A 57,671-nucleotide genomic window follows, 5' to 3' on the forward strand; every position below is an offset into this window, starting at 1 on the left:
TGCTCACCCTGGATGTGATCGAGCTTGCCGACCCGCTGACCAACTGGGGTCATGTTCTCGCCGTGCTGATCGGTCTGGCCTGTTGGTCGCCGTTGCGCAGCCGCGTGGCGCCTCACCGCGAGGCGAACCGGTATCCCATGCGCAGCCAATGACCGGCACCGCCCGATGCCGGGCGGGCGCTCCGTTCGCCGTCTGTCGGAGGTCAGGGCGATGGGCGCGGCCCACGGTAAAGCGTTCCTCTTGTCCCTGTATGCCGGATGGTTACAGGCGCCCCACGCCGGGCGGCCCAGGATCGGGGAACGGGCTGGAATGCGGGTCTGCGGTGCTCGGCGCCTCCTCGACCACGCCTGCTCATCGCTGGCCGTGACCGTAGGGCGTTTGCCGTGCCTGAACTCGTGGTGCGTCATGAGCCCTGCTCCCGCACCGCTTCGGCCACCGGCTCAGGCAGTGAAAAGAAGGCGAGGAAACGCTCGACCGCGGTCAGATCACCCTCTATAGCCAGGCCGTTTGAGTTGGCTGCATCCGTCAGGTCGCGCTCGCCGTACATGACCGAAGCCAGCGCGCCCGGAGGCCCCTCTATCGTCGCGTCAGGCTCCGGAGCCGAGCCCCTGGTGACCTCGAACACGCCGTCCGCGACCGTGGCGTGAAAGCTGTGCTCGCCAAGACGCAGTTCGTAGGCGGCGTGGACACCGGTGGCTGCCTGGGGGTCGAAGTTCGTTCTCAGGGACAGAACGAATGACGTCGGGCTGATCTGGGCGTCGCGTGGATGGGCGGGGGAGCGAGAGCCCCAACGACCGAGCTGTTGGATGACCGGCTCCAGCTCAAGGCCCCACTCGGTGAGTTCGTAGACCCGCGAACTGGCCGGCGGCGGCAGTGTGCGCCGCCGGACGACACCGCCTTCTTCTAGCTCATCGAGCCGATGCGAAAGAACATTGGTGCTGATACCGGGCAAATCCTTTCGTAGGTCGCTGTACCGCTTCGACCCCAGTAGGAGTTCGCGCACTACCAGCAGGGCCCAGCGCTCGCCGATCAGATCGAGCGCGTGCGCCGTGCCGCAGGCGTCGTGGTAGCTGCGTTTCGTGGTCATGACGACAGCTTACCCGCCCTAGTCCTAAAAGAAAACTAGTTACTTGTTTTTTAGGACCAAAGAGGCCGAGGGAGTCCTCATCTATCTGTCCGCGGAGTCCAAGGACCAGGTGGACGACATGGTCGCTCGGGCCGTAGCGGCAGGCGGTAAGCCGTGGAAGCCGTGGAAGCCGGCTGTGGAAGGGCCCGATGTACGGCGGCAGCTTCCGGGACCTCGATGGCCACGCCTGGGAGTTCATGTACCTGGCGCAGGCGTGACCATCATCCGAGGTCGCCCGAAGACGCCTACCCACCCCCGGCTGTTTGCGGCGATCGTGGACTGGGCTCACCTTCGGCGACAACATCATCGAGGCCGGCGCCGACTCGTACCGTTTCACCCGAACCCGAACCCGCACCCGCACCCGCAGCCAGGTGCAAACCCGGGTGTGCGGGCAGGGACCGTCTGAACAACGGGCAGCCATCGAAGCAGGCGTAGTCCGCCGTGCAGTAGCAACCGTTGCCGCGCCATGCTTTGACGCCTTCTTCGGGGGCGAGCTTTGGTGGCGAGGGGGCCACACCCGCTGGCGTCACAGGCTCGGCGGTTCGGGGCGTACGAGGCCGTTTTGGTAGGCAATAACGACGAGTTGAGCGCGGTCGCGGGCGCCGAGTTTGGTCATGGCCCGTTGGATGTGGGTGCGGACGGTCAGGACGCTCAAGACGAGCTCTTGGGCGATCTGGTCGTTTGATTTGCCGTGGGCTGCCAGGACGGTGACTTCTTGTTCGCGGGGTGTGAGGTCGGCGAGGCGTGCGGCCGGAGACAGGGGCGGTCCGGAGGCGGGGGTGGTGAGGAAGCGGGTGATCAGGGCTTGGGTGGCTCCTGGTGACAGGAGGGCTTCGCCTGCGGCGACGGTGCGAATTCCGTTCAGCAGCGCGTCCGTGGTGACGTATTTGCCGAGGAAGCCGCTGGCTCCCACACGTAGTGCCTGGGCGACATATTCCTCGGTCTCGAACATGGTCAGGATCAGGACGCGGGTGCTGGCGAGGTCGGGGTCCTCGCACATGGCGGCGGTGGCGGCGAGGCCGTCGGCGCCGGGCATGCGGATGTCCATGAGGACGACGTCGGGTTGGCGGGCGCGGGCGAGTTCCACCGCTTGGTGGCCATCGGCGGCCTCGCCGACGACCTCCATGTCGTCGCAGGAGTCGATCAGGAGTCGGAAGGTGCCGCGCAGCAGGGCCTGGTCGTCGGCGAGCAGGACGCGGATCATCAACGGGTTTCCTCGTGTCGTGGTCCGGCCGGGGCGTCCACCGGGGTGCGGGGCTGGAGGGGGAGGGCGGCGGCGACTTCGAAGCCGCCGTCAGGTCGGGGACCGGCGCTCAGGTCACCGCCGATGGACTGGGCGCGTTCATGCATGCCCATCAGTCCGTATCCGCCGCCGGCTACCGGCGGGACGGTCCCGCCGTGCGCTGTGCCGTCGTTGGTGACGGTGATGAGCAGGCGTGAGCTGTCGTAGCCGAGCCGGACTCGGGCCGCGTGGTCGGGTGCGTGTTTCGTGGCGTTGGTCAGGGCTTCTTGGATGATGCGGTAGGCGGTCAGGTCCACTCCCGGGGACAGGGGTTGGGCCTCCCCTTCGGTGATGACGGTGACGGTCAGGCCGGCCGATTCGCAGGCTGCTACCAGTTCGGGCAGGCGATCCAGGCCCGGGGTGGGTTCCAGCGGGTCGGCGTCGGGATCGGCGGTCTGGCGCAGCACACCCACCGTGGCGCGTAGTTCTAGGAGCGCGGAGGTGGTGGTGCCGACCAGGTCGGCGAGGATTTTGCGGGTCTGCTCGGGTTGGGTGGCGGCGAGGTGGGCAGCGGTGCCGGCTTGGACATGGGCGACGGCCATATGGTGGGCGACGGCGTCGTGGAGTTCGCGGGCGATGCGCATGCGTTCCTCGGCGACGCGGAGCCGGGCTTCCTCTTCTCGGGTGCGTTCGGCGTGCGCGGCGCGGGCCTTGACGGATTCGAGGTAGGCGCGCCGGAAGCGGCTCTTGCCGCCCAAGGACACCGGCAGCAGCAGCCACAGGACCGTGCCCACGGTCCGGAGGATGAAGTCATCGCCGAGCGGCGCGGCTGCCAGCGAGGTGGCCACCAGCACGGCCACGGTCGCCGAGCTGTAGATGCCGGTGGTGCGCGAATCGGTGAGCGCGGCGAGCCAGTACAAGGCGGTCATGACGGGGGCCAGCAGCAAGGGACTAGGCAGGTAGCCCAGGGTGGTCAGCGTGGCAGCCGCGGCGGCGGTGACCGCGAGGGTGGCACGCGGACGGCTACGGGAGCCCAGGACTGCCGCGCCGGAGATGACCAGAATCCACGCAGGCCACAAGGGGTCCGGGGGCGAGGACTCGGATGTGCTGATTCGGGCCCCGAAGAGCGTGCAGACGCACAATGCCACCGCCGTCACCACGTCAGCGGCCCGGGCATGGCGTTCCGCGTACCGTTCGAGGCTGCTGGTCATCGCGCTCTCCGTAAGGGAATGTGCCGAGGCCCATGGTCGCCGATGGTGACAAGTACGGGCGCGCGGACCGCCCGAGGCACCTTGCTCGGACGGTCCTGTGGGCGGAGTTGGTCACACGTGCGCCTCGACCGGCCCGTCCGGACCAGGAGCCGGCCTGTCGGATCGCGCGTGGCCGAGTGCCTCGCCTTCCACATCGACGCGGGGCAGGGCGCGGCCCAGCCACACCGGCAGCCACCAGGCCCGGTCGCCGAGCAGAGCCAGGACGGCGGGCACGATCGCCATACGGACCACGAAGGCGTCGAAGAGCACCGCGGCGGCCAGGCCGAACCCCAGCATCTTGATCATCGACCCCTGTTCCCCGATGAACCCGGAGAAGACCGCGATCATGATCAGCGCAGCGGCCGTCACCACTCGGGCACTGTGCCGGAACCCGGACACGAGCGCCTGATCGGCAGCCTCCCCGTGGGTGTACGCCTCCCGTATCCGGGAGACCAGGAAGACCTCGTAGTCCATGGCCAGCCCGAAGACGATGCCCATCATGAAGATCGGCATCAGGCTCATGATCGGCCCGGTCTGCTCCACCCCGAACAGATCCGCGGCATGTCCCTGCTGGAAGACCAGCACCAGCACACCCAGCGCCGCCAGCACCGAAAGGACGAAACCCAGGGCCGCCTTAATTGGTACCAGCACTGACCGAAAGACCACCAGCAGCAGCACCACCGCCAAGCCGCCCACCACCGTCAGATACGGCACCAGCGCGGACTGCACCTTCGCCGCGACGTCGATGTTCAGCGCGGTCGTGCCAGTCACCTCGAACGTCGCCGAAGCCTGCTCCTCCACAGCCGGACGATCGCGGCGGATCGTTTCTACCAGGGCCTTGGTCCTCTTGTCCGTGGGGCTGGTGGACGGGGTGGCCCGGAAAACCGCCGTGTCGCCGGCCTGGTTGAAGCTGGCCTGCGAGACCGACACGACGGCGTCCGTGCCTCCGATCCGGTCGCTGACGGTGCGTACCGCGGCGTGCGGGTCGGCTGTTCCCCTCGTGTCCACGACGATGGTCAGCGGGCCGTTGAAGCCGGGGCCGAAGCCCTCAGCGAGCGCGTCGTAAGCCCGCCGCTCGGTGGTGGCGGTGGACTTGGCCTCGTCACCCGGCATGCCCAGTTGCAGTGACGCCATCGGCACGGCCAGCGCGCCCAAACCCAACACGCCGAGAACCAGCACCGCCACCGGACGACGCAGCACGAAACGAGCCCAGCGCGTGCCTAGGTTGCCCCGCCCGCCCACGCCCGGGTCGCCACCGCTGGGGAGGACGGCCCGGTCGCTGCCCAGCGTGCGGGCCGAGTGCTTTCGAGTGGGCAGGAACTTCCTGCCTGTGGCGCGGTTACGCGGCCCGGTGGTGCCGTAACGCGTGTCGGCCTTGCGTGCCCTGCGCGCCAGCACCGCGTTGGGCCAGTACCCGAGCAGCGCGGGGACGACCGTCAGCGCGACCAGTACGGCGACCACCACGGCCCCTGCCGCGGCCAGGCCCATCTTTGTCAGCGTCGGAATCCCGACCACCGACAGGCCCGCCAGCGCGATCACCACGGTGACTCCGGCGAACACGACCGCCGACCCGGCGGTACCCACCGCCACCCCGGCCGCATCCTGCGGTGCCCGGCCGCGCCCGCGCTCCTCCCGATAGCGGGACACCACGAACAGGGCGTAGTCGATGCCCACCGCCAGGCCCAGCATCATCCCGAGGGTGAGCGTGTCCGCGGACAGGCCCAGCGGGCCGGCAAGCAGCAAGATCCCGAACAGGCTCACGGCGACGCCCACGATCGCGGTCAGCAGCGGCAGGCCCGCCGCCGCCAGGGACCCGAACGTGAACAGCAGCACGACCGCCGCCGCCGAGAGGCCGACGATCTCCGCGACTCCGCCGGGCCCGCCACCGCTGTCCATCGCCGACCCACCGGTCTCCACCGTCAAGCCCGCCGCCCGCGCCTGGTCCGCCGTCTTGTCCACCGCCGCCCGGCTGGCGTCGGTGACCTCGGAGGACTCCACCTTGTAGGTGACGGTCGCATACGCCGTCGAACCGTCCTTGCTGACGGCCTCCGACGCGAACGGGTCCGCGACATTGGCCACCTGTGGGCCGCTGCCCAGCGAGCCCACCGCGTCCTCGACAGCCTTCCGCAGGTCGCCCGCGGTCGCCTTCTGCCCGTCCGGGGCGACGAAGACGACCTGGGCGGTGGCGCCGTCCGCAGCCGCCCCGGGAAAACGCTCCTCCATGAGATCGAACGCCTTTTGCGATTCGATTCCCGGCATCGAGAATTCCTCGTCCGAGGGCCCCGACGCCTGCGCAGCGCCCACCACGACTGCGGCCAGCACCCCCAGCCACACCACGATGACCCAGCCACGTCGCCGAAAAGCGCCGCGCCCGAGCCGATACAGAAAAGTCGCCACGTCAGGGTCTCCACATTCATAAGCGATGACCGCTCAAGGCTCGTCCGGGAAGACCCGTCCCGTCGTCATGCCGCTACGGACACTGCGACCTACTGAAATCACACGACCAACTACTGAAATCGCAGTAGGCGACCACGAAGCCACCCGCTTCGACCGCAGACACTGCCCATGCCAGGACCTGTCAACCACCCTTGCTTGAGGGCTTATCGGAGCCGGCGGATCACCAGCTCGGTGACGATCAGCGGACGTCGCGATTGAGGGTATTGGCGGTGTTGGCGGTGTTGGCGGTGTTGGCCTTCGACCGTGCGCCCCGCCCCCACTCACTCGAACGCAATGCACAGACCGTCAGGGCGTGTTCGACCGCCGTAAGTAGCCGTGGCGGCAGACCAGCTCGGGCCCGATGTGCTCGACGAACTCACCTTGTCCGACAGGCTGCCCGGGTCGTGTTCGGCACAGGTCAGCAGAGCGTCCAGGACACGGGCGACCGCCGTGTCGTTGGTGTTGTCCAAACCGGTCTCGGCGGTCAGCGGACGGGCGTGGGTCCTCATAAGAATCGCGCCTTCTTCGGGCGGAACGGGACTCGCCGAGCGTCATGTTGACCAAGCCTGTTACCGGGTCAATAACCATTCGTTGAGCAGGACTTGGAGCTCGGGGGCCGCCCAGAGGGCCCGGCCCTCGACTCACTCCCCCTAGTGGGAGACGTCCCGCCCGGTGTAGTCGGGCCGGTGCTGGACGAACAGTGGGTTGATCGCGGAAATGTGGCCTTCGCGATGGCCTTGTAGGTCGCAGTGCGTGGCACCACAGGAAAACAACCAGGGCAACAATCAGGAAAACAGCCAGCGTCCTTTGCTTGTGATGTCTGCGACGCCTTGAGACGGAGGCCGGCGACTCGCGTGGATGGGGCCTTGATCCGCGTCGGAATTTGTGCGGATTCACCTGGCCAATGCCTTGGAAAGGGGCTTTTCGGGGACGGGGTGTTTTCTCGCCGTGCACGGCTGTGCATGCGGTGGGGTAGGCGCTGTGCAGCCGCGCATTGCCGAACGTCTCGGTGATGTGAACGCGGGCGGCGTTGACGACGGGGGCGAATGCCGCTGGCACTCGATCCAGTGTGCCTTCGCGTGCAGTCGTTCCGTCGTGGTCCAGCCCTCGTTCGCTCATGAGGTCACTGTGCTGCTGTGCGCTGCGGGGCGGATGTGCGAGGCGATGCCGCAGGTTCCGCGAGCGCGGGCGGCGGCCTGCGGTGGGCAGCTGGTCTGAGGCTGGTGGCGGAACATCGTCTAGTCGAGTGGCGGTGTGCGCGATTCGGGCAGAGCGCCGGCCAGTCCGTGGACGGTGCGGCTGTGGTGACGGCGGCGAGCCGTTCGGGGACGACGACGCGTCGCATGCCGCCAGAGGCTTCTTGTTCGGCGACGCGCCGCCAGACCGTGTTGATGCCGAGCCAGTGCAGGGCAGCCAGGTTGCTGGTGTCGGAGGCAGCGGCCTCGTGCCGGGCGGGTGTCGCAAGAGCCCCGAGGCGATCCGAAGCTTCACGTCACAGTTCTCGGCTGAGTAGGACAACCAACGGCTGATCGCTCACAGCGAACAGCGTCTGGGGAACATTGGGAGCCGTAGCAGCATTGAGTCGGTATAACTCAACTTGCCTGCCGAAGGGGAGATCATGGCTTCGCTGTCTACACCGCTCACGCTGCCCGTGCTGCCGCTCGATGACGAGGTCGTGCTGCCCGGCATGGTGGTGCCGCTCGATCTGACGGACGCGGATGTACGAGCCGCCGTAGAGGCGGCCCAGGCCGCTGCTGGGCCCAGCGGGACCGCCGCCGGCAGCAGCGGAAAACCGCAGGTGCTGCTCGTACCGAGGATCGAGGGCACGTACGCGGGAGTGGGCACGCTCGGCACTGTCGAACAGGTCGGCCGACTCTCTGACGGCGACCCCGGCGCGCTCATCCGCGGCGTGCATCGGGTCCGGGTCGGCGCCGGGACGACCGGTCCGGGCGCCGCGCTGTGGATCGAGGGCACCCCGGTAGAGGAGACCGGCCCAGACTCCAGCGCCATTTCGCCCGGCTCCCAGGCTGAGCTGATGAAGGAGTACAAGGCGCTGGCCACGAGCTGGCTGCGCAAGCGCGGTGCCTGGCAGGTCGTGGACCGGGTCCAGCAAATCGACGACGTCTCCCAGCTCGCCGACAACTCTGGCTACCTGCCCTTCCTCACTGTTGCCCAGCGCCTGGAACTCTTGGAGACCCTCGACCCGGTCGCCCGACTGAGGCTCGCCATGGGTTGGCTCCGCGAGCACCTGGCCGAGCAGGACGTGGCCGAGTCCATCGCCAAGGACGTACAGAACGGCGTCGACAAGCAGCAGCGCGAGTTCCTGCTGCGCCGCCAGCTTGAGGCAGTGCGCAAGGAACTGTCCGAGCTCAACGGCGACAGCGAGGACGAGTCCGGTGACTACCGGGCCCGCGTCGAGGCCGCTGACCTGCCGGAAAAGGTCCGCGATGCGGCGCTCAAGGAGGTTGACAAGCTGGAGCGGGCCTCGGATCAAAGCCCCGAAGGCGGCTGGATCAGGACCTGGCTGGACACGGTTTTGGAGCTGCCGTGGAACAAGCGGACCGAGGACGCGTACGACATCAAGGGCGCGCAGCAGGTTCTCGACGCCGACCACGCCGGGCTCAAGGACGTCAAGGAGCGCATCACCGAGTATCTGGCCGTACGCAAGCGGCGCGCCGACCGAGGTCTCGGCGTGGTGGGCGGTCGCCGAGGCGGCGCCGTGCTCGCCCTCGTCGGTCCACCCGGCGTCGGCAAGACCTCGCTCGGTGAGTCGGTGGCCCGCGCCATGGGGCGCGAGTTCGTTCGGGTCGCGCTCGGTGGCGTGCGGGACGAGGCAGAGATCCGTGGCCACCGTCGTACGTACGTGGGCGCCTTGCCGGGCCGAATCGTACGGGCCGTCAAGGAGGCCGGTTCGATGAACCCGGTGGTTTTGCTCGACGAGATCGACAAGGTCGGTTCGGACTTCCGAGGTGACCCGTCCGCCGCACTCCTCGAAGTGCTCGATCCCGCGCAGAACCACACCTTCCGGGACCACTACCTGGAGGTTGAACTGGACCTGTCCGACGTCGTGTTCCTGGCTACCGCCAATGTGCTAGAAGCCATCCCGGAGGCGCTGCTCGACCGGATGGACGTCGTGCGGCTTGACGGCTACACGGAGGATGAGAAAGTCACCATCGCCCGCGACCACCTGCTCCCCCGCCAGTTGGAGCGTGCCGGCATCGAACCGGGTGAGGTCGTGTTGGAGGACACGGCGCTGCGCAAGCTAGCGGGGGAGTACACCCGCGAGGCCGGCGTACGTAACCTGGAACGGTCGGTGGCGCGGCTGCTGCGCAAGGTGGCCGCCGAGCACGAAATGGGCGACCGCGAGCTGCCGTTCGTCGTCGGCCCCGATGAGCTGCGCCCCCTGATCGGGCGTCCGCACCACACTCCCGAGGCCGCCCAGGACCCGGCCGAGCGGCGTACCGCCGTCCCTGGCGTGGTCACCGGGCTAGCGGTGACGGGTGCCGGGGGCGACGTGCTCTACGTGGAGGCGTCACTGGCCGACCCCGAAACCGGCGGTGCTGGCCTGACGTTGACGGGGCAGCTCGGTGATGTCATGAAGGAATCTGCGCAGATCGCGCTGTCCTTCCTACGTTCGCATGGAGCGGAGCTGGAGCTTCCGGTCGCAGATCTGAAGGAACGCGGCGTCCATCTGCACGTACCGGCCGGCGCGGTCCCCAAGGACGGCCCGAGCGCGGGCATCACCATGACGACCGCGCTCGCGTCGCTGCTGTCGGGCCGTCAGGTGCGCCCGGACGTGGCGATGACCGGTGAGGTGTCGCTGACCGGTCGGGTGCTGCCCATCGGTGGCGTCAAGCAGAAGCTGCTGGCCGCACATCGGGCCGGAATCACGACTGTGATCATTCCTAAGCGCAACGAGCCCGACCTCGACGACGTCCCCGCCGAGGTGCTCGAACGGCTCGACGTACACCCCGTTTCGGACGTACGGCGGGTTCTTGAGCTGGCGCTACACCCGGCATCTGAGTCCGATGTGAAGTCGGACAAGGACGTTCGGGCTGTGGTCGCCGCGTGAGCTGAGCGGGGTCGCGCTCCAAGCCCTCGTTCGATGGCGGGCCTGCGCTTAGGGCCGACCCACGAGGACGCTATTGGTCGATGTGTCCCCGAGGCCCGGCCCGTGGCCGCCGCGGGGCAAACCTTGGTACCGATATGCCCGACGGGCTTTCGCTGGCTCCCTCCGCTGAGGCGGAGGGAGCCGTACCGTTGTCACCCGTGGCCGTTTCCGGAGGGCGGGTTCCGGAAACGGGCTTGGTCGTTGGGGCCGTCGTGGTCGTCGGGATCATTGGGGTCACTGGGCTGCGGGCTCGGGCCGAGGTATGCCGGGTGACGTCAATTGGGGGCGAGCCTCAGCACGGCGTTGCCCTCGTTCACGGCGACGACCTCGATGAGCAACCCGTTCTCACGGGCTGCGCTCTGCCAGCCCATCGTGACAGTGAATTCGCCGTTGCCGGATGAGGAACTGCAATAGGTCCCGCTGCACCCGCCGCCGCCCTGTTGCCCCAGGTAGCGTCCGCTGATGCTCACTCTGCCGGAGGCGATCGATCGCACGCGCAGCGAGGCCACTTGCAGGCGCGCAGGCACCGAGATGCGAGCGGAACTGTCTACGCGCACCTCGCATCGCCCATCGGCGCACGCGGAGAGCATTACACCGTCAGCCGCCCTGGGCAACGCGGGCTTGGGGGATGACGATACGGACTCCGAGGGTCCCTCGGATGTGGGACCCGAGGTGCCCACAGTGCTCTCGTCGCTCCCCTTCGAGGCGGCGTCATCGGAGGTGTTGGAGCCACACCCGGAAACCACGAGGAGCACCGCGGTCATGAGCGGGATTAGGTCAGCGCGTTGGATGGCCATGTCGCGCAATGTAGGCCACCTGCACGGGACCCGTCCCGGCGTTCACGCCGCCTTTCCGGGCGCCTTTCTATCCTGCTCCGATCAACGCCTTTCGTCTGGCTCTATGACGGTTTTCGCTGGTCAGGCTGGTGGGTGACGGAGGTGTGAACCCGTGTGCCGGCGGTCCACTGTTGAGCGCCAAGTGGCGGGCGAGCTGGACGACGAGAACATCGGGCAGGGCGTCGGGAGCAGCGGTCGGTGGGGCTCTTGGCCACGGGGGGCCGAAGGGCCGCACGCAACGACACTGTCGGCAGGGGTGTTGCGCGATTGGCGGTTCGGAATCGGTCGCCCACACGCCGGTCTTGAGGTCTGGGCGTTCGCCGGCAGCCCATAGCGGCTGGGAATCGGTCCATCGAACGCTGCTGGCGACTAAGACCGAACTCGAAAGAGTGATTGGGTCGTTGGCGCCCCCGGCAAGCCTTGACAGTCAGACAGGTCTGTCTGTTAACTTTCTCGTACCAGACAGACCTGTCTGTTCGTATCTTACCTATGTCTGTGCGGCCTGGGTTGTACGCGCCGCCATCGAACAGGAGACTTCCGTGGCATCCGAGCCCCGCACCTTGGTTGTTGTCGCCCACCCGCAGTTGACCGATTCGCGCATCAACGCAGCCCTCGCCGGCACGGCCGCAAGCGTGGACGGTGTCACGGTTCATGAGTTGTACGCCGCGTATCCCGACGGGCGTATCGATGTGGCACACGATCAACGTCTGCTCCTGCAGCACGACCGAGTCGTGCTGCAGTTCCCCTTCTTCTGGTATTCGTCGCCGCCACTGCTCAAGCAGTGGCTGGACGAGGTCTTTGAGTACGGGTTCGCCTACGGCACCGGGGGCACCGCGCTGCACGGCAAGACGCTGCGAGTGGTGACCTCCGCCGGTGGCCCGCGCGACTCCTACCGCCCCGATGGGTTCAACCGCTTCCCCATCCCCGACCTACTGCGCCCCTTTGACGCGACGGCAGAGCTGACCGGCATGCGGTACGAGGAGCCGTTCCTGGTTTACGGCGTACGCACAGTCGGCGATGCCGCACTCGCCGACCACCAAAGGACCTATCGCACACTGCTGGAAACCGGCGCACTGCCCGCCGCATCCCGAATATCGCCGGCCGGCGCCAAGGAGCCGAGCCTGGCCGCCTGAGCGTAGCGACCGCATGAGCAGTCGCCATCTGCCCAGGGCTCGGCCCGGCGTACCTCGCCGCGCCGGGCCCTTCGCATATATGGCCTCCGCACCGTGGCGAGCACAATCTGTCGTACGCGCCGCAGTCGGCCGCGGTCCTGTCGTGATGTGCCCCGGGCCGCTCCCAGATCGGGTTGCTGCGCGGAGGTACACCTCTGGCGGCATGGCTGCCTGCGCCAATGCCGTGGTGCCGGTCAGTGCCCTTCGGCCCCGCTCTCGGGCGTGTGCGAGAAGAGGCGCACCAGGTGTCACAAGGCGGCACCCCCCGTCACAACCAGTGGCGAGCCGCAGTCGCGCATGCAGTCAAGTCCGGGCCGCGAACCAGCAGCGGTACGAACCAGCAGCGGTACGAACCAGATGTGGCTACGCCGGAGCCGAGTCCCGGGTGACCGACTTCGGTGCATCCGAGCCCCGGCAGGCAGCAGATACCAGGGTGTGCGCTGCGGCACGGGCCGCCTCGGTGAACTCCGCCGTTGGCTCCAGCGCGGCAGCCGACATCACTCCGTCGATCAGCACGCTGAGTTGTCGGGCCAATAGATCCGGATCGACGGCGCCGGCGGCGCTGGTGAGCTCACCCAGCCAGGCCCGCACGGCCTGCTTGTGCTCGACAGTAGTGGCGTGGGGTACGGTGCCCGGCTCTGTTTCGCTCGCTGTATTGATAAACGCGCAGCCGCGAAAGCCGTCGCAAACGGTGGCCGTGCGCAGCGCGTCGAATAGACCGAGCAACTGCTCGCGCGGGTCGGCTCCGGCGTCGGCCGCTGCCTCTTGCAGCGCGCCCCGCCAGTGCCCGTCAGCGCCGTGCAGATACGCGACAACGAGATCGTCTTTGGAGCGAAAATGGGCGTAAAGAGTCGCTTTGGCTACGCCGGACTCGGCAATAATCCGGTCAACACCGACCCCGCGCACGCCGTGCGCGTTGAACAACTCCGTAGCGGTGTCCAAAATCCGGCTCCGGGCGGGGGGTCGTTTGCCAGCCATGCGTCACGCTCCTTGAGGCGGGTGCCTGGTTCGAACCCAGGGGCTCCACGTCGGAGCCGGTACGCACCCGGGCACCTGATCCGACGCCTCCAGGATACAGACAGACCTGTCCGTATGGAGCGGAGTGACCTCGATGCCGATGTCGGGCCAGTGAGGCTCTGGGGCAAAGGGGGTGGGCCCCGACGGCAGCGAAGCGGGCCCCTCCCGAACGGCGAGAGAGGCCCACTCGCGGCGCGTGGGTCGCGCCCCACGCGCCGCGATGGCGGCGCACAGCTCGACGAGGCGGTCTCACCGCAAGGCAGTGGACAGCGACGCGGAAGGCCGCATGAGGGCAATGGCAGGGCCTCGGGCAGGCGGCCGTTGAGCGTGAGCGTCGAACGTCAACCGTTGGCGAGAGACTTGAGACGGTCGTACGCACCGTTGAACTGGTTGTGGTCGCCAACGATGGGCCCAGAGGAGGTGTACTGCCACATGGTGTGGAAGCCCCATCCAGCTGGAAGTTCGCCCACCGATGAGCCATAGCGCGGAATCCACAGCGGATTGGTGCTGCCAAAGCCCGCGTAATTGCCCGTGCACGTCTTCCACCAGCTAGTTGACGTGTAGATGACCGCGTCACGTCCGGTGCGTGCCTTGTAGGTGTTGAAGAAGTCTCGCACCCAGTTGACCATTGCGCTTTGGCTCAGCCCGTAACACGTGGCGCCGTACGGGTTGTATTCCAGATCGAGAGCACCGGGAAGGGTCTTGCCGTCGCCCGTCCAGCCCCCGCCATTGCTCACGAAGTAGTTCGCTTGCTGGGCGCCGCTGGAGGCGTCGGGCAGCGCGAAGTGGTAGGCGCCGCGGATCATGCCGACGTTATGGGAGCCGTTGTACTGCTGGGCGAAGTACGGGTTCTTGTACGTCGTGCCTTCGGTGGTCTTGGTGTAAGCCCAGCGCACCCCGCTGTTCCACAGCGAGGACCAGTTGACGTTGCCTTGGTGGCTGCTGACATCGACACCTTCGACGGAAGCGGCGCGTGAGGCGGGGGGTGGATTGTCGGGGTTACCACCCTCGTGTTCCAGGATGGTAGAACCCATCCAGTCCTTTTCCGGGTGGGGAATGCGCTGTTCGGCGGCGGAGGCCGTACCGGGCAGCGTGAACGCGAGCGTCATGACGAGGAAGGTGGCAAGAAACCCGACCACTGTAGTGAGGGAGCGGTGGGGGGAATCGGGTCTGCGCACGGGCATGAGCGTGCCTCCGATGGCCTCGGTGGGGGAGTGTCACATGGTTTTGTAATGACCATGTCACGGTCAACTCTACGGGCGTAGATGAGCGAAGAGAAGGGCGCTGGGGTGGCGCCGATGGTCTATTCCTGCAAAATACTGGCGGAGCTGCGACAACGGGTCGCGGCACGACGAAACTTTCACGTGCTGAAAAGCCGGAGAGGTGCTGACGTGCACAACACCGGGGTCGGGACACCTGGGGAGGGCGAGGGCCGGGCGGGGATCGATAGCGCATTTCTGGCCCTTGAGCGTGAGTTGTCCGTCTTTCTCCGTCGAGCTCGTGCGAATTCGGGCGAGATGGCCCGGGAGGTGCATCCGGACCTTGAGCCAGCGGCCTATGGGCTGCTAGCCCGGCTCAATGACGTCGGGCAGGTGCGGGCCACGGACCTGGCCTCGTATTTCGGGGTCGGTAAGGCGACGATGAGCCGACAGTTGCGGGCGCTGGAAACCCTGGGGCTGATTGCGCGGGCTCCCGACCCGGACGATGGGCGAGCCTGGCTGGTGCAGTTGACAGAGGAGGGGAGAACCCGATTCACCCGGGTGCGTGGGGGACTACGCGCCCGTTATGCCCAGCGCCTGGAGGGTTGGAACCGTGCGGAGGTGGCGGAGCTGGCCCGCCTCCTCCACCGCCTGAACTCGGGCCATGAGCCCGACACTGCACCGGAATCGCTGCCAGGCCAGGACACGTCGCCCGAGCCCGCCGTGTCAGACCAACAGCCTGAGCCCATCCCCCCTGAACCAACAGTCTGAGCCCACCCTCCTGGACCGGCAACCGGACGCCTGCCCAACCTCAGTTCCCTCCCTACGACCTACTCCCTGCAACTGGCCCCGCCCGCCCCGACGTGCCTCTCCGGTGAGACGTGCGAGACCCAGCCCGCTCAGCCGTTTCGAGCACCGACCCGTTCCGCTCACCCATCAATCCAGCTCAGCCGCTAGGCCCGCCCTCGGCAGTCGCCAGGCCCGACCTCGGCTCACCGACGGACCGACCACCTGGTCGGCCGAGGCTCGACGCGGGCGCTCACAGTTCGGCGTAGATCGCCGTCGCATCGTCGTGTCGTTTGCCCCGGGGGAAGACCTCGCCATCGGGATCGGCGTCCTCCGCCGCCCGTACCCGGTCGATCAGGGCCTGTGCACCCTCCTTGCGAAGCAGCGCGAAGGTCTCCATCCAGTCACCTTCGCGGAAGATCTCGACCCAACGGGTGGCACCGTCACTGAGCGCGGCGAGCGCCCTGACTCCTGTGCGTGGGGTGGTGCCAGTCACCGCCCGGCGAGCCACGTCCGGATCAGCGGCGGCCGTGAAGAAACCCCCTTCGGCATTGCGTAGCGCCTCCACCGCCCGGCCGTACTCGGCGCCTGCTGTACGCCGTTCGGCTGAGCCACGGGGCAGGGCGCGGACACCAGCTCCGAGCTCCCGCACCGCGGGCGGCAGCTCGTCGAGCCGGGTATCGAGAACCGGGTTCACCGTGCCATCGGGTGCCTCGATAAGAAGAGAGGAGTCGGAGAGCACCAGGTGCTCGACGTACTCGGCGTCCCACCGGACGCCGACCACAGTTGCTTGAGGTGTACGAATATGAGAAAGGTCACACGTGTCGCGATGTGCATCGGCAGTCCTGGTGATGGCAGCCGCCAGGCAATCGGCGAGGGGCATATCCCGCCGCGAACCGGACAGTTCGAGCAACGCACCGCCCAGCCGGGCGGTGAACCAGGGGACGGAATGACTGCACCCGCAAGGGTCCACCGGTGGGGTGACGCCGTCGAGCAATACCAGTGCGCCACCCTGTCCAGACGCTGGCAGCGCTATGGACGCGTAGTCCTCGTTGGGGCGTTGGGGGTCTCCGGGAACAGTGGTGAGATCGAGACGCATGGGGCAAGTCTGCCGGACCATCACCCGAGTCGGCCGATAGGCGGGAGAGGCCCGGGTGTTGGCCCATACCAACTACTGCCAGGTGGTTTCCGGGAGGTGAAATCAGATGGAATTGGCCCTCGAAAGGCTGCGGGCGGGCATCCTGTCAGGACACTGTGGTGTTTTCCACTCGGCGGAGTTATTGCGTGTGTGCAGACAGTGGCGCAAGTTGATGGTCAACTTCCGATTGATGTTCACTCGTTCGAGTGGCCGGGCTGTCGATGTGCACCCGCCGCAGAGCGGTACTGGAAGGGTCGGTTTTCGTACCAGGGGTGGGTTCGAGCACGAGGCCACACGGCCGAGCGCGCGGGTCCGAAGCAACTGCGGAACTGTCGTCACCTCCTGGAATCACGGTGGGTCGGGCGAGAGAAGAATGTGGGCACCGGTGCGGAAGAGACGGCTTCGGGGCAGCAAGGGCGAAAGAGGCGAGCAGACAGCCGTGCCAGTGCGCCGGGCGCATGCGCGTAGCCGGCTTGTCGTATCCGCCATCGTCATCGTCGCCGCTGTGCTCGCGGCCGGAGCCCCCGTCATCGTCGCGGCGGTTGACGATGTCAAGGAAGCGCAGCGGTGCGTGGATCGTGCCGAGGCCGCCATGACCGCCGTGGCCCTCGCCCATTCGCTATCCGACGAACGTGACGCCATGACGGCGTACGTGGCGACCGGACGTTCCACCGCCTCGGGCGCGGGCGTCTCGGAGGACGTGCGGTCCCGCGTCGATCGGCAGATAGTCGATCTGCGCAGTAGCGCCAGCGACGCGTCGGTGACCTTTGCCGGAGCCACCAAGCGGCTCGGTGAGCTGTCGAGAGTCCGTCAGCGGGCACTAGCAGGCCCGGGTTCGGCTGCCGAGACCTTCGATGCGTACACCAGTGCGGTGCAGGCTCTGCATCGTGCCGCCGGTGGCACCGATCCCGAAACCCTCGGTCCGCTTGGCCGCGTCGTGGAGCAGGCGTCGGCCAGCCGCGCGCTGCTTCTCGGTGCCCTCGCCTCCCGTGGGCGGCAGCCGGGTCTGGCCGCTGCCGCTCAACGCACCAACGTCCGTGAGCAGGCAGCGGTCGCCGACTTCGAACAGACCGCCCCACGCGGCGCCCGCGAGCGCTATGCCCGCACTGTCAATGACACTGAGGACACCGAGGTCACCGCAGCCAAGCGGTACCTCGCTCAACTCACCGATGGCCCCCGGCTGTCCAGCGCCGATCTCGCCCTGGACCGTGAGCGGGTTGGCTCGGCGCTCTTCGCCCGGGTCAACCGGATGCGTGATGTCGAGACGGCACTGACCACCGAGGAGCTCACCCGCGCGGAGAAGGCACGCGACGACGAGGTCACCGCGCTGGAGTTGCGTGCCGCGGTGCTTGCCGGGTGCTTGCTGTTGGCCATTGCCGTCAGCGTGCACGCTGCTCGTTCGCTGACCCGCCCGCTCACCGCGCTGCGCGTTGGCGCACTCAAGTTGGCCGACGATCCTGCGGGCGCGGAACCTGTGGTGCTAGGGCGTCGGGATGCGGCGCGCGGAGACGAGTTCTGTGATGTCGTACGGTCCGTCAACCAGCTCTACGAGGGAGTCGGCAGTCAGCGGGCGCGGGTAGCGAAGCTCGCAGCCGAGCGCGGGCACCTCATTGAGGAGCGGCAGCGCCTCGCCGCGCAGATTGCCGAGGTGCGGCAGGAATGTGAGGAACTGCGGCAGCGTAAAGACGAGATCGAAACCCGGCTCAATGGCCTGCGCGAGCGTGTGCACAGCAGCTTCGTCAATCTCGCCTTGCGCACACTGGGCCTAGTCGAACGACAGTTGACCGTCATCGAAACGATGGAGGAAAACGAGCAGGACCCAGAACGCCTAGACACCCTTTTCGCACTCGACCACCTTGCCACCGGAATACGCCGCTACAGCGAGAATCTGTTGGTCATTGCCGGCTCCGAGCGCCAGTCGAACCACCCGGGTTCGGTGCCGCTGCTCGATGTGTTGCGTGCCGCGATCAGCGAGGTAGAGCGTTATCAGCGCATTCGTATCCAGCCGCTACCGCCGCATGCGCAGGTCGCTGGGTTCGCTGCCGACAGCGTCAGTCACCTGATCGCGGAACTGCTCGAAAACGCCACCGTCTTCTCCCCACCCGGGACCGAGGTGCACGTATCCGGCTGGCTTCTGGAGAGCGGCGAGGTGATGCTCTCCGTGCAGGACGAGGGCATTGGCATGACAGCGGACCGCCTCGATGAGCTGAACACCCGACTTGCCGACCCCGTTCCGGAGTATTGCCAGGGGCCGCAGCCAGAGGACCCGTTGGGGCTCGGGTTGTATGTGGTGACCCGGCTCGCGGCCCGGCACGGTGTGCGGGTTCAGCTTCGCGAACAGAAGCAGGGCGGTGTCACCGCCGTGGTCGTGCTGCCCAAGCCGATTCTCCCGGATCGATTGCTCGCTACCGGGGAAGCCCAGCCGTTGGCGCTGTCTTCGGACTCGGGCTGGCCAGGGGGCGACGGCCTCGCCCTACCCGGTCCCCGCTCTGACTCCGGCCCCGAGATCGAAGTTGACTCCCGTGCTGCTCCGGTCTACGCACACGACGGCCCTGCCGACCCGTCCGGCCAACACCACCGATACGTACGGGACAGTGCGGACGACGCGAACGATCCACACGGCGCCGCCAATCTCGACGGCTTGAACCCGCCGCGGGGGTCCCACGACCATGGCCCGCATGCCGCCCCGGCCGGTGCCCGCAGCCCAGTTGCCCCGATGGTCCCGCATGCCTCAGCCGACTCCGGCCCGGCCCAAGAGCCGGACCCCGCCGCTCCGGACCCCGCCGCCCCGAGCCCCGGCGCCCCGCACACCGCCGCCCCGCACACCGCCGCCCCGCGCCTCCCTGCCACCTCGTACGCCGACACCGCGCACACCCCAGCAGCCCCCGACGTCCACACCGGTACGGCGCCTTACGCGTCCGCCGACCCAGATGCGCACGGTCCGAGCCGGGCCGCTGGTCCGCACGGAGCGACCGACACTGGTTCGGGACGTACCATGCGCGGGCCCGGCGTGGTCCCGGCGCCCGGAGCCGCTCCCGTAGCCGATGACGCTGCCACCGAGTCTGCCCAACTGTCCGGGGGGCGACGCGAGCAGCGTGGCGGGCCCGCGTCGCCGGGGGGCCGCGAACACCCGGGGCATCGGGGACCCGTGACCGCCGAGCCCACCTCATGGCAGGGTGAGCCTTGGGACGATGGTCCCGAGGCGGATGAACCACACCGCTATGGGCCACCCCGGGTGAACGAGCCGCGCTCGGCGGAGCCGGGCCGTGCTGGTACGCCGGCAGCCAACCTCGCGCCGGAACAGTCGGAAGCCGATTCCCCCCCCGGGCTACGAACAGCCGGCCCCTTCGAGGAGCCGCCAGTAGCCGCCTCGCCAGACGAGCCGTGGGCAGCCGGGCTGCGCCGGGGCCGGGCGCGTGGGGTGGGGGATAGGCCCTTGGCTCCCGATAGGCCCTCGGCCCCAGATGAGCCTGAGGTGGTCTCCGAACCGAACGGCGCCGGGGGTGCCCCCAGGGCTGGCTCAGTGCCGGGCCCGCAACGCGACCCGCTCGTGGTGGCCGCCGAGCGGACCATTCAGCTCTCGCTGCTCCAGGCCCCGGGTGCGCTGGAAGCGACGACAACACAACCCGGCGCGCCACAACCTAGCGCGCCACAAACCGGGGCGGCCCAGTCGCCCGCAAGGGCACCGCGCGCGGCGAACCTCCCTGTGAGTGGTCTAGCGGGCCCCGATGAGTCCCCTGACATCGGCCCGCGCACCGACAAGGGGCTGCCAAAGCGGAGTCCGAGAGTTGTTGCACCGCGCAAGGCCGTGGCGGGGGAACGCCGCAAGGTGGACGCCGAGGCGGTGCGTCGCCGCCTCGGCGGCTTCCAGCAAGGTGCGCAGCAAGGACGCCGGGACGCCGAGGCGGAGATCGCCGAACAGATCGTCACCCAACGCAGCCCGTTGGCAGCGGACGGGAAGGCACTGGACCGGGAGGCACAAGACCGGGAGCAGCAGGACCGGCGACCGTCCCAACCCCCGCAGCAGCGGCGTGACCACCCGCCCGCTGCCTGTCAGCACGAACAACCGAGGCGCGAACAAGCGCAGACCGCAGGAGATTTGGGGCAGCCGTCAGGCGACCAGCCACCACAGCGGCGACGGCAAGACGCGCCATCGCCCGGTCAACTGCCGTCCAACCCGCAGCAGGACCAGCCACCGCACCGCTCCCAGATCGAGCGGTCGCCGTACGACACGCCGCAGTCAGACGCATCCCCGCACAACGCATCCCCGCACGACGCACCCCCTTACGACACATCCGACACATCCGACACGCCGCCGTCAGGCACACCGCTGTGCGGCCAACCGCCCCACGGACAGGAGCGGCCTTACCGTTCGACGTACGAGCAGGAGCAGCATCATCAACCGTCGTCCGACCAAGGGCGGTATGACCAACCGCCGCACGGCCGGGAGCAGGACGATCGACCATCGAAGCAACGACACACACACCATCAAGCGGGGGCGCTGGACGCGGGTGGGACTGTCGAGGAGGCACGCAGTTGACCGCAATGTTCCGGGGGGCGACCCCCGGGTCCCCGGCTACGGCTCCGGCCAGCCCCCATGCATACGGGCTGAGCAACGAGGCCCGCAACCTGCATTGGTTGCTGACCAATTTGGTAGAGGAAGTGCCCGGCGTCATTTCGGTGGCCGTCGTGTCCTCCGATGGCCTGCTGTTGCTCTCCTCCGATCCGGAGGAGACCGCGGCGGCTGCTCGGCCGGCCAAGCCCGCGGAGGGTCAGGACGGGCCGAAGGGATCAAGTGCCGACCTCGCCACGATCGTCTCCGGGCTCGGCAGCCTGACCCTGGGCGCAGCGCAGTTGATGGATGGTGGGACCGTCAAGCAGACGATGGTCGCGATGGACGAGGGCAGCCTGTTTGTGATGTCGATCAGCGATGGTTCGCTGCTGGGCGTGCATGCGACACCGGACTGCGAGATGACCGTGGTCGCCTATCACATGGCGCTCTTCGTCGGTCGGGCCGGCCATGTGCTCACCCCGGAGCTCCGCAGCGAGCTGCGCAAGTCGGTGGAGTCGGCACGGTGAGTACCACATCCAAGCCGCCGAGAAGGCGGCCAGCGCGCGTGCGGCCGTACAGCTTGACCGGCGGACGTACTCGGGTTGGGCATGTGCTGCTGGTCGAGACGTTCGTGGCCGCGCTCGACGCTCCCGAGGAGCGCCGCGAGCTGACCTCCGGCGGGCTGAACAGCCGCGTCCTGCCGGAGATCCGGGCCATCGTCGGGCTGTGCCGTCGAATGCGGTCGGTGGCCGAGGTGGCGGCGCTGCTCAAGATGCCGCTAGGTGTCGTGCGGGTGTTGCTCAGCGACCTTGCCGACCAGGGAAAGATTCGCGTATACGGCACTGGGCGAGGCACCGGGCAGCCGGATCGCGCGCTGCTGGAAAGGGTGCTCGGTGGACTCCGCAGGCTCTGAGACCGTGACGGCGATACCGGACATTGGCGATCCACCCCCTGGCCGGGCGCCAGGGGGCGCCGGCCAGAACGCCCACAACCCCGAGGCCCTGTCCGATCCCCTTGTCGGCGCCTCCCACGCTCCCCACGCCTCCCCATCATCCGACACAGACGACAGCCGCGCCGAGGGTGACCGGTACGTGCGCCAGGCCCCTGGTGGCGTGGCCGTTGTGGCCGCTGGCGGCCTCGATGAAGGCGATGTGGCCTGTCTGCTGGCCACGGAGGAGGGTCTGCAAAGCTGGCAGTTAGACCGTTCCCGTGCGCCGATCGCGACGAAGGTCGTGGTGGCGGGTGGGTTCGGGGTGGGTAAGACGACGTTTGTCGGCTCGGTCTCGGAGATCACTCCGTTGCAGACCGAGGCGTTGATGACGCAGGCCAGCGCCGGTGTGGACGACCTCGCGGCCACGCCGCAGAAGACCACGACCACGGTCGCCATGGACTTTGGCCGGGTCACTCTCGATTCCGATCTGGTCCTCTACCTGTTCGGCACCCCGGGCCAGCAGCGGTTTTGGTTCATGTGGGATGACCTGGTGCGGGGCGCCATCGGCGCCATCGTCATGGCCGATACCCGCCGGCTTGAGGACTGTTGGCCCGCGCTCGACTACTTCGAGAGCGGTGGGCTGCCGTATGTGGTGGCCGTCAACCATTTCGAGGGCACCGAAAGATTCACGGCCGAGGACGTGCGCGACGCGCTGTCCGTGCCGCCTCACGTACCCATCGTGATCATGGACGCGCGGCGCCGGGTCACGGTTGTGGATGCACTGCTGACACTGGTGGCCTATGCACTTGACGTGACGCCCGAGTGACGTAGCGTCTGCCCCCGGTCGGGGAGCGAGCTGCTCTCCTCCGCCTTTTTGTTGTTGTACGTGTCGCCAATTCGGCGGTCCGTCTCCGTGCCCCGCGTCCGCTCGTCTCCTGGGGCCGGCCATGCCGTTGAGGCCGGAGACCGCCGCGTTTCGCTGTGAGAGAGAGCGTTGTCATGCGGAAGATACTCATTGTCGGGGCCGGTCAGTCCGGCCTTCAGCTCGCCCTCGGCCTACAGTCCCACGGGTACGAGGTCACCTTGATGTCCAACCGCACGGCCGACGAGATACGCACCGGGCGGGTCATGTCCACCCAGTGCATGTTCCACACGGCCCTCCAGCACGAGCGCGATCTGCAACTCAACGGCTGGGAGGGCGAAGCGCCGCGTATCCAGGGTGTGGGAGTCTCCGTCGCCGGCCCGCCGGATGAGGGCACCGGGGCATCCACCCGTCTGATCGACTGGGTTGGCAAGCTCGACCACTACGCGCAGTCCGTGGACCAGCGGCTGAAGATGGCGGGCTGGATGGAGGCGTTCGCCGAGCGTGGCGGGCAGGTCGTCATTCATGGCGTCGCCGTCTCCGACCTTGACTACCTCTCCCGCGCCTATGACCTGGTGTTGGTCGCGGCGGGCAAGGGCGAGCTGGTGTCGATGTTCGGGCGGGACGCGAGCCGCTCCCCGTATGACACCCCGCAGCGGGCGCTCGCCGTCGCCTATGTCCACGGCATGGGGCCGCGCCCCGAACACCCCGAGTTCGACGCGGTGCGCTGCAATCTCGTCCCGGGTGTCGGCGAACTGTTCGTGATGCCGACGCTGACCAACTCCGGCCGCGCCGACATCCTCTTCTGGGAGGGCATACCCGGCGGGCCACTCGACGTCTTCCAGGGCATCAAAGACCCGAACAAACACCTGGAGCTGACGCTGGAGCTGCTGGCCAGGTTCACGCCGTGGGAGTACGCGCGCTCGACCAAGGTGGAGTTGACGGACGCGTGCGGCACCCTCGCCGGGCGGTACGCGCCGACCGTACGGCACCCTGTGGGGCAGCTCCCGTCGGGCGGCTCGGTGCTCGGCGTCGCCGATGTAGTCGTCTCCAACGACCCGATTACCGGGCAGGGTTCCAATTCCGCGAGCAAGTGCGCCGCCTCGTACCTGGCGTCCATCATCGAGCGGGGTGACCAGCCGTTCGACGCCGAGTGGATGCAGGCCGCGTTCGACCGCTACTGGGAGACGGCGCAGTACGTCACCAAGTGGACCAACACGATGCTGGCGCCGCCGCCGGAGCACGTCTTGAACTTGTTCGGCGCGGCAGGCGGGCTGCAACCGGTTGCCGACCGCTTCGCCAACGGCTTCAACGATCCGGCCGACTTCGAACACTTCTTCTACGACCCGGACAAGACCAGCGCCTACCTGGCGGGCCTCACCTCGGCCCCACCCCGCGTACCGGCGCAGGGACACGGCCAGCCCAGCGCACCCAACCCGGCACAACCCCCGCGCTAAAGCGCCTCCGGCTCTACGGCCCTGCTCGTGCTCAAGCCCTGCTCGTGCTCAAGCCCTGCTCGTGCTCAAGTCTCGCCCTACCGAGCGGCCCGCGTTCCCTGCGCCGGGCGAGCCGGGCGAGCAGGACGAGCCGGATCGAGGCGGGCGCCGGGCAGCCGGGGGGCCGTGTACTGGTGGAGGGCTCGTCGTCCGGCGTCCGGGCGTACGGCGCCAAGCAGCGGGTTCGTCGCGATGGGCGAGACCCGGGCGGCGGCGCCCGGGCGGGGTACGTGCACCACCCGTCCTTGACCGATGTACAGCGCCGCATGGGTGGCGCCGGGGAAGTACAGCACCAGGTCGCCCGGGCGCAATTGCGTGAGCGGGACGTGGGGCAGTCGGCGCCACTGCTGCGGGCCGGTACGGGGGATGTCCCGCCCGGCGTGCGCCCACCCCCGGGCGGTGAATCCTGCTGAGTCGTGCGCCGCCGGGTCCCCAGCGGATCGGGCGTACGCCATGTCGACTTGGTCGATCGCGTACCGCACGGCCCGAGCCCCCTCCGCCGAAGGCAATCGGTCGGTGGTGGGGGTGCCGCCAGCCGAGAGCGCGTCGTCGGCCGATGGGGCGCCCAGGGTGTCGAGTGCGCCCGGCGTGAACAGGGCTCCCGGAGCCTGCGCTCCGACACCGCGCACGGTGCCGCTTCCGTACGTCTCAAGCTGGCGGATCGCGGCGAGCTGGTCGGTGCTGAGGGAGGCCAACAGGCGTTGCACGGTGGCGAGTCGGTCCCGCACCACGTTGCGTTGCCGCTTGCGCCGGTCGGCGAGTGACTGCTGACGGCTCAGTGCCTGGCGGGCGCGGGTGGCGTAGAAATCCGCCGTTACCTCGGTATCGGCGAGGCGTGCCTCAAGGGCGGCAATGCGTCCGTCCGCCCGCCGCAGTTCATGGTCCTCATCCAGCACGCGGCTGGGGTTGTCGCTGAGCAACATGCGGACATACGGGGAAAACGAGGTGAAACCGATGCCGTGTCGGTAGCGCTGGCGGGCGAGCCGTCCGGCGCCGTTGCGGGCGTCGGCGAGCTCGGCCCGGGCTTCCGCGAGCCGAGCGACCAGCCGTTGAGTGGTGCGGCGTTGCCGTGTCAGCTTCTTCTCGATCACGTGGTAGCGCTCGCTCGCCTCCCCGGCCGCGCGGTAGTGGGTCTGGAGCTCGGCTAGCAGGGCCCCGACGGAGCCCATGCCGGGCTGCCCGGCCCGGCCGGGGCCGGCGGGCTGGTGAGGTTCGGTGGTGAGGTTGGGTGAGCTGTTCGGTGCGGTTGGCCGGTCTGGTGCGCGATGCGGGGCGGTGGACGGGGCCGGCGCGGCGACGGCGCACGGCGCGGGCAGCGCAAGCCCCGTGCTCGCGACCAGCGCGAGAACGCACACCTTCCGTACGCGGCGTCGTGCCACGAGCTCACCTCCACGGCCACCGAGCCGGGCCGCGACGGGCCCGGCTCAGGTGGATCGTGGCACGACCGGTCGTATCATCCGGACATTTGTGGGGGTGTCCGGCGTACGGAGTCACCCGCTCGGCGCACCCAAGCCGACCGAGACGCCAGCTCCGCCGCGACGCGAACCGCGACGCGAACTGCGACGCGAACCGCGACGCCGGGGCCACGCCGGATGTGACGCCAACCGCTGCTCCGACGCCGGCTCAGACTGCGGCCCAGCCGGGCCTTGGTCCCAAGTCGGGCTCCAGCCCCGAACCGGCCCAGAGGTGGCTACGGTTCCGGCCGGCGGCTCCGCACCGTGTCTTGGCTCCGCCGCTAACGCCGCCCGAAGTACGTGTCGAAGTTCTTCGAGAACTCCCGCCCGTTGAAGTTGTCCCAGTTGATGGACCAGGTCATCAGCCCGCGGAGCGCGGGCCAGGTGCCGTGGGTCTGGTAGCTGCCGCAGTCCGTCTTCTTCGTCAGGCAGTTCAGGGCCTTGTTGACCTCACCCGGCGCTGTGTGGCCGTTGCCCGCGTGGGTGCTCGCCGGCATGCCGATGGCGACTTGGGAGGGAGCGAGGGCGGGGAAGACGTTGTTCTTGTTGCCGGCCACCGGGAAGCCGGCCAGCAGCATGTCCGTCATCGCGATGTGGAAGTCGGCGCCGCCCATGAAGTGGTACTGGTTGTCGAGTCCCATGATGGGGCCTGAGTTGTAGTCCTGGACGTGCAGCAACGTCAGGTCGTTGCGTAGCGCCTGGATGACCGGTAGGTACGCCCCGGCGCGCGGGTCTTGGCCGCCCCATGGCCCGGAGCCGTAGAACTGGTAGCCGAGCTGCACGAAGAACGTCTCGGGTGCCATGGTGAGCGTGAAGTTTGCTCCGTACTTGGCCTTCAGCGTCTTGACCGCCGAGATGAGGTTCACGATGGCGGGCGTCTTCGGGTTCTTGAAGTCCGTGTCGCCGTTGTTCAGTGAGAGCGAGTGGCCTTCGAAGTCGATGTCCAGGCCGTCAAGCCCGTATCGGTCGATGATGGCGCCCACCGATGAGACGAACTTGTCGCGTGCGGCGGTGGTTGCCAACCGCACCTGGCCGTTTTGGCCGCCGATGGAGATCTGCACCTTCTTGCCCGCGGCCTGCTTCGCCTTGATCGCGGCCTTGAACTCCGCCTCTGTCTCTACCTTCGGGCACTCGCTCTGGGGGCACAGGCTGAACTTGATGTCCCCCGAGGTGGTGGAAGTTGGCTCCCCGAAGGCCAGGTTGATGATGTCCCAACTGTCCGGGACGTCGGCCATGCGGGTGTAGCCGGAGCCATTGGCGAAGCTGGAGTGCAGATATCCGACCAGCGCGTGCGCCGGGAGAGCGGCCGAGGAGTCGGCTCGGGCGGCAGCTGCCGGGGCGGGCGCTGAGGTGACCGGGGTTGTCGTAGCAGCCGAAGCGGCACCTGGCGCCGCGAGCGCGGTCGCCGCGACGGCGCTCGCGGTGGCGATCAGAACACCGAGTGATCTCGCGCGCCGGCGCGGACGGGGGCAGGGGTGGGGGAGCGTACGCATGGGGATCTCCTCGGGGGCTAATCCGACAGCGGTACGGGTGGGGGGACGAGGTCGAGGCGGGAGAGGCGCTCCCGTGGGGTGGGGGACGGCCAGGGAGGCGCGGAAGCGGCTCTCTCCGCGCAAGCAGCAAACAAGGACTAGACCAGAAGTGTCAATGGTCCGGACCAAAACTAAAACGGAGGGTTCGACGCTCGTTAGCTCGACGCCGCCAAGGCACCACGTCGCGGTGGAGGGCCCAGGCCCCGCAGGTAGGCGGCGGGCAGCGCCTGCCGCGCCGGATGGAGGCGCCGCGTCGAGGGAGACGCTGACGCCGTCCCCGTACGTGCTGGACTCCCGTGTCTTTCACGGCGGTAGACCAGCAGTCTTCGACCGCAAGAGCTGCAAACAGCCCAGCACGGTCGAGCGACGCATCAACCGCCCGAAACACTGGCGCGGCATCGCCACCGCTACGAGCAGATCCCAAGCAGCTACCTGGCGGAGCTCCACAGCGCAGGCGTCTTTCTCCGGCCCGCCGGGGACCCATATGACCGGTCAGCCCCAGGTGAGCGGGTCGAGATGGAGGTAGAAGCGCAGGCGGTCGTCGTCCAGGGCGATGCCGTACCTCTCGGCGAACGCTACGTCCGCGGCCCGTGCCTGCTCCTCGTGCGTCCATGTCTCTCGCGCATTGGCAAGAAGGAGAGCCAAGTCGGCGTAGCGGTCGGCCAGTCCGAGGCGGCCCAGGTCGATGAAGCCCGACACGTCCAGGGTCCGCGGATTGAGAATGATGTTGGGCAGACACAGATCCCCGTGGCAGACGACCGTGTCGGCGACCTCCTGCTCCCGTCGCCGAGGAACGTGCCGGGCGAGGCGGGCCAGCAACTGCGTGGGGGGCGTGTGCTGTTGCTCTACTGGGAGGAACTCCGGGTTCACGGCGTCACGGGCCACCACGTCGCGTGCCACGGCGACCATAGCGTCCAGATTCCGGCCGAACGGGCACTGCGACGCCGGCAGCTCGTGCAGCCGATGGACCGCGTCCGCGATGCGTTCCCAGGAGACTCGCAGGCCTTCAGCGGACACCTGGTCAGCAGGTACGCCGAAGACGGCGCTGGTCACCAAGCAGGCTCCCGCGTCCCCCGAGTGCCAGTCGAGCACCCGAGGGCCCGGTACGTCCTGACCGCTGAGCCAGGTGATCCGGTCGCGCTCGGCCCTGAGATCGGCCGCGTCCGCAGCGGGTACGCACTTGGCATACCGGGTGGCGCCCGCACTGCGAAAGACGGAGGCGCCCGACTCGCCCGAGGTGACAGGAAGCCAATCGTCGCCACCCATGCCGAGCGATGCCGGCCATCCGGCCTGCGGTCCGCAGCGATCGCTCATAGCGGCAACTCAAGCCAGCCCGGCCTCTCCCGCTCGGGGCCGTAGGACCCCCGCCGCTGCCCCCGCACCGGCGTGCGGCAGGGCGAGATCCGAACGAAACGGCCTAGTCACCGAGTACCGAATGCCGAGTGGACGGCACCGGATAGGGGTGTTGGCCATCGGCGGAGGTCACCGTTCCGGTCGGGACCAGGGCCACTTGAGGCCCCCGCGGGGCTTGCCGTGCGGGGCGTACTCGTACTGCCAGCCGCGGGGCACGCCGAGCCGCCGGGAGATGGCGGCGGGGACACGAACGTAGACGTACACCGTTGGCGGGGTGCCGTCGTCGTTCGGCACCGGCACCTCGTATGTCTTCGGCGGCTGCCCGGTCGCCCCGACCAGTACCGGCAGCACCCGGCCGTCTAGCGGCCCACCGACGAATGGCGTTTCTACGCTTCTCACGCGTCCAGTGTCACACCGGGTGCCCGGTGCCGCCGGAGCTGCCGTAAACGGTCGCGTACGGGGTCGGCAGGGGCTGTGTACGCAGCCGACACAGGTACGCCGTGCCGCCGCACGCTCCCTCGCGAGGCTGGCGGGAACGGCTCAGGTCAGCTCAGCTCAGCTCAGTGCGGGTTACAGCAGGTGCGCGGCGTGGCTCACCAGGGGCAGGATGCGGCGTGCCAGATCGGCTACGGCGCCGTCCGGTGTTTCCTGCGCAAGAGTCGTACGCGCCACCTCTGCGGTCTCCTCATCGCGTGCGGTGGTCGCCGCCAGCAGCGCCACGAAGTGGTCCACCAGCCACTCACGCAGTTCGTCCAGGGGTGGCTGCTTGCCCTCATCGAGCCAAATCAGCGACGCGGCCTCGACCGCCGTTATCCACATCCGCACCATCATGCGCAACCGGGGGCCGGGGCTGGTCGCGCCCAGGTGGATGAGGATCTGTTCCGCCGCGGCTCGGCGCACGCCGTCCACGATGGCGCTCGTTCGGGAGGTTTCGGCGACGCTGCCGCCCTGGAGGAGCGCGGAGAACCCCGCATCGTGCTCATCTACGAACGCGAGATAGCGGTCGAGTGCCCGGCTTAGCCGCTGGGTGGGCGGCCCCGTCTGCGGCTCGGCGAAGCAGCGCCGGAGTTGCTCGGCGGCGCTGCCGAGCGCCGCTTCGTACAACTGCTGTTTGCCGCCGGGGAAGTACCGGTAGACGAGGGGCCGAGAGGCGCCGGCTGCGGCGGCGACGTCGTCCAACGAGACCTCCTCCGGCGGCCGGTGGGCGAACAGGCCCAGGGCCGCGGCGAGCAACTCGGCGCGGCGTTCTTCGACGCTGAGCCTGCGGTAGGTGCCGCGGGGCGCGGGCCGGGGCTCTATCGACGCCGCGGGTGCGATCCCGCCGCTGGTCATGAAGGGCTGCCTCTCATGCGTAGCAGCCTAACCGGCTGGCGGTAGGGCCGGTCGAAAGTCCCCACGGGTAGGGGGCGCGCATGGTCGCGGAGTTTGCCCAGCGGGGCTCCTGGGGCTGATGGGTCACGAGGGCCCGAGGTGCCCCTCGGGTCCGCGTCGCCTACGCTGCCGCGTCCGTGTCCGTGTCCGTGCCCGCGGGCCCTCGCCGAAGCGCCCCAGCAGGCGGGGCCTGAGCAGGCGGGGCCCCAGCAGGCAGGGCCCTGGTGGGCAAGGCGCTAGGCCAACAGCCCGCTGCTCTTCCACAGCTTGCGGCCCGCGCCGCGCAGCACGCCTATGTCGTCCAGGAAGTCCGTCAGTCGCTTGGCGCCACTCTGCATGACCTCGCGGCGGTGGCCGCTGGCCTTGACCTGGGCGATGGCCTCCCTGCGATCAAGGCCGGCGTCCGAGTACACCTTCGAGTTGACGAAGGCGATGGAGAAGACGCGGGCGAACTCGCCCGAAACCAGGCGCGTGAACTCCGCTTCCCAGCGCGGTGCGGTCACCATCTGGCGGCGCAGTTCCTCGCGTGCGTATCGCACATGCCGTGCCTCTTCGACGACATGGATGCGGGTCACGCCGCGCACCAGCGGCTGGACGCGCTCGTCCGGGAAGGTCAGCCGCTGCATCCAGTCCAGTATCTCCTCACCGAGGAGGGTCGCGGTGAACGAACCCGGCGTCGTGGAGATGGTCTTGAACAGGCGGCCGAGGTTGTGGTGCAGCCGCGTGACGGGGTACGCGGGAACGTCCGACTTTTGGATGAGACGGGCGAACATCATGGAGTGCCGGCACTCGTCGGCGATCTCGGTCAGCGCGTACCGGACGTGCGCGCTGGTGGCCGGCCGGTCGTAGATGTGCCGGATCAGGAGTTGCATCAGGATGATCTCGAACCAGATGCCGAGCGAGGCGAGCGCCGCGGATTCGTGGCGGGACAGCAGTATGCGCTGCTCCTCCGACATTCGCTTCCACATCGGTGTGCCGTAGAGCGAGACGAGCTCCGGCGGCCAAAACCACTTGCCATCCTCAAAGGGCGCGTCCCAATCCAGTTCCTTGTCCGGGTCGAAGGAGTGTTTGGCGGAGGAGTCAAGGAGGCGCTCGGCCACCTGTTCCCGGTCCTTGAGCAGCCCGAGGGCGTCCCGGAGCATTTCGATTTCGGTCATCGTCGTGGTCATGGCTGAGGACACCTCGCTGATGGGTTACCCGCGGTCACGCTCTTATGAGACTGCGTGTCAGCAAGGCAGTCAATCCCCTCGGCATAAGTTGTTGACTCGGCGATAACAACCGTGTGAACCTGCGACCCGCCGGGCCGCCCAAGGACCCCCGTCCGGGCAGGTACGGAGCCTGGTGGTGGGAAAGAGGCGCCAGTGACGATGCACGGATGCCCGGCGGTGGCTCCGGGAATGCCCCCAGCGCGCCCGCCCACGCCCCGGGCGCCTCACTGCCCCGAGTGCCCCACGCGCCGCCCCTCGCGTGCCTGGGCAAAACCCATCCCGTGAGCCCAACTGACATCAGCCCAAGCCCGACCTCAGCCGGAGAACCACCGTGACGAGCCAACCGACCGTAAGCACCGGCTGGAGTGAGCGGGTCGATCCGCCACTGACCGGAGGCGAGCGCGAGTCTCTGCGCGCCTACCTCGACTTCCACCGGGCGACCCTCGCCATGAAGTGCGAGGGCTTGACCGACGACGAGTTGCGACGGCAGTCCATGCCACCGTCCGCACTCTCGTTGCTCGGCCTGGTACGGCACATGGCGGAGGTGGAGCGCGCCTGGTTCCGCCGGGTGATCAACGCGGAAGACATTGCGCACGTCTGGTCGGACAAGGGCGACTACCAGGAGGCGTACGACGCGACTACGGCCTCCGCGCCAAAGGCGTTCGACGCCTGGCATGCGGAGGTTGCACACGCTCGCCGTATCGAGCGGGCGGCCACCTCGCTTGAGGTGACCGGCCACCAACCTCGGTGGGGTGCAGACGTGTCACTGCGACTGGTGATGCTGCATATGATCCACGAGTACGCCCGGCACAACGGGCACGCGGACTTCCTGCGCGAAGGCATCGACGGCAGCGTGGGAGCCTAAAACGCACACCGCTGCGGCCGGCCCTGCCCGGCACCTCGCGCCTCACTTCCGCGCCGCGCGCTCTGTAGTTCCCGCGCCGTGCGCTGCGTTACCCCGCGCCGCGCGCTGTGTTTTTCCGCGCTGCGCGCCGTGTTTTTTCGCGCCGCGCGCTACCTTGTCGGGCTTCAGACGGTCTTCACCAGCCCGTCGTCGATGCGAATGTCAGTGCCGGCCATGCTGGCGGCGTGCTCGGAGAGCAGAAAGGCGACCAGAGCGCCGATGTGGGCCGGTTCCGCGATGTGTCCGGTCGTCAGTCGGAACCGGGCGGGCAGCCGGTGGACGACCTCTTCCTGTGGTACGTCGAGCACGGTAGCGAGGATCGCGCCGGGCCCGTCCGGATCAGTCCAGCGCTCGATGTTGATGGGTCCGGGTGACACGGTCAGGGCGCGCACGCCCTGGGGGCCGAACTCCTCGTCCAGCGCCTTGGTCAGCGCGTTGAGCGCGGCCTTGGCCGCCCCGTAGTCCACCGTCGTCGCAGCCGGCACGCGGGCCGCGGTCGAGGAGATGTTGACGATGGCGCCCCGGCGCTCGATGAGATGGGGCAGCGCGGCGCGGGTGACGCGTACGGTGCTGAAGAGATTGAAATTCAACGTGTGTTGCCACTCGGCGTCATCCAGGGCGAGGAATCCGCCGGCGTTGTAGGTGTCCTTGCCTCCGACGTTGTTGATGACGAAGTCGAGTCCGCCGAGCGTATCGACGGCCCTTTCGATGAGGTTGGGCGGCCCGTCAGGGGTGGTGACATCGCACACGACCGGTACGGCGCCCGAGTCCTTGAGCGCGGGTGTGATCGTACGGGCGCAGCCGACCACCCGTACGCCCTCTGCGAGGAGGGCCCTCGCGATGGCGAGTCCGGTTCCCCGGCTGGCTCCGGTGACGACGGCGGTCTTGTTCGCGAGCTGAAGATCCATGGCGTGGGGCACTTTCTACGCAGCGTCCGCGAAGGGCCTTCGCGAGGCGAACGACGGTGAATGGTGGTGAGGCCTGCGGAAGCTACCCAGGTGTAATCAGTCATAAGCAAAGAGTGCGCATGGGTTGCAGTAGATGGTTCACCGAGCCCCGGCGCGTGCGCGCGCACGCCCCCGAAGTGGGCGCGCCCTTACCCGGCTTACCCGGCTTACCCGGCTTACCCGGCGCCGCCCCCGACCAGCGCTGCTCCCGGGTGGCCTTCTCCCCAGCCAGCGGCGCCCCCAGCCAGCGGTGCCCTCAAGCAGCCCGGCCCCACAAGCCGCCAACGCACGCGCTCGCCACGCCCCTGCACGTAGCGTCCCTCTACGCAGCCCTTCCACGTGGCGCCACTGCACATAACACCCCGCCCGTAACGCGCGTGCGCGGACGGCATGGTGCGGCTACTTTCGCCGCATGAAGGATCGGCCAGAAGCGCTCGATGACCACACATTGTGGCAAGCTCTGGACGCTTGGGGGATCGGGGCCGTGACCCTGGCGTACGCGCCCGTTGGCTTCGGCGACCAGCACTGGATTGCCGAGTCGGACGAGGGACGCGCGTACTTCGTCACCGTTGCGAATCTCGCACACAAGGATCAGTGGGGCAGTGGGCCCGAGGCCGCCCTCGACGGGTTGCGCCGGGCGATGGACACCACCGCCGCGCTGCGCGCGCAGCCCGGAGCCGACTTCGTCGTCGCCCCGCTGACCACATCGGCCGGGGAAACGATCCGCCCGCTGGGCACTCACTATGCGCTCAGTGTCTTCCCGTACGAGAGCGGGGAGCCGGGCGAGTTCGGGCAGCCGCTGTCCGCCGAGGAGCGCGGCCGAGTCGTGGACACGCTCGCCGTTCTGCACGGCAGTACGGTTCCCCACCGCATTCCCGAGTTGTCGCCGGCACTGTCGGTGCGCGGCCCGTTGGAGCAGGCGCTGACCGCGGCGCAGTCCCCCTGGCACGGTGGGCCGTTTTCGGAGCCGGCACGGGAGTTGATCGCGGCGGCCGGAGAGACCCTGCGCGGACAACTGGCGACGTTCGATCGGCTGGTCGGCGAGGTGACCGCGCAGGGCGCCCACCGCGTGGTGACGCACGGCGAGCCGCATCCTGGCAACGTGTTGCGGCGCGGAGATCGGCTGCTGCTCGTGGATTGGGACACGGTGGGGTTCGCCGTACCGGAGCGTGATCTGTGGTTGGCGGCTGCCGGTCCCGCGGAGCTTGACCGGTACGCGCGAGCCACCGGCCACCCGCCGGACCCTGCCGCGCTCGCTTTGTACGCACTGCGCTGGGAGTTGGAGGACGTCGCGAGCTACCTGGGCTGGTTCCGCGCGCCGCATGAGCGCACGCCGGATACCGAACTAGCCTGGGCCGCGCTCAGTGCGACCGTACGGGGGTGGCTGACGCCCTGACTTCCCCGCGCGCTACGTACGCATGCGCCGTACGCACCCCTAGCCACCCCCGTCGCCGCCGGGTGCCGGTGGCGACATTCGGCGGGCCGCACTGACCCCCTGTGTGTGCGCCTGACGTGCCCCCCTATTCACCACTACCCGCTCCACGCCCTCCGGTTGCTGACGGATCAAGGTCGGGAAGGCTGAGCAGGCCGAGGCAGGCACTTGGGAGCGCTGCCACGGCGGCATGTTCGAAGCGCGGGGAAGGGGTGGCATGAGGGTCAGAAAGAAGGGCTGGTACGACCGGGGGGAAGCGGGCCTGCCCCCGTCAATGGCGCAGCTGGCGCCCAGGGGACCCTACGCGGACGGCTGGTTCGCTCTGGCCGCGAGCAGCGAGTTGCAGCGGGGGAAGGTGCTCACCCGGCGGCTCATGGGTGAGGACGTGGTGCTGTATCGCTCGGCTAGCGGGCGGGTTCGCGCAACTGAGGCTCACTGCCCGCACATGGGGGCGCACCTCGGCTATGGCGCCACGGTGTGTGGCGAGGACATCGTCTGTCCCTTCCACCACTTCCAGTTCGGCCCGGACGGTATGTGCTCGAAGACCGGGTACGGCACCGCGGCGCCCAAGGCCAGGCTGCTCACGATGGAGTGCACCGAGGTCGAGGGCCTGGTCTTCGTGTGGCGGCATGCGCTGGGCAAGCCCTCGTCATGGGAGATCGACACCCGCTCGTCCGTGGGGTTCTCCCCGCCGTACAGCACCGTGCGGGCGCTGGTGGAGTGCCCGCAGGATGTCATCGAGAACATCGTGGATTACGGGCACTTCTTGCCGACTCACGGCATTCGAGCCGAGATCGTCGAGGAGCCGTGGTTCGACGGCGTCCGGATGGGGACCACCTATCGGTTCCACCAGGCCAAGGGCGAAAAGGATGCGGCGCGGGTCTCGTCGATCGCGCCGAAGGTGAAGGTCATCGTCCAGGGCATTGGCGTGGGGTACACGGAGATCGAGGTCCCTCAGTTCGGTCTGTACATGCGGACCCGGTTCGCCGTCACTCCCGTGGACCCCGCCCATGCGGATCTGCGCCTAACTACGAGCGCACGGGTTACCAAGCTCGGTGGCGGACGGATTGCCGGCTCTCTCTCCCCCCTGGTCGCCAGGGCGCTTACCGGGCTTTTCTGGTACGACACTAGGAAAGACTTCCCCATTTGGGAACACCGCAGGTACGCCCAACAGCCTCGCTTGGCCAAGGGGGACGGGCCGATTGTGAAGTTTCGGCGCTGGAGTAAGCAGTTCTACAGCGTATTGGAGGACAGCGCTGGTGCGCTGAATACCGAGGACGCGACGGCTCACAACGAACCGCCGACGCCTGACGCCTGATGTCTGACGCTCGATGTGCCAGTGCTTAACGCCTAGCGAGGAATGAAGGGTGCACCACCATGAACGTAGGAAATCGACGTACGTCTGATCCGGTGCAGCCGGCGTTGCCGGCGTCGCAGGAGCACCCGACGCCCAGTCTTCCGTATCCCGACGGGTGGTTCGCGGTGGCCACGAGTGACGAGGTGAAGCCGGGGAAGGTGGTGAATCGGCGGTTGCGGGGCCAGGACGTGGTCCTTTACCGCACCACAGGTGGGCGGTTGAACGTCATTCGGCCGTTCTGCCCGCACTTGGGGGCGCACCTTGGGCATGGTGGAACGGTGCAGGGCGACAATCTCGTCTGCCCCTTCCATCATTTCCAGTTCGCTCCGGACGGAAGGTGCGTCAAAACTGGATACGGTACGCCTCCGCCCAAGGCTCAGTTGTCCGCGCTGCATTTTTGCGAGGTGGATCATCTCGTCTTTGTGTGGGCCCACACCGAGGGAAAGCCGCCCCAGTGGGACGTAGAAGGGCTGTTGGGTTCGGACTTCCCCAAGCCGCACATCACCCCGCGATCGCTGCTGGCCCATCCCCAGGATGTCGTGGAGAACTTCATCGATGTCGGCCACTTCGGCCCGCTGCATGGAATCGCCGTGGAGGCCGTGGAAGGCCCGCTGTTCGAGGGGCGCCGGTTGGAGGTCGAGTACCGGCTTTGCCCATCCGGAAAGGGATCGGGCAAGCGGTATTCCACGCTCCCGACGATGCGCGTCATCTCGGATGGGCTCGGCAATATTCAGGTGAAGGCCGATCAGATGAAGTTCGGCTTCGATATGCGGGCCCGCATCTGTGTGACGCCTGTAGAGGCCACCCGTAGCGACCTGCGCGTGTCCGTCGCCCTACGACCCACGGGACCGGGGCGCCGGCGGGTAGCCGGCGTGGTGGCCACCCTGGCTCCCAAGGTGTTCGCGCGGGCGGCTGCGGCCGACACCAAGCGGGACGCCGCCATCTGGGCCCACAGCAGCTACGTGGAGCGCCCCCGGCTCGCGAAGGGGGACGGCCCGATCATGCCGTTCAGGCGCTGGGCCGGGCAGTTCTACAGCGGCGACGGCGCACCTGGCAGCAACGTACCCGCGGTGACGGACGTACCTGCGGTGGCCGACGCGCCCGCGGCGAACGACGCGTCCGTGGTGACCGATGGCTGAGCGCGCAGCGGGTCGAGGCGCTCCGGCCGGCCTTGCCGCGACCGAAGAGCCAGGGCTACGGATTGAGCTTTCCCGAGATCCGCCAGTCGCCGCACAATGGGATCATGATCACGAGGCTGACGCGACTCGATGAACTGCCGGCGCTCCAGGACATCGAGCGGGCGGCGGGGGAGTGCTTCCGGAGCGTGGGCATGGCGGAGATCGCCGATGACGAACCGCCCACCCTCACCGAACTCACCCACTATCAGCGGACGGGTCGCTCTTGGGTCACCGCGGACGACGGTGATCGGCCGGTGGCGTACGTGCTGACCGAGCCGGTGGACGGGCGAGTGCACATCGAGCAGCTCTCGGTACACCCGGACGCGTCCCGGCAGGGCGTCGGGCGGGCCATGATCGACCACCTGGCGGCGCGGGCCGCGGCAGCGGGGCTGCACGGGATGACGTTGACGACCTTCGCCGACGTGCCCTGGAACGCGCCGTACTACGCGCATCGGTGCGGGTTTCGTGTGCTGCCCGAGGCGGAGGTGACGCCCGGGCTACGGGAGATTCGACGCCGGGAAGCCGAGCTTGGGCTCGATCGTTGGCCACGGGTGTGCATGCTGCGCGAGCTGTGACCGGGTCGTGCTGTGGGATCGGTTCCTTAGGGCCGGCCGTTCACGCCGTGTCAGCCGGCCCGAAGGACGCCGAGCGAGCCAGCCAGCGGCCCGCGTGTTGACTGACCTCGATGGGGCGACCGAAGCAGGCCGTCAACCCCGCGTCCGTCAGGACATCGGGCGCCGGGCCCTGCGCCTGCACCCGGCCATCGCGTAGCAGTAGCGCATGGCCGATGCTTGGCGACAGCTCTTCCAGGTGATGGGTCACGGTGACCGTGGCCAAGTGCGGCCGTGCATCGGCCAATTGACGCATGGTGTCGATCAGGTCTTCTCGCGACGGCAGGTCGAGCGCGTTGAACGGCTCGTCGAGCAGCAGCAGTTGACAGTTCGGCCGGCCGGACTCGGCGCCTGGGTCGGCCATCAGCGCGCGAGCGATGAGGATGCGCGCCCGCTGGCCGCCTGAGCACACGCCGTAGGGCCGATCCGCCAACTCCTTGCACCCCAACTCGGCGAGGAGTGCGCCGGCCCGCTCGCGGGTGGCATCGTCGTACGAGCGCCACAGCGGTTGCACGGTGCCGGTTGCCCCGGTCAGTGCGACGGTGAGCCCCGTCGCGTCCTGCGGGACCTTCTGCGCCGATGACACCAGGCCGATGCGGGCACGAAGGCCCCGGACGTCCACCTGGCCAAGTCGGTGACCGAGGACATCGACCGTGCCGCTGGTGGGGTGCATGAGCGCGCCGATCAGCCGGAGCACCGTGGTCTTGCCGGCGCCGTTGGCGCCCAGCAACGCCCAGTGCTCGCCGGGGTGGATGGCCCAGTTGATGTCGTCCAGGATGACCTGTCCGGTGGTGGGCCTGCGTACGGCCACCGCGTTGAGGCAGGCCACGGCGGCGCTGTTGCTGCCCCCGCCGGGCGCCCCGGGGCTCCCGGTGGCCACCTCGCGCACTCGCTTCGTACCGCTCGTCATGCCGCCTCCTCGCGTGCGGTGTCCGTGTCCGTGACGCACAGCAGGGTAGGGGCGGCCTCCGGGGCCGTGGCCGTGCTCGCCAGCTTGCGCTGGAGGCTAGTTGTACGGGCCATCGGCGTGGGCAGGTGTCCGATCTGTGGACGGCGGCGCAGGGCGCGCCGGCTAGCCTGCCGCCTCCCAGCCCGCCGTGTGCACGCGGTCCACCGCGTGCGCCGACGCCGGTGTGATGTGCTCGGTGAAAAGCCGGGCCACCAGTTCGCCGCGGCTGGCCACGCCGACCTTGGCCAGCACCGACTTGATGTGGTCGCGCACCGTATGCCCGGTGATGTGGAGCCGCTGCGCGATCTCGGCGGTCGGCAGGCCGCTGGCGACAAGACGGGTGACCTCAAGCTCCCGCTTGGTCAGTTCGTACGTCTCCACGATGATCGCGGCCACCTCGGATGCGGCGGCAGGTTCGATCATGACCGCGGTGAACGCGTCATCACCAGTGAGCCGGCTCGCGTGGCACACGAGCCAGCGCCCATCTCGGCGGCGGACCCGCACACGACCCGCCCCGGCGGCGGCGAGTGTGGCGATCCACATCGGGATGGGCATGGGCGCGGCTGCCCGCGCTGCGGGGCCCTCAGCGGGCACACCACCGACGCCAGCGATGTGCTCCCTGGCCTGTTCGTTGGCCGACACCAGGCGCCCGGAGCGGTCGAAGAGCAGCACGCCGGTCGCCTCCCCGAGCCCGCCGCCACCGGCTCCGGCCCCGGCTCCGGCCCCGGTCGCGGTCGCGGTGGGGACGCCCGTGGCACCGGGGCGCAAAAAGCCGCGTAGCCGGGAGGCCAGGGGGCTGGAGAGCCCGGCGAGCAGGTCGGTGTCCGCGCCGGTGAAGGCCGGTCGGCCAAGCGTGCGGAACAGGCTGACGGTGCCCCAGGGCCGCCCGGCGATCCGCAGCACGGCGCGCAGTTCGTCGCCGAAGTGGCGCGGACGCAGATAGGTGTCGTACAGCGGGCTGACCTCCGGCCGATCAGCGGTGCTCGCGCGCAGTGCGGCAGCCGGAACGGGGGCGTGCACGAGCGTACGGAACGGGTTGACCGTGCCCGGGTCGGCTTCGCTGGTCCAAAACACCGCACAGCCGCCCTCATCGATGTTCTCCACCCGGATCGGCGCGGCGATCAGCCCGGTCAGTGGGTCGGTCGCCCGCCACACCGCCGCATCGAAGGGGAGCAGCCGGGACAGCCGCGTGGAGGCGGTCGCGAAGAGCGTGAGCGCATCGGGCGCCTCGGCGGCGCGAGAGAGCAGTTCCTCGCGCTTCCATGCGTCAGGCCGAACCATCGCCTTGTCGCCCTCCTGGATCTTCCCTGCTGGGTCTTCCCTGCGCCCGCAGGGCTCGGGCGCCGCGCGGTTGGCTGCGTCAACCTAGGGGATGAGCAGAAGCTTCCCTGTGGTGCGCCGGGAGTGCAGATCCTCGTGGGCCCGGCGCGCCTCGCTGAGCGGGTACCGGCCACCGATATGCGCGCGTAGCCCGCCTGCGAGGGTGCGCGCGAACACGTCGTTGGCCCGGGTCAGCAACTCGGCCCGATCGCGGGTGTAGTGGGCGATGCCGGGCCGGGTGAGGTACAGGGAGCCGCCGTCCAGCAGCCGGCCAACATCGAACGCGTCCACCGGGCCGCTGGCCCCGCCCACCAGTGCCAGCGTGCCCCGGACACGCAGGCTGGCCAGGCTGTCGTCGAAGGTCGCGGCGCCGACCCCGTCGTACACCGCCGCCGCGCCCAGCCCATCGGTCAACTCCCGCACCCGAGCGGCGAACCCCTGGTAGCCCAGGACGGCGTCCGCCCCCGCGGCGCGGGCCACCGCCTCCTTTTGCGGTGTGGAAACGGTGGCGATGACGCGGGCCCCACGGGCGACGGCGTACTGCGTCACCATTCGGCCCAGACCCCCGGCGCCCGCGTGCACCACGACGGTGTCGCCCGGCTGCACGCGGTAGGCGTCGTGGACGAGGTAGTGCGCGGTCATGCCCTGCATCACCACGGCAGCCGCGGTCTCGCTGTCGAGACCCTCAGGGATGGGCACCAGACGGTCGGCGGTGACGAGCGCACGCTGCGCGTACGTGCCCTGCGCGGTGCTCACCGAGCCGTCCATGGCCCAGGCCACCCGGTCGCCCACCGCGACGCCGGTGACATCGGGGCCGACCGCGGCGACCGTCCCGGCGGCTTCGACGCCCGGTACGAAGGGGGTGGGCATCGAGAAGGCACCACTGCGCTGGCTGAGCTCGATGAAGTTCACGCCGCTGGCGGCGATGTCCACCAGGGCCTGACCTGGGCCCGGGCTCTGCGGCTCTGGATGGGAGGTGACGGCCTGCAAAACCTCGGGCGAACCGTGTCGGGTGACGATAACGGCGTGCATGACATCTGCTTTCGTTTAGTGTCGGTGGATTTTTAGGAGTTGAATGCTTTAGAGAGTTTTATGGCGTTTATTCCGGTACCTGATTTCTCCGGAGCGGGTGTTTCGTCGGGCGTACGGGGATGCCTGGCGCCGAATGCGTACCGGCTGGGCACGGACCGATCGTGCGGCGCTTCGCGGCGCGGTGGAATCCCTCATCTGAGGGGGGTGCCGTGCCATGCGGTGAGGCCGCCGCGGCGAGCGCCGGGCGACAGGCGGCCGGCGGCGGCCAGCGGGGACGGAACGGAGAAAACTTGCCATAACGGCGGATGTGGCAGGGGATGACCAGGGCGGAACCGCGGGGGTGGCCACGAGTGTGAACGGGCGGTGACCAGGGCGTACGCCGTGCGCGGGGCGAGGCGTGGCCGGAAAGCTGTGCCCGTTTATGTCCGTTCCGTACGACTGATCGTATGGTCGATCGTTGCTATCCTCGGGAGGCTAAGCGTGGCTGTGGTGCGGAACGTTCCATGGCGGTGAAGCACTTGCGGGGAGCGTGTTGGCCAGTGGACAAAGACGGTATGACAGCCGGCGTGACGGGCCGAGGGCCCGATCCGCGCGCGGAGCGCAGCCGGGCGGCAGCGCTTGCGGCAGCGCAAGAACTTCTCATCGAAGAGGGCTGGGCGGCGGTGACCCATGTCGCCGTGGCGGCGCGCAGCGGAGTCGGACGCACCACGCTCTATCGGCATTGGCCGGACTCGGCGATGCTCATCCGGCAGTTGCTCGCGCAGCTTTTCCAGATCGACCATTCCTTGCGCACGGGCGATCTGCGGGAGGACTTGATCTGCGAGTTGCGGGCGTTCCAACTCCTGCTGGAGAACCCGACCGGTGACCGCGCACTGCGGGTGATCATCGACCAGGCGTCGATCGACGAGGAGTACGCCGACGTCCTCGAACAGTGTCGCCACAAGGGCGCCGAGGTCCTGACGGCGATCATTGACCACGGCCGCGAGCAGGGTGACCTGCCGCAACGGCTGGGCACGGAAGAGGCGATCGGGCTGCTGCTGGGGCCCATGTTCTTCCGTCGGCTGGTTGCCAACGATGGATTCGAGCGGGATTACGTGCCCGAACTGGTCGATGGCTTCTTGCGGGCCTATGCGGTGGAGGCGCCGTTGGCGTCGCACCGTGACCTGACCTCGATGCGACGGCCCGAGCCGGCGGCGGGCGCGGCGTACTAGGACCCGCACCGCGGGCCGACCCCATCCGGTGGGAATCGTCTCGCGTGAAAGCTCGCGGCGGCGAGCCGTCATGGGGGTTCACCGTGAGCGTGGGCGAGTGGGTGACATGGTGGTGTGCTGGCTGCTGGGCTGCTTGTTGTGGTGGTATTGAGGGGTCAATTCGCGCCGGTGTAGGGGTTGAGCAAGCCCAAAAAGCCGTTGGGGGGCCGGTGAGGTAGGCGCTCCATAGGGGTCTGGTGCAGACTGCTCCACAGTAGTCAAGCCCAGGCGTGGAGCGTGATGCATGGCGAAGACGGACGACACGGCGATCGGTGTGACACACCGAGGCCCCGATCCGCGTGCGGAGCGTAGTCGTGCTGCGGCGCTCACGGCAGCCCAGCAGTTGCTGATCGAGGACGGATGGGCCGCGGTGACCCATGTCGCCGTCGCGGCGCGCAGTGGCGTCGGGCGGACGACCCTTTACCGACACTGGCCCGAGTCGGCCATGCTGATCCGCGACGTGTTGGCCCGTTCCTTCCAGGCGGATCATTCAGCGCCGACCGGGGACTTGAGAACTGACCTGATCTCTGAATTGCTGGCGCTTCGCGCGATGTTGCTTGATTCTGTGGCCGAGCGTGCGCTGCGAGTGATGATCGAACGGGCCACGGCCGACCGGGCGAGCGCCATCATCCTCGAAGATTGCCACCGCAAAGGTACGGAACTTCTACGGGAAATCGTCGAGGCGGCGAAGGTTCGGGGCGAGCTGCCGGGTGACCTGAAGGCCGATGTCGCGATCGACAAGCTGGCCGGCCCGATGCTCTTCCGGCGGTTGTTTTTCAACGGAACGTTTGATGACGGCTATGTTGCCGATCTCGTGGACCGCTTCCTTGACTCCTACGCGCTTCCGCAGGTCCAGGGCACAGACTGACCGTCTGTGCTCGTGTCGTGGCGCGACGCACAAGCAAAGGCCGCTATGCTCGACGGCCAGATGTTTCAGTGAGACTCCAGCGGCGCTCTATTCGTGCCGCAGACCCTGGTGAAGTCCGCTCTATGAAACATCTTGTACCGCGCACGGGGGAGAGCGAACGGGGGCGCTCATCGGGGGGTCTGGCGAGCCCAGCGTCACGCGACTGATGAGTGTGCTCGTGTTGCTGCCCTTGGCCGGAGGCGACGTGCCTGAAGTCATGGCGGGAGTGATTTCGTGAACCAGCTCATGGATAGCGGTGTCTGCGAGGCAATTCCCATATTGTCCGTAATGAACCGTGAGAAAACGCACCAACCCCGTTCTGCCCGGTTATTCGGAAGGGAAGGGGAAATCGCCGAACTCTGCGGAATGCTGCATGATCCCGGAATCCGGCTGTTGACCATCACAGGACCTGCCGGCGTCGGCAAGAGCGCGCTGGCGAACGCGGTGCTTGCCGGGTCCGTGCCGTACGCCACCGATGGCGTGATCAAGACTGACCTCGCGTCCACTGGCAGCCGCACCATTGCCTGGCGCCAGGTCGCGGCGGCGCTTGGCGTCGGCAGCGACGCGGCAGCGCTGTCCCTACCAGACCTAGTGGGCTCCGAGATCGGCGAGCGCGAACTGCTGCTGGTCCTCGACAACTGCGACCTCGTAGCGCCGCTCCTGTCAACCGATATCGCGTCATTGCTACGCGAATGCCCATCTCTACGCGTGTTGCTGACCAGCCGTATCTCTCTTGAGGTGTACGCCGAGCACCTGTTCCCCGTGGCGCCCTTCCCCGTGGGCTCCGGAGGGCAGACGCCGTACAGCTCGGTTGCAGTGCAACTGTTCATCGACCGGGTACGGGCGCACTACCGCAACGATGTGCTGCACGGCGGCGAATTGCGGAACATCGCCGAGATCTGTGAACTCCTCGATGGCGTGCCGTTGGCCATCGAGGTGACCGCGCGGGCCGTCGGCACGCTCAGCCCTCGGGCGCTGCTCGAACAGCTTCGGCGTGGGGCACACCCGTACAACAGCCGACCCCTCGATGTGCCGACCCGGCACCAGTCGGTGCCCGGCGCGCTCTCCTGGGGCGATCAGTCACTTGGCGCCGAAGAGCGCGCCCTGCTCCAGCGGCTCGCGGTGTGCGAGACGTCCATCGATCTACCCACCGCACAGCGGCTCGGCAATCTGTCGCTGATGCAGGCGGCTCGCAGGCTCGACTCGCTGGTGCACAAGAGTCTGCTGGTGAGCGCCAAGCGGGAGGGCGGCGAGCCGGAGTTTCGCATGCTCACCGCGACCCGAAACTACTACCGCAAGCGGCTCGCCCAGGACCCCGAAGAGCAGACCGAGGCGCGGAATCGGCATGCCGATCACTACACAAAGTTCGCCATTGCCGCCGAACGGGGCCTGCGCATCGCGGAGGAGCGGGCGCACTGGCTGGCCCTCGTGCAGTCCCGGCTCACCGATATCCGCACCGCTATCCGGCGGCTACAGACCAAGGGGGAGCACGCCACCGCGGTCCGTACCCTCCTCGCCCTCGAAGAGGCGTGGACCGTGCACAACGTGATCCACGAGTCCGCTGGGATTTTGTCCCGCTCCGTCACCGCCCTGGAGGCGGCCGACGTACGGGATGCCAGGGACGCCGCGCTGCTGGCCGATGCGCTGGAGACGGCGGGCCGGTGGGCAATGGCCGGCGAGGAACTTCAGTGCGCTCGCGCATTGCTGACCCGGGCCGCGGAGCTGTACCGCAGCACCGGCGACGCGGGCGGGCGGGCCCGCGTGGCCGCACTGCACGGGGAACTGCTGCGCCGCGCGGGGGACATCGAGGCGGCCGAACAGCAGGCAGACTTCGCCGTCGCCGAACTCGATGCGCTCGGCGACATCAGGAACGCGGCCACGGCGCGACGATTGCAGTCCTTGGTCCGCGCCGCACGCGGCAAGCCGGAACCAGATGCTCCGCTGTTGCGGGCGTTGGAGGAGCTGCGTGCCCTTGAGGAGCCGTACGCGCGCGCCATCGCGCTGATCCACCTGGCTCGGGTACGGAAGGCCACCGGCCGGCCGTTGGAGGCGTACACCACGGCCCGAGAGGCCATGGAGATCCTCACCCGGCACGTCGGCAGCCCGGCTGATGTTGTGCTCGCGCTGGAGACAGCGGCTCGTTCGGTGCCGAGCGGAGGCGGCACGGAGCGAGCGCACATCATGCGGCTGCTGTCGATGGCGGGAGCGCTGCGAGAGCAGCACGCCATACCGGAGGGCGAGGACGGGGCCGCGTTGCGGAACCTCGCCGACCAGATGCGGGAGGCCGCGGGGGACGCGGCCGATGGGGACACCAGCCGCGCTGCCAGCGTGGCGCAGACGCCAACGCTCTACTCGGCGCTGAATACCGCGCTGTCGGCGCCGATGCCCAAGCCCGCCGAGACCCCGTGCGTGGATGCCAGGCTGGCGGGGCTCACGCCTCGACAGCACCAGATTGCGGAACTCGTCGCCGAGGGCATGACCAACCGGCAGATCGCCCGGTCGCTGGAACTGTCCGAGTGGACGGTGGTCAACCATCTGCGGCAGGTGATGAACAAGCTCGAATGCCCGTCGCGGGTCCACGTCACCCGCATCGTGCAGCGGACGGCGACCGGCTAGGAACGGCAGTCACCATGCTGGGCCCGGCGCTTTCTTTCGATGGCGCCGGGCCCAGTGTGCGTAGCTCTCCTCGCGGCAGCGGCGACGACAGAGTACGGGCGGGTGAGCGTGTTGCTGGCGGACCGGGGCGGCAGTCTCGCCCGGGAGCGGCCGGCTCGCTAGCGGGGCCGCCACGCGCCCCAGGGGGGCATCAGGGCCAGCCCAGCCGGCGCGCAGGCTCACCCGCCCAGATACGAGTCACCTGCCCCCGTACGCCGGCTCACCCGCCCAGATACGAGTCACCCGCCCCCGTACGCCGGCTCACCCGCCCCGTGCGAGTCGCCCATCCCGGCGCCGGCGCTCACTTGACCCGGTACGCCGCCGCTCGTGCCATCGCGTGCAGCTCGCTCGCCCAGGCATCCGGTAGGGCCGCGCTCACCGCGTCGTTGGCGACCTTCAGCCGCTCTTCGATGACCGCCTCGACCCGGTCCTTGATGCCCGTCTTGATGAGCAGGGCGTGCAGCTCGTCCGGGTCCGTGTGGGGCAGGTCGTCTCCCACCAGGGCCTTGACCTCGGGCTCGTCCTGGAGGGCGAAGGACATCAGCAACGTCATCTTGTGTTGCTTGAAGTCAAGGCGCGCGGGCTTGCCCGTCACGTCCGTGTCGCCGAACGCGTCCAACAGGTCGTCGCGGAGCTGGAACGCCTCACCGAGCGCGAGCCCGTACTCCTCGAACGGAACCAGCAACTCCGGAGAGCCGCCCGCGAGCATGGCGCCAACGGACAGCGGCCGGTAGACGGTGTAGCGGCCGGACTTGAACAGCGCTATCCAGCGGGCCAGCGGGATGTCCGGCTGGAACCTCGCGGCGGCCCGTACGTCCAGGAACTGGCCCACCATCAGCTCCGTGGACAGCTCGCCCCATACCGAGCGCGCGGCGGGCGGGCAGGTGGCGAGCAGCCGCTCCGCGTAGACGATGGCAAGGTTCCCGGCGAGCATGGCCACGCTTTGCCCGTAATGCCGGGCGTCGCCGTGCCAGTCGCGCTCGCGGTGCAGCGTGGCGTGCCGGACGTGCGCGGTGGGCTCGTTGCGGCGTAGCTCCGACTCGTCCAGCACGTCATCGTGCAGCAGCGCTGAGGTGTGCATCAACTCCAGCGCGGCGGCGGTGTCCACGGCCACCTGGGATGCGGGGTCGCCGCCCGCCGCGAGGTAGGCCGCGATGCAAAACGCGGGCCGCAGCCGCTTGCCGCCGCTGGCGACCATGGTGCCGACGCAGTCAACCAACTCAAGGGCGTCGGGGTTTTGCTCGGTCCAGTACGCACGCTCCTGTGCGAGCAGCGCAAACAGCCGCTCCTCTACGCGTGCGAGCATGCGATCTCGCAGTACGCGCGGTGTGGCCTGGCTGTCGTCGATGGCGGCCTGAGCGACGGTGGTTGTCGCCTCTATGGATGTCACAACAAGCTCCCCGGCATGGCGAAGACGAAGTCCTCGGTGGTGGTCGTGCGGGTGTCGGCGGCTGGGCCGATGGTGTCCGCGCCGTCGCGTCCCGGCTCACACGGGCTGCCGACCAGCGGTTCGACGGTGATCTAGAAGATCGGGCGGCTTGGCAAGGATCTCAGGTGTCTGCTCTGCGGTGATCTCTGCTCGGCGAGGAGTAACCGATCCGGTGGCAGCCGGCCCCACGCGAACTGTCCCCGCACACACCGCCTCCGCGACGCCCGGCCGGGCAAAATGGCCAGCGGGCCGACACCGCCGGGCCCTTTCGGCCCGGCCGGCCCGCGTACAGCGGCGCGGTCCATGGGGGCGGTGGGAGCCGCTGGCCGCGGAGCGGCCGATGCGTGCGCAGAGGTGGGGCGAGTGGTACGGCAGGTGGTCGCGGTGCGGGCCGACCTCGCAGGGGAACAGCGCTGACCGGCCGCCGCGGCACGGTGGCTCGCCACCGGCGAGGCGCCCCTCGCGCTCACCTGCCCTCCCCAGGGGGTCATGGGTCAATCCTGCGATTCTTCGCCGTCCGGGGCCATGACAACCTCCTGCCAGCGGCCCTGGCGCGGCCTGGTCAGCGCGCGGTCCACCAGCACGCCGGCGGCACCGGTGTAACTGGTCGGCTCGACCAGGTCGGCGATCTGCGCGGCCGTTAGGTGCCGCGTCACCTCGGGCAGCTCGCCGAGTATGGTGCCCAGCGGCCGTCCCGAGCCCGCCGCGTCCGCCGACGCACGGCTGAGTACGTCCTTGGCGACGGCCTTGCCAAGCAGCGGGGCCAGGGCCACGGCGACCCGTTCGGAGACGAGTTGGCCCCCGGTGAGGCCGAGGTTGGCCCGCATGCGGTCGGTGGCGACGGACAGGTTCTCGGTGAGCTCCACGGCGTGCGCCGCCGCGCCACCCGCCAGCCGCAGGCACTCGCGCAACGGCTCCCACTCCGCGTGCCACACGCCCGCCGACCGCTCGTCTTCAGCGGCCATCGCGCCGGTCACCGTCGCGGCGAGCTGCGGCACCTGGAGCGCTGCCGAGCGGATCACCGTCGCGAGCACCGGGTTGCGCTTGTGTGGCATCGCCGATGACGCGCCGCGCCCGGCAACCGTGCCCTCGTGTACCTCGCCGACCTCGGTACGGGTCAGCGACTGCACATCGACAGCGACCTTGCCCAGGGCCCCGGCCGTGAAGGCCAACGCCGCCGCCAGGTCCACCATCGGGGTACGCAGCGCGTGCCAGGGCAGTACCGGCTGGGCCAGCCCCGCCTCATCGGCGAAGGCCGCGGTCAGCTCCTGCGCGTAGGACCCCACGCGCGGCGAGCCGTGTCCGCATCCCGCGTACTCCAGATAGCCCGCGAGCGTGCCGGCCGCGCCGCCGAGTTGCACCGGAAGTCCATCGCGCACCCGGCGCAGCCGCTCCGCCGCGTCGAGCACCAGCCACATCCAGCCAGCGGCCTTGAGGCCGAAGGTGGTCGGCACCGCGTGCAGGGTCAGGGTGCGGCCCGCCATCGTCGTGTCTCGGTGCCGCTCGGCGAGCGTGGCCAACGCCTCGGCGGTCCGATCGAGGTCGGGGATGATCAGACCCAGGGCCCGGTCAGCGACCAGCATCGCGCCGGTGTCCAAGATGTCCTGGCTGGTCGAGCCGCGATGGACGTACTCGGCCGCGCTCGCGTCCCGCGCGGCGACCACGGCGCTGAACTCCTGCACCAGGGCGACCACGGGGTTCGCCGCCTCGCGGGCCCGGCGCGCCAGGGCGAACAGGTCCAGGTGCCGGGCCTGTGCCGCATCGGTGATCACTCGCGCGGCCTCGTGCGGCACAGTGCCGAGTCGGGCCTGCGCGCGGGCCAGCGCGGCTTCGGCGTCCAACATCGCCTGGAGCCAGGCGTGGTCGGCGACGGCGGCCTCGACGGGCGTGCCCGCGCGCACGGGGGAGAGCAGCCCCGAGTCGGCGTGCCAGTGCGCGGCCTGCGCCGCTTGAACGCTGCTCGCCGTTCGTTCTCGGTCCGCTGCTTGTTCCCGGTCCGGTAGGTCCGGTACGGGCTCACTGGCCGGGAAGTGCCCATCGCCCACGGCCCCTGCACGCCCTGCGGCTCGCTGGTCGCTCATCGGCCGTCCATCTGTGCGGCAAAGGCCAGTGCTCCGCGGCCGGTGGGGGCGTCACCGGCCGCATTGCCCAACACCGCGCGGGCGATGGCGTCCGAGTCGCCCAGCGTCACCGAGTTGACCCCCGGTCTGATGCCGGCTGCCGTGACCCAGTGCACCGACTCGGTGGGCACCCCGAACGCGAACCGGCGCGGATGCGCCACGCCGTCCGCGGCCAGCAGATGGTACGGCCGCTCGGTGACGGAGAGCCCGCCCGTCTCGTACGCATCGCCGAGCGTGGAGGGGATGCGGTACGGGGCACACTGCCCGGTGTTCAACAGGTGCCGAAGGAGTGGATCGGCCGTACGGCGCAGATCGATCTCCGGCAGCCGGGCCTCGATCAGCGCGCGGGCTGTCACCCGCGAGCCGGGCACCGCCGGCGACTCCGCGACGTAGACCCCCGCCTGGCGGTCGGCCTCGATCCGCATGCCGGGCCCCGCGATGCGCACCGTCCCCGACTCGATCAGGGCGAGCAGTTCCTCGATGCGGCGCGCGGGCGGCCCGATGGACAAATAGGCGTTCAGCGGGGTGTACCAGCGGTCCAGGTCGCTGCGGTACGAATCGCCGCTGAGCCCGCCGTGATCGACCGCGAGCCGCAGCTCGTTGCGCAGGTCGCGCAGGACGTCGAGGGCGGCCTTGAGCGCTCCGCTGACGTTGCCGGCGTGTGCCGCGTCGAGGTCCTCGCGCAGGTGGTCGAGTAGCCAGTCGTGGAAGTCCGATGGATCGCTGAACTCCCGCTGTGCGTAAGGGCGTTGCAGGGCGTCCCAGTCCCAGCGGTCGGCGGGGGAGATGCCGAATGCGGCGAGCAACTCCGTTGGCTGCCCGTCGTCCGCCGAATGGGCCAGGTAGTGCTCCTGGAACTCCGCGACCCGCCCGGACCGACCGCGCGAGGTGAGCAGCGCGCAGTAGTAGACGGTCTCCACCTCGCGCGCCACCAGCGGCCACAGCACATCGCGGAAGTCGATTCCGGCGCCGTCCGCCGACTGCGCGCGCAGCTTGGCTATCAGCTCGGGGGTGAGCAGCAGCGGCTCGTGGCGTCCCTCGACGCCCTTCTCGTTCTCGCCTCGTGCGTGGTACGGCATACCGCGGCGCGAGCCGGCGTACAACTGCGGCTCGCGGCCCGATGGGCGATACACCAACCGCCCCGCGACGCGCTCGAAGCTGCCACCCCGGCCCTCGGTCAGCAAGGCCATGTGATCGAAGAAGTTGAGCCCAAGGCCGCGCAACAACACGGTCTTGCCCGCCTCGATGGCCGACAGGTCCACATCGGCGGGGTTGGACGGCGGGACGTACACCAGTCCGTGCCGGGCGGCGAAGTCGGTGAGGTCGTTCTCCTGCGGTGAGGGCTCGACTGGGACATGCCCCTGAGCCAGGACGACCGCGCTCAGGTTGGTGAGCCGGGCCCCGTTGGACAGGGCCACGGTCTGGGTGCCGACCGTGTCGTCGTCCAGGGCGACGGCCCGCGCCGCATGCACTCGCAGGGTGACCTTGGCGGGGGCGCCGGCGACGATCCGCTGGAAGGCCCAGGAAAGGTAGCTGCCGTACAGCGCGCGGGTCGGATACGTGTCGGGGCCGAGCGCGGCGGCCTCGGCGAGCGTCGCCGCGTCGTACGTCAGGGCCTGCGGCGGCAGACCAACCGACTCGGCACCGGGCGCCGCTGGTGCGCTCGACTCGGCACCGTACGGGCGCCCCGTAGCCGGAACTTCGGGCCCCGCACAGGGCTGCCTCGCTGCCCCGCTGGGCCGCTTCGGCGCGCTGTCGGACGCTACCGCCTGGCCGCGTGGCCCACGTTCGGCGATCGCCCGGGCCCATTCGAACAGGCTCGGGCCTGCTGCCAACGGGCCCTCCATTTCGACGCTGTCGTCGGTGAATACGGTGACCTGACAGGCCACGGTATTCATCAGGAGATGCCGCGATTGGTCAGTTCGCCATACCCGCCCCGCACCCGGTACGTGCGGATCGACCACATGCACGGTGATCGCGTCGTGCGCTGTGAAGTGCCGCGCATTGACGCAGAGTCGCTCCAGGACCGATAGGCCGCGCGGGCCCGCCCCGATGACGCAGACATCGAGGCGTGTGCTGGTCATGTCGCTCTCCATTCCCTGTACGACACATCACCGAGAGGGTCAGCTCGACATGAGCGAACTAGCCTCCGAGTGTTGGGGATAGTGCTCTGCCGCGGTAGCGGCTAGTTCTTGCTATCTGACATGGTGGAGCTTGCCATGCAGCTTGCTATGGCGATTCGTGCAGGTCGGGACCTATTTTGTAACGACTTCTAGCCTTCATAGCACCCGGGCGACCAGCGCCTGCACGCATACTGCGCGGCCACTCGCGCGGCCCGTCGTGAAGGTAATCCCGTTCCTAGTGGGGAGAGCTGGAATGTCCTCTCGCAAACACCCGTTGAACATCGCTGAGCTGTTTGAATGGCACGCCCAGGCGAAGCAGCAAACCGTCGCGTACCTGGACCGACCCTTTGACATAGCCCCGGACAAAGGCACCCGCTTTGATGCCGGACAACTCGTCCAGACGGTACGTGACTTCTCTGCCCGGCTTTACGCAGCGGGTGCGCGTGCGGGCGATCGCGTCGCCATTGTCAAGGACAATCACTTCGACATGACGCTGGCCGCCGCCGCGGCGGCACGCTTTGGGGCGATACCTGCCACTATCGCGGGTCTCAACACCCCGGAGAACCACCGGTCCATGATAGCGAGGCTGGAGCCGTCGGTCCTGGTGGTGTCTCCCACCGCGCTGGCCAACGCCGCGCGTGCGGGCGTCGAGCTGAGCGGCCCCGACACCAAGGTGATCGTCCTTGGCGAGCTGGGCGAGGGGGCGCCGGATGGTGCGCTGGCCCTGAGCGACCTGGATGGCGCGGACGCCCCGCCGACCCGGCTGCGCGCCCCGCACGAGTCCATGATGATCATGCACAGCTCCGGCACCACCGGTGTGCCCAAGCTGGTGGTGCACTCCGGTAACTCGCTGCTCGGCGGCGTTGCCCGGATCGAACGCATCCGCCTGCCCGTGCTGGCCAGCAGGCATCATGACGTGGTCGCCACCTCAGTGTCCTTCGCGCACGGGCGAACCGTGTCGTGGACGATCGGTCAGTTCGTGCTCGCGCCGAAGAAGATCGTCATCATTTCCCGGCATGACACCGACGTCGCCGAGCGGATGTTTGAGGAGCACCGCCCCACCTCGATCGAAGCGTGCCCGAACGTCTTCCAGCGCTGGGAGGACATGGCTCACCAGCGCCCCGAACTGTTTCGCCAAACACGGCTGTTCATCGGCACCTTTGACGCCATTCACCCGCGTACGGTGCGCACCTTCCTCAACGTCTCCAAGCGCCGCTTCCCGCTGTGGCTTCAGGGCTGGGGCCAAAGCGAGGTCGGCCCCATCTGCTTCGCGGTCTACACCCGGGGCCGGATGCAAAAGCTCTCCGACGACTCGTCGGCCACCAGTGACATCGGCTGGCCGTCACCGGGCTTCACCAAGGTCAAGGTGGTGGACATCGACACCGGCCGCACGCTCCCCAAGGGCAAGCCGGGCATGATGATGGTCGCCACCAAGGCCCGATGCATGGACTACCTCGGCGAGAGCGAACGGCACGCGGAGAAGATCAACGGTGAATGGTGGAACACCGGCGATATCGGTGAGATGCACGCCTTTGGCCGCATCAAGCTGGTAGACCGCGAGGTGGACATCATCCCCGGCACCAGCGGCATCGAACTGGAGAGCATCCTGTTGGACCGACTGCCCCGGGCGTCCGATGTGACCGTGCTCGGATTGCCGGGTGAACTTCCTGTTCCGGTTGTGTCGATGATCGACAACAGGCTGGACCCGCAGGAGTGGGCCGCCGCAACCGTCGGGCTGCCCCCGATGGCCGAGCCGAAGTTGGTGCCCTGGGACGAGGTTCCCAGGACGGCAACATGGAAGGTGCGACGCCTGGACCTGCGTGAACAGGTGCTGGGCAGCAAGCAGGCCATCGGCACCGGCCGTTGGACCTGACGGTCCGCAGCCCAGATTCCCCGCTGCGTACGCCCCATGCCCTACCGTCCGACGCAGTGCCGGCTGCGGGCTTTATCGGGCGGTTGGCCGGGCGCACCAGCGGGGCGGCGGTTCCAGTTGTGTAGGGCCGCACCCATGGTCGGGTGTGGTGTGAGATGGCACCATCTGACGGCACCGGAACGGTACCGGAGCCAACACGGGTGACAAGATGCCCCGGTTGGTGATTACCGAGACGTGAGCCCGAGGAAGTAACGCGTATGAGGAGCAGGAGTGGCTGACATCGACATAGCTGTGATTGGCGCCGGGATCGCCGGGCTGACCACCGCGTACCGGCTGACGCAAGAGGGCCACCGGGTGGAGGTGTTCGAGTCCGAGGACGCGCCCGGGGGGCGGATGCGCTCCAGCCGTATTGACGGCTACACCACCGACCATGGGTCGGAGACGATCTCCCCCTACGGCTACCCGGCCACCTGGGAGTTCATCAAGGAACTGGGCCTGGATCGAAGCAACCAGATCCACCAGATCCAGCACCCAGTGGGATTGTGGGACCAGGGCCGTAACCACCCATGGGTGGGGCACCCCAAGGGGATGCTGTTCGGTGCGGGCATGTCCGTCGCCGGGCGCGTCCAGTCGTTGCGCTCGACGCTGGGCGGCATCCTGCCGTCCGGCCAGGTCGATCCGGAATGGCCCGAGAACTCGAAGTACGGCACCATGACGCTCGCCGAGTTCGGTGAGCGCTACGGCCGTGAGATGGTCGAGCGCAGTCTCGGCCCGATCGCGCACACCGCCTTCGGTTGGCAGCCCGAAACCAGCTCAGTGGCACCGCTGCTTGCCATCGTGCAGGGCACCAGGGGCATCGTCCGCTGGCAGACCTACCGCGACGGCCAGGACACCATGGCCCGCCAGTTGGCCGAGAAGGTGAAGGTGCACCTGTCGCGGCCTGTGGAGCGGGTGGAGCGCGAGGGCGACGGGGTACGTATCCACTTCGCCGATGGCACCGACCTGTCGGCGCGCGCCGCGGTCCTCACCCAGCCGTCCCCGGAGATCCCCGCGATCTATCCCGGGCTGCCGCAGGACGAGCGGCCGTTCATCGAGGCGTCCACCTTCACCACGATGATGCGCGTTGCGGTTCGCCTCGACCGCCCGCTGGAGCCGCGCCGCGACCCGAACAGCCCGCGTTCGTACGCGGTCGTCCTTGGCCCGGACGAGGATTCGCTCTTCTCCGGCTGCACCATCGAACACAACAAGTGCCCCGAGCGCGTGCCGGCGGGCCGCGGCCTGGTCACGCTGCTGGTCTCGCCGCGCCGGGTGCACGAGGTGTTCAACCTGCCGGACGAGGAGGTGCTGGAGCGGGCGTTGGACGAAAGCACCCACTTCATCGACGGCCTACGCTCCGCGTACGTGGGGCACCACGTCGTCCGCTGGCCCAACGGCCTTCCCGCCGCGCCGCCGGCCGCGCTCAACCTCCGTGGCCGGTTTGTCCGCCGGTCCCCGCGGCCGATCGAGTACGCGGGCGACTGGCTGTATCTGCGCCCGAGCAGCGAGGCGGCCATCGCGTCGTCAAAGCTGGCGGTGGACCGGGTGCACGCCTGGCTCTCTGGCCAGCGCTAGCAGGCAGCGGGTTCTCACCCGCCTCAAACGCTGTAACGGTTCTCCTCAACCGTCTTCACGCCCCGCACCGTCTTGACGGTCTTGCTGGTCTCGACTGTTTGGATGGTCTTGAGGGTCTAGAGGGTCTCAACAGGGCGTCATGAAGCCGGAAAAGCGTCGTGGGGGGGGGGGGGGGGGGGCGGCCCCCCCCCGCGGGGGGGGGGCGGGGGGCGGGGGGGGGCGGGGCGGGGGGGGGGGGCGCCCCCCCCCCCGCGCCCGCCCCCCCCCCCCCCCCGGCCCGCCCCCCCCCCCCCCCCCCCCCCCCCGACGCTGTGAGCTACAAGGCGGGCGGCTGCTGCCCCTTGTCCTTGTCCGAGCACCGACCCCCACGGGTCAGCGGGCAGCGGTCAGGGGGGCAGGGGGCCAGCGCGGTCAGCGGAAGTCGTCCGCGTGGTCGTGGACCCACGACCGGAAGGACCGTGCAGGGCGCCCGAGCAACTGCTCCACCGTGTCGGTGACCCGCTCGGGCGAGTCCACGAACGACTGCCAGGCCCGCAGCCGGCCCTCCACGAACGCCGCGTTTCCCCAGGCGGCCGTCAACTCCGCACGGGCCGTCTCGGGCGGCAGTTCCTCCCACCGCACTGGGCGCCCGATCACCTCGCCAATGATGCGCACCTGCTCGCTGTGGGTGACCGCCTCCGGGCCCGTGAGCAGGTACTTCGCCCCGTCGTGCTGGGTTCGATCGGCGCGGCTCGCGGTGAGCACGCATACGGCCACCTCCGCGATGTCCCGCTCGTGGATCAGCGACCTAGCGGCCCGCCCGTACGGATAGCGCACCACGCCCTGCCGAATCTGGTCGGCCCAGCGCAGCGCGTTGGCGGCGAAGTCGATGGCGCGTAGAAACGTCCAGCTCACTCCCGAGTGGCGGAGCTGGCGCTCGATCTCCTGGTGATACGAGGCCGCCGTCTCACCGTCCGCGAGGTCGGCCACATCGGTGGACAGATACACCACCTGTTGCGCATGCTCGGCGATCACCTCCACCACGCGCGGGTCCACCACCGGCAGCCCCGGCCACAGCAGAAAGACGCTGTCCACCCCGCGCACCGCGGCCTCCAGCGAGGCCGGGTCCGTCAGATCGCCCCGTACGGTGTGTACGCCCGCGGGTAGCGTCGCCGCATCCGGATCGCGTACCAGCGCCCGTGGTTGAGCGTCCGATGCGGCCAGTGCGGCGACGATGTGCCTGCCTACGGTGCCGGTCGCGCCGGTCACCAGGATCTCGGTCATTCGATGACCGTAGAACTTCAACTGCTGTTTAAGTCAAAGCTGGCGGGCATGACAGGCATGACAGCCGTGGCGAGTGCGGCAGGACTGCTGAGGCTCCCCACGAGCGAGGGGGAGCCGACATGACGGAGCCCCGCTCCACCGGGCGACCGGTGGGCGGGGCTCCGCCGTGACGCCGCGCGTCCACGGGGGTCGGTCGCGCGGCGGGTCTCTTAGACGCGGTCCACGGCACGCTCCGAGGTGTTGCCCTCGTCCGCGGTGGACGACGGCGGCACCGGCGGGGCGCTTTCGCTGATGCCGAACCGGTCATGGAACTTGCGCATCGGGCCCGGTGCCCACCAACTCTTCTCGCCAAGGAGACGCATCGACGCGGGGAGCAGGATGCCTCGAATCAGCGTGGCGTCGAGGAGGATCGCGAGCGGGACGCCGAGGCCCAGGGCCTTCATGTAGCTGATGCCGGACGTCAGCATCACGATGAACACCAGCGACAGGATGATCGCCGCGTACGTGACGACCTTGCCGACGCGTTCCAAGCCGGTCGCGACAGCCAGTTCGTTGTCACCGGTGCGGTCGTACTCCTCCTTGACCCGGGAGAGGATGAACACCGCGTAGTCCATGGAGAGGCCGAAGCCCAGGGTGCCGACGAGGACCGGGACCGTCCAGTTGATGGCGCCGGTATTGATGAAGTCGCCGACCAGCCACTGCATGTGGCCGTCCTGGAAGACGAAGACCAGCGATCCAAAGGTGGCGCTCAGGCTCAGCACGCTGAGCACGATGGCCATCAATGGCAGCAACAAACTGCCGGTCAGCAAGAAGAGCAGGATGTAGGCGCCGATCGCCATGATGCCCAGGGCCAGCGGCAGATTGTCGGTGAGGACGTCGAAGGTGTCCACGGAGATCGCGGGATGGCCGCCGACCTTCACCGGAAACGGGGAGTCGGCGTCCCGGATGTCTCGGACGATGTCCTCGCCCTTGGGGGAAAGGCCGTCAACGGCGGGCACGACGCTGAAGTAGGTGGACGAGTCCGTCCCGTACGTTTCCTCCGAGAGCTTCGTCCGCGGGGCGATTTCCTCGCCCTTGGCGTAGGAGCCGGTCAGCGCGTCCACTCGGGCCACATTGGGCAGCGCGGAGAGCTTGGTGGCGTACGCGGTGATGTCGCTGTCGCGCGCCTTCACATCGCCGATGTCGCGGGCGACGACCTGCATCGCCTGCGCCTCGCGGTTGTTGAAGTCCTCCTGGACCGTCTTGGCGACCTTGGCCGACTGAGCCGACTTCGGCAGAATCTGCTCGTCGGGCAGGCGCAGGTTCAGGTCGCGGACGGGCGAGCCAAGCAGCGTCATCAACGCCAGCACCGCGACCACCAGCGGGACGGGCTTGCGCATGACGAACAGGGCCATGCGGTGCCAGCCGCCCTCGGACGACTCGGCCACCGGGCGTGGCTTACGACGGATCAGACGCAGCTTGTCGATGCGTGGCCCGGCCCAGGCCAGCAGTGCGGGCACGATGGTCAACGTGCCGAAGGCCGCCACCAGCGAGGTGGCCGCGCCGCCGACCGCGATCGACTGGAACATGCCGAACGGCATGACCACCAGCGACATCAGGGCGATGGCCAGCGTGACGGCGGAGAAGGTGATCGTGCGGCCTACCTGGCGCATCGTGGC

42 protein-coding genes and 1 pseudogene (2 of these 43 only partly in view) are annotated in these 57,671 nt (G+C 68.8%); 19 read left to right on the forward strand and 24 right to left on the reverse strand.

Annotated features, from left to right (window positions below; translation table 11 throughout):
* Positions 1-152, forward strand: partial view of a rhomboid-like protein gene (locus FHS42_RS19145; RefSeq protein ID WP_184573451.1) — the 3' portion only. It extends 487 nt beyond the left edge of the window; only the last 152 of its 639 coding nucleotides appear in the window; its start codon lies beyond the left edge, outside the window; its stop codon occupies positions 150-152.
* A gap of 251 nt (positions 153-403) precedes the next feature.
* Here FHS42_RS19145 and FHS42_RS19150 read toward each other — a convergent pair whose 3' ends face one another.
* From FHS42_RS19150 to FHS42_RS19170, 5 genes are all read right to left on the reverse strand, one after another.
* Complete coding sequence (locus FHS42_RS19150; protein ID WP_184573452.1) at positions 404-1,087, reverse strand: winged helix-turn-helix transcriptional regulator; 684 nt, start codon at positions 1,085-1,087, stop codon at positions 404-406.
* Between the two features lie 565 nt (positions 1,088-1,652).
* Positions 1,653-2,333, reverse strand: a complete 681-nt coding sequence (locus FHS42_RS19155) for a response regulator transcription factor (protein WP_184573453.1) — start codon at positions 2,331-2,333, stop codon at positions 1,653-1,655.
* Positions 2,330-3,559 (reverse strand): sensor histidine kinase, encoded by a 1,230-nt coding sequence (locus FHS42_RS19160; RefSeq protein WP_184573454.1) that lies wholly within the window; start codon positions 3,557-3,559, stop codon positions 2,330-2,332. Before FHS42_RS19160 ends, FHS42_RS19155 begins: the two co-directional genes overlap by 4 nt.
* A 111-nt stretch (positions 3,560-3,670) precedes the next feature.
* Positions 3,671-5,995 carry an MMPL family transporter gene (locus tag FHS42_RS19165; protein WP_184573455.1) on the reverse strand — a complete coding sequence of 775 codons (2,325 nt, stop codon included), beginning with the start codon at positions 5,993-5,995 and terminating at the stop codon, positions 3,671-3,673.
* Positions 5,996-6,315: 320 nt separating this feature from the next.
* The gene (locus FHS42_RS19170) at positions 6,316-6,543 is read right to left on the reverse strand and encodes a hypothetical protein (protein WP_184573456.1); all 228 of its coding nucleotides are present in this window, start codon (positions 6,541-6,543) and stop codon (positions 6,316-6,318) included.
* Positions 6,544-7,652: 1,109 nt separating this feature from the next.
* On the opposite strand from FHS42_RS19170, the gene lon reads away from it, so the two are divergent.
* Entirely contained in the window at positions 7,653-10,106 is a 2,454-nt protein-coding gene (gene lon / locus FHS42_RS19175) for an endopeptidase La (protein WP_184573457.1), read from the forward strand.
* A 314-nt stretch (positions 10,107-10,420) separates the two neighbouring features.
* Here the strand turns inward: lon and FHS42_RS19180 are convergent, their stop codons facing one another.
* Positions 10,421-10,942, reverse strand: a complete 522-nt coding sequence (locus tag FHS42_RS19180; protein ID WP_184573458.1) for a hypothetical protein — start codon at positions 10,940-10,942, stop codon at positions 10,421-10,423.
* Between the two features lie 578 nt (positions 10,943-11,520).
* Between FHS42_RS19180 and FHS42_RS19185 the strand changes: the two genes are divergently transcribed.
* Positions 11,521-12,114: an NAD(P)H-dependent oxidoreductase gene (locus FHS42_RS19185; RefSeq protein WP_312866942.1), complete on the forward strand. Its 594-nt coding sequence runs from the start codon at positions 11,521-11,523 to the stop codon at positions 12,112-12,114.
* A gap of 402 nt (positions 12,115-12,516) precedes the next feature.
* On the opposite strand, the gene FHS42_RS19190 is transcribed toward FHS42_RS19185, so the two are convergent.
* Positions 12,517-13,131 (reverse strand): TetR/AcrR family transcriptional regulator, encoded by a 615-nt coding sequence (locus FHS42_RS19190; RefSeq protein WP_184573459.1) that lies wholly within the window; start codon positions 13,129-13,131, stop codon positions 12,517-12,519.
* A 380-nt stretch (positions 13,132-13,511) separates the two neighbouring features.
* On the reverse strand, positions 13,512-14,354 hold the full coding sequence (locus tag FHS42_RS19195; protein ID WP_184573460.1) for a lysozyme: 843 nt from the start codon (positions 14,352-14,354) through the stop codon (positions 13,512-13,514).
* 207 nt (positions 14,355-14,561) lie between these two features.
* Here FHS42_RS19195 and FHS42_RS19200 point away from each other — a divergent pair, with 207 nt between their 5' ends.
* A complete protein-coding gene (locus FHS42_RS19200) occupies positions 14,562-15,140 on the forward strand; it encodes a MarR family winged helix-turn-helix transcriptional regulator (RefSeq protein ID WP_312866943.1) in 579 nt (192 codons plus the stop codon).
* 268 nt (positions 15,141-15,408) lie between these two features.
* Here the strand turns inward: FHS42_RS19200 and FHS42_RS19205 are convergent, their stop codons facing one another.
* Positions 15,409-16,254, reverse strand: coding sequence for a hypothetical protein (locus FHS42_RS19205; RefSeq protein ID WP_184573462.1), 846 nt, complete (start codon positions 16,252-16,254; stop codon positions 15,409-15,411).
* A 424-nt stretch (positions 16,255-16,678) separates the two neighbouring features.
* On the opposite strand from FHS42_RS19205, the gene FHS42_RS19210 reads away from it, so the two are divergent.
* The 5 genes from FHS42_RS19210 to FHS42_RS19230 all read left to right on the forward strand — a co-directional run bounded on the left by FHS42_RS19210 (position 16,679) and on the right by FHS42_RS19230 (position 24,095).
* A complete protein-coding gene (locus FHS42_RS19210) occupies positions 16,679-20,833 on the forward strand; it encodes a sensor histidine kinase (RefSeq protein WP_184573464.1) in 4,155 nt (1,384 codons plus the stop codon).
* Between the two features lie 5 nt (positions 20,834-20,838).
* Positions 20,839-21,372: a roadblock/LC7 domain-containing protein gene (locus FHS42_RS19215; RefSeq protein WP_184573591.1), complete on the forward strand. Its 534-nt coding sequence runs from the start codon at positions 20,839-20,841 to the stop codon at positions 21,370-21,372.
* Positions 21,369-21,758 carry a DUF742 domain-containing protein gene (locus FHS42_RS19220; RefSeq protein ID WP_184573467.1) on the forward strand — a complete coding sequence of 130 codons (390 nt, stop codon included), beginning with the start codon at positions 21,369-21,371 and terminating at the stop codon, positions 21,756-21,758. The genes FHS42_RS19215 and FHS42_RS19220 overlap by 4 nt, the downstream gene beginning before the upstream one ends.
* Before the next feature lie 208 nt (positions 21,759-21,966).
* Positions 21,967-22,602 carry a GTP-binding protein gene (locus FHS42_RS19225; RefSeq protein WP_312866949.1) on the forward strand — a complete coding sequence of 212 codons (636 nt, stop codon included), beginning with the start codon at positions 21,967-21,969 and terminating at the stop codon, positions 22,600-22,602.
* Positions 22,603-22,775: 173 nt separating this feature from the next.
* Positions 22,776-24,095, forward strand: coding sequence for a styrene monooxygenase/indole monooxygenase family protein (locus FHS42_RS19230; protein WP_184573469.1), 1,320 nt, complete (start codon positions 22,776-22,778; stop codon positions 24,093-24,095).
* Positions 24,096-24,172: 77 nt separating this feature from the next.
* Here the strand turns inward: FHS42_RS19230 and FHS42_RS19235 are convergent, their stop codons facing one another.
* The 6 genes and pseudogenes from FHS42_RS19235 to FHS42_RS19260 form a co-directional block, all read right to left on the reverse strand.
* The gene (locus FHS42_RS19235; RefSeq protein ID WP_184573471.1) at positions 24,173-25,513 is read right to left on the reverse strand and encodes a C40 family peptidase; all 1,341 of its coding nucleotides are present in this window, start codon (positions 25,511-25,513) and stop codon (positions 24,173-24,175) included.
* 356 nt (positions 25,514-25,869) lie between these two features.
* A pseudogene (locus tag FHS42_RS19240) lies at positions 25,870-26,892 on the reverse strand (chitinase); the annotation flags it as partial.
* Between the two features lie 720 nt (positions 26,893-27,612).
* On the reverse strand, positions 27,613-28,434 hold the full coding sequence (locus tag FHS42_RS19245; protein WP_184573473.1) for an APH(3'') family aminoglycoside O-phosphotransferase: 822 nt from the start codon (positions 28,432-28,434) through the stop codon (positions 27,613-27,615).
* A 168-nt stretch (positions 28,435-28,602) separates the two neighbouring features.
* Complete coding sequence (locus tag FHS42_RS19250; RefSeq protein ID WP_184573475.1) at positions 28,603-28,872, reverse strand: DUF8847 domain-containing protein; 270 nt, start codon at positions 28,870-28,872, stop codon at positions 28,603-28,605.
* Positions 28,873-29,043: 171 nt separating this feature from the next.
* Positions 29,044-29,805, reverse strand: coding sequence for a TetR/AcrR family transcriptional regulator (locus FHS42_RS19255; RefSeq protein ID WP_184573477.1), 762 nt, complete (start codon positions 29,803-29,805; stop codon positions 29,044-29,046).
* Between the two features lie 275 nt (positions 29,806-30,080).
* Complete coding sequence (locus FHS42_RS19260; RefSeq protein WP_246494967.1) at positions 30,081-31,013, reverse strand: AurF N-oxygenase family protein; 933 nt, start codon at positions 31,011-31,013, stop codon at positions 30,081-30,083.
* A gap of 370 nt (positions 31,014-31,383) precedes the next feature.
* Between FHS42_RS19260 and FHS42_RS19265 the strand changes: the two genes are divergently transcribed.
* Positions 31,384-31,917 (forward strand): DinB family protein, encoded by a 534-nt coding sequence (locus tag FHS42_RS19265; protein WP_184573479.1) that lies wholly within the window; start codon positions 31,384-31,386, stop codon positions 31,915-31,917.
* Positions 31,918-32,081: 164 nt separating this feature from the next.
* On the opposite strand, the gene FHS42_RS19270 is transcribed toward FHS42_RS19265, so the two are convergent.
* Positions 32,082-32,864 (reverse strand): SDR family NAD(P)-dependent oxidoreductase, encoded by a 783-nt coding sequence (locus FHS42_RS19270; RefSeq protein WP_184573482.1) that lies wholly within the window; start codon positions 32,862-32,864, stop codon positions 32,082-32,084.
* 451 nt (positions 32,865-33,315) lie between these two features.
* On the opposite strand from FHS42_RS19270, the gene FHS42_RS19275 reads away from it, so the two are divergent.
* From FHS42_RS19275 to FHS42_RS19290, 4 genes are all read left to right on the forward strand, one after another.
* Entirely contained in the window at positions 33,316-34,299 is a 984-nt protein-coding gene (locus FHS42_RS19275) for a phosphotransferase (RefSeq protein ID WP_184573484.1), read from the forward strand.
* Between the two features lie 253 nt (positions 34,300-34,552).
* Positions 34,553-35,653: a Rieske 2Fe-2S domain-containing protein gene (locus tag FHS42_RS19280; protein WP_184573486.1), complete on the forward strand. Its 1,101-nt coding sequence runs from the start codon at positions 34,553-34,555 to the stop codon at positions 35,651-35,653.
* Positions 35,654-35,712: 59 nt separating this feature from the next.
* The gene (locus FHS42_RS19285) at positions 35,713-36,831 is read left to right on the forward strand and encodes a Rieske 2Fe-2S domain-containing protein (protein ID WP_184573488.1); all 1,119 of its coding nucleotides are present in this window, start codon (positions 35,713-35,715) and stop codon (positions 36,829-36,831) included.
* A gap of 104 nt (positions 36,832-36,935) precedes the next feature.
* Entirely contained in the window at positions 36,936-37,445 is a 510-nt protein-coding gene (locus FHS42_RS19290; RefSeq protein WP_184573490.1) for a GNAT family N-acetyltransferase, read from the forward strand.
* A 40-nt stretch (positions 37,446-37,485) separates the two neighbouring features.
* Here the strand turns inward: FHS42_RS19290 and FHS42_RS19295 are convergent, their stop codons facing one another.
* From FHS42_RS19295 to FHS42_RS19305, 3 genes are all read right to left on the reverse strand, one after another.
* Positions 37,486-38,391, reverse strand: a complete 906-nt coding sequence (locus FHS42_RS19295) for an ABC transporter ATP-binding protein (RefSeq protein ID WP_184573492.1) — start codon at positions 38,389-38,391, stop codon at positions 37,486-37,488.
* 162 nt (positions 38,392-38,553) lie between these two features.
* Positions 38,554-39,711: a helix-turn-helix domain-containing protein gene (locus tag FHS42_RS19300; RefSeq protein WP_184573494.1), complete on the reverse strand. Its 1,158-nt coding sequence runs from the start codon at positions 39,709-39,711 to the stop codon at positions 38,554-38,556.
* An 84-nt stretch (positions 39,712-39,795) separates the two neighbouring features.
* The gene (locus FHS42_RS19305) at positions 39,796-40,782 is read right to left on the reverse strand and encodes a quinone oxidoreductase family protein (RefSeq protein WP_184573496.1); all 987 of its coding nucleotides are present in this window, start codon (positions 40,780-40,782) and stop codon (positions 39,796-39,798) included.
* 554 nt (positions 40,783-41,336) lie between these two features.
* Here FHS42_RS19305 and FHS42_RS19310 point away from each other — a divergent pair.
* The 3 genes from FHS42_RS19310 to FHS42_RS19320 all read left to right on the forward strand — a co-directional run bounded on the left by FHS42_RS19310 (position 41,337) and on the right by FHS42_RS19320 (position 45,555).
* Positions 41,337-41,993 (forward strand): TetR-like C-terminal domain-containing protein, encoded by a 657-nt coding sequence (locus tag FHS42_RS19310; RefSeq protein WP_184573498.1) that lies wholly within the window; start codon positions 41,337-41,339, stop codon positions 41,991-41,993.
* A 283-nt stretch (positions 41,994-42,276) separates the two neighbouring features.
* Positions 42,277-42,900 (forward strand): TetR-like C-terminal domain-containing protein, encoded by a 624-nt coding sequence (locus tag FHS42_RS19315; protein WP_184573500.1) that lies wholly within the window; start codon positions 42,277-42,279, stop codon positions 42,898-42,900.
* Between the two features lie 405 nt (positions 42,901-43,305).
* The gene (locus FHS42_RS19320) at positions 43,306-45,555 is read left to right on the forward strand and encodes a winged helix-turn-helix domain-containing protein (RefSeq protein ID WP_184573502.1); all 2,250 of its coding nucleotides are present in this window, start codon (positions 43,306-43,308) and stop codon (positions 45,553-45,555) included.
* 340 nt (positions 45,556-45,895) lie between these two features.
* Here FHS42_RS19320 and FHS42_RS19325 read toward each other — a convergent pair whose 3' ends face one another.
* From FHS42_RS19325 to FHS42_RS19335, 3 genes are all read right to left on the reverse strand, one after another.
* A complete protein-coding gene (locus FHS42_RS19325) occupies positions 45,896-46,984 on the reverse strand; it encodes a polyprenyl synthetase family protein (protein WP_312866944.1) in 1,089 nt (362 codons plus the stop codon).
* A 533-nt stretch (positions 46,985-47,517) separates the two neighbouring features.
* Positions 47,518-49,104, reverse strand: coding sequence for a nitrosuccinate lyase (locus tag FHS42_RS19330; protein ID WP_184573504.1), 1,587 nt, complete (start codon positions 49,102-49,104; stop codon positions 47,518-47,520).
* Entirely contained in the window at positions 49,101-51,227 is a 2,127-nt protein-coding gene (locus FHS42_RS19335; RefSeq protein ID WP_246494968.1) for an FAD/NAD(P)-binding protein, read from the reverse strand. The genes FHS42_RS19330 and FHS42_RS19335 overlap by 4 nt, the downstream gene beginning before the upstream one ends.
* A gap of 292 nt (positions 51,228-51,519) precedes the next feature.
* Between FHS42_RS19335 and FHS42_RS19340 the strand changes: the two genes are divergently transcribed.
* Together FHS42_RS19340 and FHS42_RS19345 are read left to right on the forward strand one after the other, a co-directional pair.
* On the forward strand, positions 51,520-53,139 hold the full coding sequence (locus FHS42_RS19340) for a class I adenylate-forming enzyme family protein (RefSeq protein ID WP_184573506.1): 1,620 nt from the start codon (positions 51,520-51,522) through the stop codon (positions 53,137-53,139).
* Positions 53,140-53,409: 270 nt separating this feature from the next.
* A complete protein-coding gene (locus tag FHS42_RS19345; protein WP_184573508.1) occupies positions 53,410-54,750 on the forward strand; it encodes a protoporphyrinogen/coproporphyrinogen oxidase in 1,341 nt (446 codons plus the stop codon).
* Positions 54,751-55,161: 411 nt separating this feature from the next.
* Here the strand turns inward: FHS42_RS19345 and FHS42_RS19350 are convergent, their stop codons facing one another.
* Both FHS42_RS19350 and FHS42_RS19355 read right to left on the reverse strand, forming a co-directional pair.
* On the reverse strand, positions 55,162-56,013 hold the full coding sequence (locus FHS42_RS19350; RefSeq protein WP_184573510.1) for an NmrA family NAD(P)-binding protein: 852 nt from the start codon (positions 56,011-56,013) through the stop codon (positions 55,162-55,164).
* A 209-nt stretch (positions 56,014-56,222) separates the two neighbouring features.
* Positions 56,223-57,671, reverse strand: partial view of an MMPL family transporter gene (locus tag FHS42_RS19355; protein ID WP_184573512.1) — the 3' portion only. 810 nt of this gene lie beyond the right edge of the window; the window shows 1,449 of its 2,259 coding nt (coding positions 811-2,259); its start codon lies beyond the right edge, outside the window; its stop codon occupies positions 56,223-56,225.

Source organism: Streptomyces zagrosensis (assembly GCF_014203645.1).
Classification (GTDB): Bacteria; Actinomycetota; Actinomycetes; order Streptomycetales; family Streptomycetaceae; genus Streptomyces; species Streptomyces zagrosensis.

Excerpts from the sequence above, each read along its gene's own strand:
- FHS42_RS19310 (WP_184573498.1), top strand. The coding sequence starts at position 41,337 with ATGACAGCCGGCGTGACGGGCCGAGGGCCCGATCCGCGCGCGGAGCGC.
- FHS42_RS19315 (WP_184573500.1), top strand. The coding sequence starts at position 42,277 with ATGGCGAAGACGGACGACACGGCGATCGGTGTGACACACCGAGGCCCC.
- FHS42_RS19285 (WP_184573488.1), top strand. The coding sequence starts at position 35,713 with ATGAACGTAGGAAATCGACGTACGTCTGATCCGGTGCAGCCGGCGTTG.
- FHS42_RS19230 (WP_184573469.1), top strand. The coding sequence starts at position 22,776 with ATGCGGAAGATACTCATTGTCGGGGCCGGTCAGTCCGGCCTTCAGCTC.
- FHS42_RS19195 (WP_184573460.1), bottom strand. The coding sequence starts at position 14,354 with ATGCCCGTGCGCAGACCCGATTCCCCCCACCGCTCCCTCACTACAGTG.
- FHS42_RS19180 (WP_184573458.1), bottom strand. The coding sequence starts at position 10,942 with ATGGCCATCCAACGCGCTGACCTAATCCCGCTCATGACCGCGGTGCTC.
- lon (WP_184573457.1), top strand. The coding sequence starts at position 7,653 with ATGGCTTCGCTGTCTACACCGCTCACGCTGCCCGTGCTGCCGCTCGAT.
- FHS42_RS19295 (WP_184573492.1), bottom strand. The coding sequence starts at position 38,391 with ATGACGAGCGGTACGAAGCGAGTGCGCGAGGTGGCCACCGGGAGCCCC.
- FHS42_RS19300 (WP_184573494.1), bottom strand. The coding sequence starts at position 39,711 with ATGGTTCGGCCTGACGCATGGAAGCGCGAGGAACTGCTCTCTCGCGCC.
- FHS42_RS19160 (WP_184573454.1), bottom strand. The coding sequence starts at position 3,559 with ATGACCAGCAGCCTCGAACGGTACGCGGAACGCCATGCCCGGGCCGCT.
- FHS42_RS19290 (WP_184573490.1), top strand. The coding sequence starts at position 36,936 with ATGATCACGAGGCTGACGCGACTCGATGAACTGCCGGCGCTCCAGGAC.
- FHS42_RS19275 (WP_184573484.1), top strand. The coding sequence starts at position 33,316 with ATGAAGGATCGGCCAGAAGCGCTCGATGACCACACATTGTGGCAAGCT.
- FHS42_RS19205 (WP_184573462.1), bottom strand. The coding sequence starts at position 16,254 with ATGCGTCTCGATCTCACCACTGTTCCCGGAGACCCCCAACGCCCCAAC.
- FHS42_RS19215 (WP_184573591.1), top strand. The coding sequence starts at position 20,839 with ATGTTCCGGGGGGCGACCCCCGGGTCCCCGGCTACGGCTCCGGCCAGC.
- FHS42_RS19330 (WP_184573504.1), bottom strand. The coding sequence starts at position 49,104 with ATGAGCGACCAGCGAGCCGCAGGGCGTGCAGGGGCCGTGGGCGATGGG.
- FHS42_RS19280 (WP_184573486.1), top strand. The coding sequence starts at position 34,553 with ATGAGGGTCAGAAAGAAGGGCTGGTACGACCGGGGGGAAGCGGGCCTG.
- FHS42_RS19260 (WP_246494967.1), bottom strand. The coding sequence starts at position 31,013 with ATGACCACGACGATGACCGAAATCGAAATGCTCCGGGACGCCCTCGGG.
- FHS42_RS19335 (WP_246494968.1), bottom strand. The coding sequence starts at position 51,227 with ATGACCAGCACACGCCTCGATGTCTGCGTCATCGGGGCGGGCCCGCGC.
- FHS42_RS19170 (WP_184573456.1), bottom strand. The coding sequence starts at position 6,543 with ATGAGGACCCACGCCCGTCCGCTGACCGCCGAGACCGGTTTGGACAAC.
- FHS42_RS19350 (WP_184573510.1), bottom strand. The coding sequence starts at position 56,013 with ATGACCGAGATCCTGGTGACCGGCGCGACCGGCACCGTAGGCAGGCAC.
- FHS42_RS19305 (WP_184573496.1), bottom strand. The coding sequence starts at position 40,782 with ATGCACGCCGTTATCGTCACCCGACACGGTTCGCCCGAGGTTTTGCAG.
- FHS42_RS19190 (WP_184573459.1), bottom strand. The coding sequence starts at position 13,131 with ATGGCTGGCAAACGACCCCCCGCCCGGAGCCGGATTTTGGACACCGCT.
- FHS42_RS19245 (WP_184573473.1), bottom strand. The coding sequence starts at position 28,434 with ATGAGCGATCGCTGCGGACCGCAGGCCGGATGGCCGGCATCGCTCGGC.
- FHS42_RS19340 (WP_184573506.1), top strand. The coding sequence starts at position 51,520 with ATGTCCTCTCGCAAACACCCGTTGAACATCGCTGAGCTGTTTGAATGG.
- FHS42_RS19320 (WP_184573502.1), top strand. The coding sequence starts at position 43,306 with ATGCTGCATGATCCCGGAATCCGGCTGTTGACCATCACAGGACCTGCC.
- FHS42_RS19150 (WP_184573452.1), bottom strand. The coding sequence starts at position 1,087 with ATGACCACGAAACGCAGCTACCACGACGCCTGCGGCACGGCGCACGCG.
- FHS42_RS19255 (WP_184573477.1), bottom strand. The coding sequence starts at position 29,805 with ATGACCAGCGGCGGGATCGCACCCGCGGCGTCGATAGAGCCCCGGCCC.
- FHS42_RS19270 (WP_184573482.1), bottom strand. The coding sequence starts at position 32,864 with ATGGATCTTCAGCTCGCGAACAAGACCGCCGTCGTCACCGGAGCCAGC.